This is a genomic window from Skermania sp. ID1734 (assembly GCF_007489285.1).
Lineage (GTDB): Bacteria > Actinomycetota > Actinomycetes > Mycobacteriales > Mycobacteriaceae > ID1734.
Genome location: NZ_VLIY01000027.1, coordinates 1 through 42,539 on the forward strand (window position 1 = coordinate 1; position 42,539 = coordinate 42,539).

At 66.1% G+C, this 42,539-nt stretch carries 34 protein-coding genes, 1 tRNA gene, 2 rRNA genes and 1 pseudogene; 23 read left to right on the forward strand and 15 right to left on the reverse strand.

What is annotated here, in order from left to right:
* Both FOS14_RS23200 and rrf read left to right on the forward strand, forming a co-directional pair.
* A 23S ribosomal RNA gene (locus FOS14_RS23200) occupies window positions 1-405 on the forward strand; the annotation flags it as partial.
* Window positions 406-502: 97 nt separating this feature from the next.
* Window positions 503-619: ribosomal RNA gene (gene rrf / locus FOS14_RS23205) — 5S ribosomal RNA — on the forward strand.
* Between the two features lie 135 nt (window positions 620-754).
* On the opposite strand, the gene FOS14_RS23210 is transcribed toward rrf, so the two are convergent.
* Window positions 755-2,323, reverse strand: coding sequence for an adenylate/guanylate cyclase domain-containing protein (locus FOS14_RS23210; protein ID WP_143773232.1), 1,569 nt, complete (start codon window positions 2,321-2,323; stop codon window positions 755-757).
* A 45-nt stretch (window positions 2,324-2,368) separates the two neighbouring features.
* On the opposite strand from FOS14_RS23210, the gene nucS reads away from it, so the two are divergent.
* A complete protein-coding gene (nucS, locus tag FOS14_RS23215) occupies window positions 2,369-3,040 on the forward strand; it encodes an endonuclease NucS (RefSeq protein ID WP_143773233.1) in 672 nt (223 codons plus the stop codon).
* 10 nt (window positions 3,041-3,050) lie between these two features.
* Window positions 3,051-3,344, forward strand: a complete 294-nt coding sequence (locus FOS14_RS23220) for a hypothetical protein (RefSeq protein ID WP_143773234.1) — start codon at window positions 3,051-3,053, stop codon at window positions 3,342-3,344.
* Window positions 3,345-3,361: 17 nt separating this feature from the next.
* On the opposite strand, the gene FOS14_RS23225 is transcribed toward FOS14_RS23220, so the two are convergent.
* On the reverse strand, window positions 3,362-4,336 hold the full coding sequence (locus FOS14_RS23225) for a hypothetical protein (protein WP_143773235.1): 975 nt from the start codon (window positions 4,334-4,336) through the stop codon (window positions 3,362-3,364).
* Window positions 4,337-4,393: 57 nt separating this feature from the next.
* Complete coding sequence (gene mce / locus FOS14_RS23230) at window positions 4,394-4,864, reverse strand: methylmalonyl-CoA epimerase (RefSeq protein WP_143773236.1); 471 nt, start codon at window positions 4,862-4,864, stop codon at window positions 4,394-4,396.
* A gap of 84 nt (window positions 4,865-4,948) precedes the next feature.
* On the opposite strand from mce, the gene FOS14_RS23235 reads away from it, so the two are divergent.
* From FOS14_RS23235 to FOS14_RS23245, 3 genes are read left to right on the forward strand one after another with little or no spacing between them, the layout of a single operon-like run.
* Complete coding sequence (locus FOS14_RS23235) at window positions 4,949-6,157, forward strand: acetyl-CoA C-acetyltransferase (RefSeq protein WP_255450549.1); 1,209 nt, start codon at window positions 4,949-4,951, stop codon at window positions 6,155-6,157.
* Window positions 6,158-6,203: 46 nt separating this feature from the next.
* Window positions 6,204-6,563, forward strand: coding sequence for a DUF3817 domain-containing protein (locus FOS14_RS23240; protein ID WP_143773238.1), 360 nt, complete (start codon window positions 6,204-6,206; stop codon window positions 6,561-6,563).
* Between the two features lie 52 nt (window positions 6,564-6,615).
* Complete coding sequence (locus FOS14_RS23245) at window positions 6,616-7,503, forward strand: tetratricopeptide repeat protein (RefSeq protein WP_143773259.1); 888 nt, start codon at window positions 6,616-6,618, stop codon at window positions 7,501-7,503.
* A gap of 3 nt (window positions 7,504-7,506) precedes the next feature.
* Here FOS14_RS23245 and glgB read toward each other — a convergent pair whose 3' ends face one another.
* Window positions 7,507-9,708, reverse strand: coding sequence for a 1,4-alpha-glucan branching protein GlgB (gene glgB, locus FOS14_RS23250; RefSeq protein WP_143773239.1), 2,202 nt, complete (start codon window positions 9,706-9,708; stop codon window positions 7,507-7,509).
* Window positions 9,705-11,705, reverse strand: a complete 2,001-nt coding sequence (locus tag FOS14_RS23255; RefSeq protein ID WP_143773240.1) for an alpha-1,4-glucan--maltose-1-phosphate maltosyltransferase — start codon at window positions 11,703-11,705, stop codon at window positions 9,705-9,707. Before FOS14_RS23255 ends, glgB begins: the two co-directional genes overlap by 4 nt.
* 161 nt (window positions 11,706-11,866) lie before the next feature.
* On the opposite strand from FOS14_RS23255, the gene glgP reads away from it, so the two are divergent.
* The gene (gene glgP / locus FOS14_RS23260; protein WP_185981906.1) at window positions 11,867-14,446 is read left to right on the forward strand and encodes an alpha-glucan family phosphorylase; all 2,580 of its coding nucleotides are present in this window, start codon (window positions 11,867-11,869) and stop codon (window positions 14,444-14,446) included.
* A 181-nt stretch (window positions 14,447-14,627) separates the two neighbouring features.
* Here the strand turns inward: glgP and FOS14_RS23265 are convergent, their stop codons facing one another.
* Genes FOS14_RS23265 through FOS14_RS23275 form a run of 3 tightly spaced genes read right to left on the reverse strand, consistent with a single transcriptional unit; the run spans window position 14,628 to window position 18,590 of the window.
* Window positions 14,628-16,673: an ATP-dependent DNA helicase gene (locus FOS14_RS23265; RefSeq protein ID WP_143773241.1), complete on the reverse strand. Its 2,046-nt coding sequence runs from the start codon at window positions 16,671-16,673 to the stop codon at window positions 14,628-14,630.
* Window positions 16,674-16,683: 10 nt separating this feature from the next.
* The gene (locus FOS14_RS23270) at window positions 16,684-17,265 is read right to left on the reverse strand and encodes a nicotinamidase (RefSeq protein WP_143773242.1); all 582 of its coding nucleotides are present in this window, start codon (window positions 17,263-17,265) and stop codon (window positions 16,684-16,686) included.
* Window positions 17,262-18,590, reverse strand: a complete 1,329-nt coding sequence (locus FOS14_RS23275; protein ID WP_143773243.1) for a nicotinate phosphoribosyltransferase — start codon at window positions 18,588-18,590, stop codon at window positions 17,262-17,264. Before FOS14_RS23275 ends, FOS14_RS23270 begins: the two co-directional genes overlap by 4 nt.
* Before the next feature lie 70 nt (window positions 18,591-18,660).
* Here FOS14_RS23275 and clpS point away from each other — a divergent pair, with 70 nt between their 5' ends.
* The 10 genes from clpS to rdgB all read left to right on the forward strand — a co-directional run bounded on the left by clpS (window position 18,661) and on the right by rdgB (window position 25,619).
* A complete protein-coding gene (clpS, locus tag FOS14_RS23280) occupies window positions 18,661-19,047 on the forward strand; it encodes an ATP-dependent Clp protease adapter ClpS (protein WP_255450550.1) in 387 nt (128 codons plus the stop codon).
* A 39-nt stretch (window positions 19,048-19,086) separates the two neighbouring features.
* Window positions 19,087-19,656, forward strand: a complete 570-nt coding sequence (locus FOS14_RS23285; RefSeq protein ID WP_143773244.1) for a DUF2017 domain-containing protein — start codon at window positions 19,087-19,089, stop codon at window positions 19,654-19,656.
* A 42-nt stretch (window positions 19,657-19,698) separates the two neighbouring features.
* The gene (locus FOS14_RS23290; protein ID WP_143773245.1) at window positions 19,699-20,775 is read left to right on the forward strand and encodes a P1 family peptidase; all 1,077 of its coding nucleotides are present in this window, start codon (window positions 19,699-19,701) and stop codon (window positions 20,773-20,775) included.
* Window positions 20,776-20,805: 30 nt separating this feature from the next.
* Window positions 20,806-21,228 carry a Mov34/MPN/PAD-1 family protein gene (locus FOS14_RS23295; protein WP_143773246.1) on the forward strand — a complete coding sequence of 141 codons (423 nt, stop codon included), beginning with the start codon at window positions 20,806-20,808 and terminating at the stop codon, window positions 21,226-21,228.
* Window positions 21,229-21,237: 9 nt separating this feature from the next.
* On the forward strand, window positions 21,238-21,516 hold the full coding sequence (locus tag FOS14_RS23300; RefSeq protein WP_143773247.1) for a MoaD/ThiS family protein: 279 nt from the start codon (window positions 21,238-21,240) through the stop codon (window positions 21,514-21,516).
* Window positions 21,517-21,519: 3 nt separating this feature from the next.
* Window positions 21,520-22,482, forward strand: a complete 963-nt coding sequence (locus tag FOS14_RS23305; RefSeq protein ID WP_143773248.1) for a PLP-dependent cysteine synthase family protein — start codon at window positions 21,520-21,522, stop codon at window positions 22,480-22,482.
* Window positions 22,483-22,540: 58 nt separating this feature from the next.
* A complete protein-coding gene (locus tag FOS14_RS23310; protein ID WP_143773249.1) occupies window positions 22,541-23,299 on the forward strand; it encodes a rhomboid family intramembrane serine protease in 759 nt (252 codons plus the stop codon).
* Window positions 23,300-23,419: 120 nt separating this feature from the next.
* Complete coding sequence (locus FOS14_RS23315; RefSeq protein ID WP_143773250.1) at window positions 23,420-24,181, forward strand: cyclic nucleotide-degrading phosphodiesterase; 762 nt, start codon at window positions 23,420-23,422, stop codon at window positions 24,179-24,181.
* A gap of 47 nt (window positions 24,182-24,228) precedes the next feature.
* The gene (gene rph, locus FOS14_RS23320; protein ID WP_143773251.1) at window positions 24,229-25,011 is read left to right on the forward strand and encodes a ribonuclease PH; all 783 of its coding nucleotides are present in this window, start codon (window positions 24,229-24,231) and stop codon (window positions 25,009-25,011) included.
* Between the two features lie 2 nt (window positions 25,012-25,013).
* Entirely contained in the window at window positions 25,014-25,619 is a 606-nt protein-coding gene (gene rdgB, locus FOS14_RS23325) for an RdgB/HAM1 family non-canonical purine NTP pyrophosphatase (protein ID WP_143773252.1), read from the forward strand.
* Between the two features lie 8 nt (window positions 25,620-25,627).
* On the opposite strand, the gene FOS14_RS23330 is transcribed toward rdgB, so the two are convergent.
* The 4 genes from FOS14_RS23330 to FOS14_RS23345 form a co-directional block, all read right to left on the reverse strand.
* Window positions 25,628-25,990 carry a DUF3817 domain-containing protein gene (locus FOS14_RS23330; RefSeq protein WP_143773253.1) on the reverse strand — a complete coding sequence of 121 codons (363 nt, stop codon included), beginning with the start codon at window positions 25,988-25,990 and terminating at the stop codon, window positions 25,628-25,630.
* Window positions 25,987-26,358, reverse strand: a complete 372-nt coding sequence (locus FOS14_RS23335) for a hypothetical protein (protein WP_143773254.1) — start codon at window positions 26,356-26,358, stop codon at window positions 25,987-25,989. The genes FOS14_RS23330 and FOS14_RS23335 overlap by 4 nt, the downstream gene beginning before the upstream one ends.
* A gap of 19 nt (window positions 26,359-26,377) precedes the next feature.
* Window positions 26,378-26,461 (reverse strand) — tRNA-Leu (locus tag FOS14_RS23340).
* Between the two features lie 12 nt (window positions 26,462-26,473).
* Window positions 26,474-27,166 carry an HNH endonuclease gene (locus FOS14_RS23345; protein WP_370512288.1) on the reverse strand — a complete coding sequence of 231 codons (693 nt, stop codon included), beginning with the start codon at window positions 27,164-27,166 and terminating at the stop codon, window positions 26,474-26,476.
* Window positions 27,167-27,395: 229 nt separating this feature from the next.
* Between FOS14_RS23345 and FOS14_RS23350 the strand changes: the two genes are divergently transcribed.
* Window positions 27,396-36,683 carry a fatty acid synthase subunit beta domain-containing protein gene (locus FOS14_RS23350; protein WP_370512289.1) on the forward strand — a complete coding sequence of 3,096 codons (9,288 nt, stop codon included), beginning with the start codon at window positions 27,396-27,398 and terminating at the stop codon, window positions 36,681-36,683.
* Window positions 36,680-37,081 carry a holo-ACP synthase gene (locus FOS14_RS23355; protein WP_143773255.1) on the forward strand — a complete coding sequence of 134 codons (402 nt, stop codon included), beginning with the start codon at window positions 36,680-36,682 and terminating at the stop codon, window positions 37,079-37,081. The genes FOS14_RS23350 and FOS14_RS23355 overlap by 4 nt, the downstream gene beginning before the upstream one ends.
* A gap of 65 nt (window positions 37,082-37,146) precedes the next feature.
* Here the strand turns inward: FOS14_RS23355 and FOS14_RS23360 are convergent, their stop codons facing one another.
* Both FOS14_RS23360 and FOS14_RS23365 read right to left on the reverse strand, forming a co-directional pair.
* On the reverse strand, window positions 37,147-39,138 hold the full coding sequence (locus FOS14_RS23360) for an elongation factor G (protein WP_255450551.1): 1,992 nt from the start codon (window positions 39,136-39,138) through the stop codon (window positions 37,147-37,149).
* Between the two features lie 43 nt (window positions 39,139-39,181).
* On the reverse strand, window positions 39,182-39,817 hold the full coding sequence (locus tag FOS14_RS23365; RefSeq protein WP_143773265.1) for a TetR/AcrR family transcriptional regulator: 636 nt from the start codon (window positions 39,815-39,817) through the stop codon (window positions 39,182-39,184).
* 198 nt (window positions 39,818-40,015) lie between these two features.
* Here FOS14_RS23365 and FOS14_RS23370 point away from each other — a divergent pair, with 198 nt between their 5' ends.
* The gene (locus tag FOS14_RS23370; RefSeq protein ID WP_143773256.1) at window positions 40,016-41,212 is read left to right on the forward strand and encodes a hypothetical protein; all 1,197 of its coding nucleotides are present in this window, start codon (window positions 40,016-40,018) and stop codon (window positions 41,210-41,212) included.
* A 177-nt stretch (window positions 41,213-41,389) separates the two neighbouring features.
* Here FOS14_RS23370 and bcp read toward each other — a convergent pair whose 3' ends face one another.
* The gene (bcp, locus tag FOS14_RS23375) at window positions 41,390-41,863 is read right to left on the reverse strand and encodes a thioredoxin-dependent thiol peroxidase (RefSeq protein ID WP_185981907.1); all 474 of its coding nucleotides are present in this window, start codon (window positions 41,861-41,863) and stop codon (window positions 41,390-41,392) included.
* A 61-nt stretch (window positions 41,864-41,924) separates the two neighbouring features.
* On the opposite strand from bcp, the gene FOS14_RS23380 reads away from it, so the two are divergent.
* Window positions 41,925-42,146 (forward strand): DUF3618 domain-containing protein, encoded by a 222-nt coding sequence (locus FOS14_RS23380; protein WP_143773258.1) that lies wholly within the window; start codon window positions 41,925-41,927, stop codon window positions 42,144-42,146.
* A gap of 173 nt (window positions 42,147-42,319) precedes the next feature.
* A pseudogene (locus FOS14_RS23385) lies at window positions 42,320-42,539 on the forward strand (transposase); the annotation flags it as partial.

Consider the following 42,539-nt stretch of genomic DNA (forward strand, 5'->3'; position numbering starts at 1 on the left):
CACCTCGATGTCGGCTCGTCGCATCCTGGGGCTGGAGTAGGTCCCAAGGGTTGGGCTGTTCGCCCATTAAAGCGGCACGCGAGCTGGGTTTAGAACGTCGTGAGACAGTTCGGTCTCTATCCGCCGCGCGCGTTAGAAACTTGAGGAAGGCTGTCCCTAGTACGAGAGGACCGGGACGGACGAACCTCTGGTATGCCAGTTGTTCCACCAGGAGCACCGCTGGTTAGCTACGTTCGGAAGGGATAACCGCTGAAAGCATCTAAGCGGGAAGCCCGTTCCAAGATAAGGTTTCTCCCACCACAGAGTGGATAAGGCCCCCCACAGACCATGGGGTTGATAGGCCAGAACTGGAAGCCCAGCAATGGGTGCAGGTGACTGGTACTAAACGGCCGAAGACTTACCACAAAACACATCAAAAAAACAAAAACCGCGTCCACTATGCAACCCTGAAACAACACACACGTGAAAACCGAAAATTTCACTGTGCAGAATTTCATAGAGTTACGGCGGCCACAGCGACAGGGAAACGCCCGGACCCATCCCGAACCCGGAAGCTAAGCCAGTCAGCGCCGATGGTACTGCACCCGACAGAGTGTGGGAGAGTAGGACACCGCCGAACACAATTTGACGAGGGGCGAGAACCAATTGCGGTTCTCGCCCCTCGTTGCATTTGCGTGAATTGAGCGTGTAGAAATTCAGGCATTTTCGGCGAATTTCGACCGAACAACAAAACACTCAATCTCGATTAAGGCAATCAGGAAAGCGGCGCGGTAATAGGCATCGCCAGCCGGGTTTCCGCGTCACGGCCGCGCAGCACCTTCGACTCACCGATCCGCCAGTTGCTGGCCTCCGCATGATCGGCAGCTTCCACTGCGGGACCAGAGGCGAGCAGATGCCCAGGCACCGTCTTGGCCAACTCGCACAAGCGCGCGGCTTCGTTGATCGGATCCCCAATGACGGTGTATTCGAAGCGGTTTCGAGAACCGATGTTGCCGGCTACGGCCACCCCGTAGGACACGCCGATGGCGGCGGTGCAATCCGGAACCTCGCTCGGCAGCCGAGAATTGACCGCGCGCGCAGCGGCCAAGACGCTGCCCGCCTCGTCGGCCAGATCGACCGGAGCGCCAAAGATCGCCAAAGCCGCGTCGCCTTCGAATTTGTTGATAATTCCGCCGAAGCGCTCGACCTCTTCGACCACGACGTTGAACATCCGGTTCAACAGGTCCACCACTTCCTGCGGTGGCCGGGAGAACGCGATCTTCGTCGAGCCGACAATGTCGATGAAGAAGACTCCGACGGTGCGTTCCTCGCCGCCGAGTTCCGGATTTCGCAGCATCGCCGCCTCGGCGACGTCGCGACCGACATGGAGGCCGAAGAGTTCGCGGATGCGTTCGCGCTCGCGCAATCCCTCCACCATGCGATTGAAACCGCTCTGGAGTTCACCAAGCTCGGTTCCGTCGTAGACGACGACAAACGGATCCGGCTCATTGCGTTCGAGCCGCTCCATGGCATTGATGAGGGACAGCAGGGGATCGACGGTGGCGCGCCCCCCGAGGACCGTGAGCAACGCGCCGAAAATGAGCGTCAGCGTCCCGATGGCCAGGATCGACGTCGCGAGTTGGGTGGCGGTGACCGGATGGGTGAAGTAAAAGACGGCGATAATGAGCAACCCGGTGACGGGAAGTCCGCTGCCGAGCATCCAGGCAATGATGGCACGCCGTCGAACGCCGTTGAGTCGCATCCTTTTCGGGTCGCCGGCCTCGAGCACGCGGGCTGCGATCGGGCGCAACGCGAACTCACTGAGTACATAGCTCAGTGCCGCAACGGCCGCACCTACGAACAAAATTGTCAGTACCACCATGCCTACCGATGCGGGGTTGACCGCACCCGCCGCGGCGCCGAGAACGATTGCTCCGGTCCCCCAGAGGATGAGGAGCATGACCGTGAGCCGCCAGGGCAACGCAAGCGCTGCGACCTGTTCAGCAGTAGTCGGTACGCGTTCCTCCTGAGCCCAACGCAGCCATTTGAGTGCCGACACGGTCGCCCAGGCGATTCCCAGCGTCACGGCGATCACCATGTATGCCGGGAAAACGACGTACCGGACCGTCGCGTACTCGGGGGTGAAGAGGTCAGGACCCGGAACCACCCAGGCGAGCAGCACGAGTGCGATGCAAACCCCGCCGATATTCGCAACGAGCAACAGGGCGGTGAGCAGAATTTGCACACGCAGACGCAGCTGATGTTGTGACTGAGCCGGCTCGCCGAGGAGCGGAGAGCCGAGCGGAGTATCGGCGCGATGGAAGAGTCTGGTCCGCTGCAGCATGGTCGTTCGAGAATATGCAGAGCGGGCTCCTTTAGGGTGTGAACCGTGCGTCTTGTGATAGCCGAATGCCAGGTTGACTACGTCGGACGATTGACCGCGCATCTCCCGATGGCCCGTCGTTTGGTCATGGTCAAGTCGGATGGTTCCGTGTTGGTGCACTCCGACGGCGGTTCCTACAAGCCGCTGAACTGGATGTCGCCGCCGTGCACGTTGACCGAGCACGAGGACGAGTCGGCGACCCGCTGGGTCGTCGTCAACAAGGCAGGCGAGGAGCTGCGGATCACCTTCGCCGATATCGAACACGACAGTAAGCACGATCTCGGGGTCGACCCGGGGCTCGTCAAGGACGGTGTCGAGGCGCACCTACAGGCACTCCTTGCCGAGCATGTGGAGACGCTGGGCCAGGGATACACGCTGGTCCGGCGCGAGTACCCGACCGCGATCGGGCCGGTTGATCTACTATGCCGCGATTCCGCCGGGGCGAGCGTTGCGGTCGAAATCAAGCGGCGCGGCGAGATCGACGGCGTCGAGCAGTTGACCCGCTACCTCGAGCTGCTCAATCGCGATCCATTGTTGGCGCCGGTGAGCGGTGTCTTCGCTGCCCAGCAGATCAAGCCGCAGGCCCGGGTGCTGGCAACCGACCGCGGAATCCGTTGCCTCACGCTGGACTACGACGCGCTTCGGGGAGCCGACAGCAACGAGTTTCGGCTCTTCTGAGGCGAGCGACGTGCCACGCCGAAAGCCGAAATCACCGCAGCGCCGGGTGCCGCCGGTGTACGGCGAGGCAAGCATGCGCCGAGTCGAGGCTGATGCCGACGGTGCGTCGTACATCGTCCGTACGGTGCCGTCGGCGCGCGCGGTGAAGACCTATCGCTGCCCTGGCTGCGATCACGAGATTCGTCCGGGTGTCGCGCACGTGGTCGCGTGGGAATCCGGCGCCGACGGCGAGGATCGTCGCCACTGGCACTCCGGCTGCTGGTCCGGTAGGCAAACCCGCGGAATCACGCGGCGTTGGTCGTAACCGGCTTCCGGCCAAACTCAGCCGGCGACGGTCGCGTGCTGCTTCGGCAATTTGGCCGTCTTGGCCTCCGAAGCGGGTGCGACGTCGGAGTTGTCCGTCGTCGGCGCTTCGGTGGCGGGCTCGGTGGCCGCAGATGCGTCGAGCAGGTCGGACTCTCGTTCCACTGCCTCGAGCATGGTGGGGACCGAATCGAGCTGGCCGCGGACGTCGAGCAACTGGTTGAGTACCCGCCCGCGCAGCACGCGCAGCTCCTCGGCGAGTTCCTTGGCATGCGCAATCCGCCGATCAGCGAGTTGCGTTGCCGCTTGCACCCGCCGGTTCGCTTCCTCGGTCGCATCCCGGAGCCGCTTCGCGGCCTCGGCCTTACTCGTGGTCTCGAGTTCCTCGAGCGCACGCGTCAGCTTCGTGCGCCGGTCACCCATGGTCATCTCGAAGTCTTCTTGGGTCGCCTTGCGCTTGGCTTCGGCTTCGGTGGCCAGGCGCTGCGCCTCGGCCCGGGCGGCCTCGACGATGCGTGCCGCCTCGGCGCGCGCGCTGCTCATCGTCTGTTCGAACTCTATTTCCAGAGCCTTGCGACGTTCCTGCAGTTCGGCGAGCTCGTCGGAGTGCTTTTGCCGAAGTTGCGCGGCATCCTGCTCGGCAATCGAGGTGACCTCGGCGGCCTCCGCATGCGCTCGTGCGCGGATCTCCGATGCCTCGTCGGATGCGAGCCGCAGCATCTTCGAGATCCGGTCGCTCATGCCCTCCGCCGTGGTGGGAGGCACCGAAAGCCGGTCAACCTCCTTGCGGAGCTCATCGATCTCATCGCGCGCGTCTTCGAGCTGGTTGGCCAGGTTGCGCGCCTGGGCAGCGGCCGCGTCCCGGTCGGTGGCGGTCATCCGCAACTCGGCGTCGAAGCGCTCGAAGTAGTTGCTCACCTCGAGCCGGTCATACCCTCGCCGCACAACGGTGAACGGAAGGGAAGGAGTGCGTCGATCGTGCTCGTTGACCATAGGGTTCAAACTACCGTCCCGTAGCCGATGGTGTCGCGGTTGAAACCGCGGCCCAGCTCAGTGCTGTGGATCGGCAGCCGGCTCGACCAGTTCCACGAGAACCCCGCCGGCATCCTTGGGATGGATGAAGTTGATGCGCGAGTTTGCGGTTCCGCGCCGCGGCTGTTCGTAAAGCAGTCGGACGCCGCGTCCGCGCAGGATCTCGGAAACGGCGGCAATGTCGGTGACACGGTAGGCGAGTTGCTGCAGACCTGGGCCGTTGCGATCGAGGAACTTGGCAATCGTCGACTCCGGGGTCAGCGGTGCCAGCACCTGCAGCGCGGTGTCGCTGCCGGGAAAGCCGAGCATCGCCTCGTGGACGCCCTGGCTTTCGTTGATCTCGCGGTGGGTCTCGACCATGCCGAGGTTTTCGGCATACCAGGCGACGGCCGCATCAAGGTCTGCGACGGCGACGCCGACGTGATCGACGGTAGTGACGAGATGTGGCGGCATCGCGGTAGCGCTGTTCGCCGGGCTGGGTTGGGTCATAGCAAAAAGGTAGCGCTACCGTGGAAGGGGATTTCGCCGGGATGCGCTTCGATTCCGGTTTGGGCTTATTTTGCGGAGGACAACGTGACTGCTGGCGGCACTGCACACACTTCGGTCATCGTCTCCGGTGCGCGCACTCCCGTCGGGCGCCTGTTGGGCGGTTTGAAGGACTTTTCGGGATCTGACCTCGGCGGCATCGCCATCAAGGCCGCGCTGGAAAAGGGCGGGGTCTCGCCGGATCAGGTCGAGTACGTGATCATGGGCCAGGTTCTCACCGCGGGCGCCGGCCAGATACCCGCGCGTCAGGCCGCGGTGGCCGCCGGGATCTCGATGAACGTCCCGGCGCTGACCATCAACAAGGTGTGTCTGTCGGGCGTGGATGCGATAGCGCTGGCCGACCAGTTGATCCGGGCCGGCGAGTTCGAGGTGGTCGTCGCCGGTGGCCAGGAATCGATGAGCCAGGCGCCGCACCTGCTCGAGAAGAGTCGTGAGGGCTTCAAGTACGGCGATGTCACCATGCGTGACCACATGGCCTACGACGGTCTCTATGACATCTTCACCGACCAGGCGATGGGCAGCCTCACCGAGCAGCGCAACCAGCAGGATCCGATCAGCCGCGAGGATCAGGACGCTTTCGCCGCGGCGTCGCATCAGCGAGCTGCGCAGGCCTGGAAGAACGGCGTGTTCGATGACGAGGTGGTCCCGGTATCGGTGCCGCAACGCAAGGGTGACCCGATAGTGGTCTCCACCGACGAGGGCGTTCGTGCCGACACCTCGGTCGAGTCGCTGTCCAAGCTGCGTCCGGCGTTTGCCAAGGACGGCACCGTCACAGCGGGTTCGGCGTCGCAGATTTCCGACGGCGCCGCGGCGGTCGTGGTGATGAGCAAGGCGAAAGCCGAGGAATTGGGCCTGTCCTGGATCGCGGAAATCGGCGCGCACGGGGTGGTCGCCGGACCGGACTCGACCCTGCAGTCGCAGCCGGCTCGTGCGATCGTGAAGGCGTGCGAGCGCGACGGTATCGCGCCCAAGGATCTTGACGTGGTGGAGATCAACGAGGCGTTCGCCGCGGTGGGTATCGCATCGACCCGTGAACTCGGCCTGGACCCGGAGCGGGTGAACGTGAATGGCGGTGCCATCGCGATCGGGCACCCGCTGGGGATGTCGGGCGCGCGCATTGCCTTGCACCTTGCGCTCGAGCTGAAGCGGCGGGGCGGCGGAGTCGGTGCGGCGGCGCTGTGTGGCGGCGGCGGTCAGGGCGACGCGTTGATCTTGCGCGTGCCGCAGCAGGCGTGACCAATCCAACTACGTGTTGTCGTAGATCTCGGGCACAATGAAGGTCATGCGCAACTTCCTGGACCTGTCCACTCCTGCCAAGCGATTCCGGCTCGTCGCCTACTGGGAGGCGGTGACGTGGGCGGCGTTGCTCGTCGCGATGTACTTCAAGTGGGTGCTCGGCCATACCGAAGCGGTGCAGATTCCAGGCATGGTGCATGGCGTGGCCGGGTTCATCTTGTTCGTCGTGGTGGCGCTGGTGACCGCGAAGCAGCTGTCCTGGGATCTCAAAACGACTCTGCTCGCACTGATTTCCAGCGTGCCGCCGTTCGGCACGATCGTTTTCGAGATCTGGGCGGTGCGCACCGGAAAGCTCGCGGAGCTCTCTGCCGCCGCAGCCAATGAGCCGGCCCTCGCCCAGCCGTGACAAACTTGGACTTGTGACACGACCTTCCCGTTCCGCTCGTCCGTCGCCCGCGATGGCTGCCGCGATGTCGGGCGCCGTCGATTTGTCCGGGCTGAAGCAACGCGCTGAAGCCAAGGCTTCCTCGCCCGCCGATGGTGCCGGCGCCGGCGCTGCCGTGGTGACGGTCACCGAAGAGAACTTCGAGGCGCAGGTACTCGAACGCTCGATGGAAGTGCCCGTGGTGGTCGCGCTCGCGTCGGCCCGCTCGGAGGCGAGTCTTGCGTTGCAGGACTCCCTGGCGCGGTTGGCCGAGCACGACAACGGAACATGGGTGCTGGCCAAGGTCGAGGTCGATTCCAACATTCGGATCGCCCAGATCTTCGGTGTCCAGGCCATTCCCACGGTGATCGCCATTGCGGGCGGCCAGCCGTTGACCGACTTCCAGGGCGTACAGCCGGAGGAGCAACTGCGGCAGTGGATCGACGCGATCCTGCGGGCAGTTGAAGGCAAACTCACCGGGCCCAGGCAAGCAGCGCCGCAGCAGGCGCCGGAGGATCCGCGATTCGCCGCGGCTGAAGAAGCACTCGACGCGGGTGACTTCGACCGTGCCGCAGCCGCCTACCAGGAGATCCTCAACGCCGAACCGGCCAACGCGCAGGCGAAGGCGGCATTGCGGCAGGTGCAGTTCTATGCCCGTGCCAGCGCGATCGATCCGGACGCGATTTCCACCGCCGATGCCGATCCGGCAAACGTGGCCGCGCAACTGGCCGCGGCGGACGCGGAGGTATTCGCGCAGCAACCCGAGGCAGCCTTCGACCGGCTGATTCAGACCGTCAAGCGCACTGCGGGCGACGACCGCACGCAGGTCCGCACCCGACTGCTGGAACTGTTCGAGCTTTTCGATACGGCCGAACCAGTCGTCGTGGCCGCCCGGCGGAAGCTGGCCACCGCGCTCTATTGACGGCTATTCCGGCCGCAGCCAGATCGCGCCGCGGGCGGGTAGGGCAACCGGCGCCGAGGCCGGGCGGCCGTGCCAAGGCTCTTCGGTGGCGGTGACCGCACCGAGATTGCCGACGTCGGATCCGCCATACAGCGCCGCGTCGGTGTTGAGCACCTCCACCCAGCGGCCCGCGTGGGGAAGCCCGACCCGGTAGCTGCCGTGCACCGAACCGGAGAAGTTGTACAGGCACGCGATGACCGAGCCGTCGGCGCCGAAACGCAGGAAGCTCACCACGTTGTTGGCCGAATCGTTGGCGTCGATCCAGGAGTAGCCGCCCGGGGATGTGTCCAGCGTCCACAGCGCCGGAACCGCGCGGTAGGTGGCGTTGAGATCGCACAGCAACTTGCGCACACCCCGATGCAGGCCCGAGCCGTCGTCCAGTAGATCCCAGTCCAGGCCGCGCTCCTCCGACCATTCGCGGACCTGCCCGAATTCCTGGCCCATGAAGAGCAGTTGCTTACCCGGATGGGCCCACATGTAGGCGAGCAGGCTGCGCAGCCCAGCGGCCTTGTCGAAATCCGAACCCGGCATCCGGGTCCACAACGTTCCTTTCCCATGCACGACCTCGTCGTGACTGATGGGCAGCACGTAGTTCTCGCTCCAGGCATACATCAGCGAGAAGGTGATCTCGTTGTGGTGATACGAGCGGTGTATCGGGTCCCGGCTGAGGTAGTCGAGCGTGTCATGCATCCAGCCCATGTTCCACTTCATGTTGAAGCCGAGGCCGCCGACCGAGGTCGCGCGGGTGACGCCGGGCCAGGCCGTGGATTCCTCGGCAACGGTGACGACCCCGCGATGGGTCTTGTGCACGGTCGCGTTCATTTCCTGCAGGAACGCGACGGCCTCCAGATTCTCCCGGCCACCGTAGATGTTCGGTGTCCATCCGCCGGGCGGGCGTGAGTAGTCGAGGTAGAGCATCGAGGCGACCGCGTCGACGCGCAGGCCATCGATGTGGAATTCATCGAGCCAGTACAGCGCGTTGGCCACCAAGAAGTTGCGCACTTCGCGTCGGCCGAAATCGAAAACGTAGGTGCCCCAGTCGAGTTGCTCTCCACGGCGCGGGTCGGCGTGTTCGTAGAGCGGTCCGCCGTCGAACCGGGCCAGCGCCCACTCGTCCTTCGGGAAATGCGCCGGCACCCAGTCGACGATCACGCCGATTCCGCGCGAATGCAGATGGTCGACGAACGCGCGGAAGTCGTCGGGCGTGCCGAACCGCGCAGTGGGTGCGTAGTACGAGCTGACCTGATATCCCCAGGAACCGCCGAACGGGTGCTCGGCCACGGGCAGCAATTCGAGGTGGGTGAAGCCGCACTCCTGCACGTAGTCGGCGAGCTGGGTAGCGAGCTCGCGGTAGCCGAGTCCAGCGCGCCAGGAGCCGAGGTGCACCTCGTAAACGCTCATCGGCGCCTCGGACGGCTCGATCTGTTCGCGGCGCTCCAGCCAGGCCTGGTCGGCCCAGGTGTGGCTGCTCGCCGTCACCACCGAAGCGTTCGCCGGAGGTACCTCGGTCTGAAACGCCATGGGGTCGGCCTTGTCGCGAACCACCCCGTCGCTGCCGTGGATGCGGAACTTGTAGAGCGTGCCCGGTCCGACATCGGGCACGAAGAGCTCCCAGACGCCCGAAGAGCCGACCGCGCGCATCGGCGTGCGCTCCCCGGTCCAGAAGTCGAAGGTGCCGATCACGGAAACACCGCGGGCATTGGGCGCCCACACCGCAAACGACGTCCCGGTGACCTCGCCGTCAGGCGTCTGATAGCTGCGCGGATGCGCGCCGAGTATGTCCCATAGCCGCTCGTGCCGCCCCTCGGCGAACAGGTGCAGGTCGAGTTCGCCGAGCGTGGGCAGGAAACGATAGCCGTCAGCGGTGACGATGGTGTCGCCGTCCGGGTACTGGACCACCAGTCGGTAATCGGCGAGGTCGGCGATCGGGATCAGCGCGCTGAACAGCCCGCCGAGGGTCTCGCCGCGCACCGGATGCAACGGGTAGTCGACCCCGCCGACCCGGGCATGTACCGATTCGGCATGCGGTCGCAGCGCACGGATGACCGTGCCTTTGGCGTGCGGATGCGCTCCGAGTACGGAATGCGGGTCGTGATGTTCGCCGGCCGCGAGCAGTTCGATGTCCTTCTTGCTCGGCGCGATCGTGCGCGTCTTGCCCGGACTCATTGCTGCGACCCCCGATACGCTTGCTCGATTCGCCTCGGCTGCGCGACCACCGGCAGCGCGAGGATGTGCGCGCACGCTTTCCACGGCTCGAGCCGCACATAATTCGCCTGGGCCCAGTGGTAATCCTCGCCGCTGACTTCGTCGTGGACGGTGAAGTGCGCTTGCCAGTCGTGGCCGATCGCCGGCATGTCCAGCCAGATGGTGCCGTCCTCGGCGCCATACGGGTTGAGGTTGATGACCACCAGCACCGTGTCGCCCGTGGCGGGATCGAGCTTGGAAAAACCGATGAGCGCGTCGTTGTCGATGTGATGGAAGTGAATATTGCGCAACTGCTGCAACGCGGGATGTGCCCGGCGAATCTCATTGAGCCGGGTGATCCAGGGTTCCAGCGACTCGCCCCGTGCCCTGGCCTCGGCGTAATCACGCGGGCGCAGTTCGTACTTCTCGGAATCGAGATACTCCTCGCTTCCCGGTCTGAGCGCGACGTGCTCGAACAACTCGTAGCCCGAATACACGCCCCAGGACGGCGAGAACGTCGCCGCGAGGGCCGCGCGCAACGCGAACATTCCCGGGCCACCGTGCTGCAGCGTCTCGTGCAGGATGTCGGGTGTGTTGACGAAGAGGTTCGGCCGTGCTTCATCGGCCTTGGCCGCTATCTCGCGGCCGAACTCCTCGAGCTCCCACTTGGCGACGCGCCAGGTGAAGTAGGTGTAGGACTGGCTGAACCCGCGCCGGGCCAAGCCGTATAGCCGCGCCGGGCGGGTGAACGCTTCGGACAGGAAAATCACATCCGGGTCGGTGGTCCGCACCTCGGCAAGGAGTCGCTCCCAAAAGTTCGGCGGTTTGGTGTGGGGATTGTCGACGCGAAAGATCTTGACGTCCAGGCTGATCCAATGCCGAATGACGTCGAGCACCGCGTGATAGATCCCGTCGGGATCGTTGTCGAAGTTCACCGGATAGATGTCCTGGTACTTCTTCGGCGGGTTCTCCGCGTAGGCGATCGTGCCGTCGGGGAGGACCGTGAACCATTCCGGGTGCTCTCGCGCCCACGGGTGGTCCGGCGCGCATTGCAGAGCAAGGTCGAGCGCCACCTCTAGCTTGAGTTCGGCGGCGGCTTTGACAAACGCTCGAAAGTCCGCCTCGGTGCCGAGCTGGGGATGGATGGCGTCGTGCCCGCCCTCGTCGGAACCGATCGCCCACGGCGAGCCGACATCGCCGGGTGCGGCCGCCAGCGAATTGTTGGGCCCCTTGCGGTTGACCTTGCCGATCGGATGGATCGGCGGCAGGTAGACCACATCGAAGCCCATCCCGGCGATGCGCGGCAGGTCCGCGGCAGCGGTGGCGAAGGTGCCGTGGCGAGGTTTGCCGTCGTCACCCCAGCCGCCGGTCGAACGGGGAAAGAATTCATACCAGGACCCGAATAGGGCTCGCCGCCGTTCGACGAAAATCGCGTGCGGCGGCGAGGCGGTGACCAGGTCACGCACCGGATGAATGCGCAGCAACTCGGCCACTTCGGTGGAAAATGCGGGAGCCACTCTTCCCGGCAATTGGCGTCTGCTGCGCAGGGCTTTGGCCGCCTCACTCAGTCGTCCGCGCTCGACTGCGGGCATGCCCTCGGCGGCACGATCGAACAGCCGGGCGCCGATTTCCAGGTCGTTTCGCAGGTCGGCGGCAGATTGCCCGGCGGCCAGCTTGGCTTCCACAGCGCTGCGCCACGTGGCGATCGGATCGCCCCAACCTTCGATGCAGAACGTCCAATCGCCCTCGCAGGTCGGAGTGAAGACCGCGTTGAACACGTCGGGTTCGACGTCCGGTTCCATCCGGATCCGCGCTGGCTCGCCTGCCGGCGGTTGAACGACGAGCGTGGCGGCCACCGCCTCGTGACCTTCGCGCCACACCACCGCTCGGATCGGAAAGACCTCGCCTACCACCGCTTTGGCGGCACGACCGTCCGCCTGGGTGGGCCACACATCGTCGATGGCGATGCGACCTGTCACTCGCAATGCTCCGTTCCGCCTCGAGTGTCAATTGGTGTCAACCGTAATCGAGGCGACGTCGGTTCGCCCTGCTGCAGGCTTTCCAGATCGGGTCGGAACCAAACAACTGCGGTGACCGCTTCTGCTGCCGCAAGCGCGGTGCTCCACTAGGGTTGGCGTGCGTGAAGGCTTTGCGTCGGTTCACGGTTCGGGCACATTTGCCGCCTCGATTGGGTGCGCTTACCACGCTGGCCACCAATTTGCGATGGTCCTGGCATGCGCCGACGCAGGATTTGTTCGCAGCGATCGATCCGGTGCGGTGGGCCGAGATAGGCCACGATCCGGTCCGGCTGCTCGGTGAGGTGCCCGCCGCCCGGCTCGACGAACTCGCCGCGGATTCGGATTTTGTGGCCCGGGTCGATGCCGCCGCAGCCGACCTCGAGCATTACCTGACGCGTCCGCACTGGTTTCAGCGCCAGGCGGAATCCGGTACCCGCGTGCCGAACGGCATCGCCTACTTCTCGATGGAATTCGGCGTGACCGAGGTGCTGCCGAACTATTCAGGCGGCTTGGGTATCTTGGCCGGTGATCATCTGAAGGCGGCCTCCGACCTTGGGTTGCCGCTGATCGGCGTCGGGTTGCTGTATCGATCCGGCTACTTTCGCCAGGCGTTGACCGCGGATGGCTGGCAGACCGAGCACTATCCGGCGCTGGATCCGCAGGGCTTGCCGCTGCGGCTCTTGACCGAGGGCTCGGCGCCGGTGCTCGTTCACCTGGCGATGCCCGACGATCGGGTGCTGCGTGCGCGCGTCTGGATCGCGCAGGTGGGCCGGGTGCCACTGCTGTTGCTCGACTCCGACATCGCCGAGAACGACCCGGAGATGCGCGGGGTGACCGACCGGCTCTACGGCGGCGATCAAGACCATCGCATCAAGCAGGAAATTCTCGCCGGAATCGGCGGTGTGCGGGCCGTGCGCGCCTTCACCCGAGCTACCGGCCTGCCCGACCCGGAGGTTTTTCACACCAATGAGGGGCATGCCGGTTTCCTTGGCCTGGAACGCATTCGGGAGTTGATAGCGGACCGGGGCGTGGACTTCGACACCGCCCTGGCGGCAGTGCGCGCCGGTACTGTGTTCACCACCCACACACCGGTGCCAGCCGGGATCGACAGGTTTCCCGCGGACTTGGTGCGGCACTACTTCGGCGACGAGGGCGAATCCGATTCCCGCTTGCTGCCCGGGATCAGCGTCGACCGCGTTGTGGCGCTGGGCCGCGAGTCCGATCCCACGCTGTTCAACATGGCGAACATGGGTTTACGGCTCGCCCAGCGCGCGAACGGCGTGTCGAAGCTGCACGGCGAGGTCAGCCGGGAGATGTTCGCGCCGCTGTGGCCGGGTTTCGACGCCGACGAGGTGCCCATCGGTTCGATCACCAACGGTGTGCACGCTCCGACGTGGGCCGCGCGTGAGTGGTTCGACCGTGCCCGGGCGTTGATCGGCGCATCGCTGGTCGAGGAGGCCCGCGGCTGGGAGCGGTTGCACGACATCGACCCGGTCGAGTTGTGGCAGGTCCGAAACGACTTGCGGGCCAAACTCGTCGGTGAGATCCGGCGCCGGGTTCGCGCGTCGTGGCTGGAGCGCGGCGCCAGCGCCGCGGAGTTGGGCTGGACCGAGGAAATCTTCGACCCGGCAGTGTTGACTGTCGGTTTCGCCCGGCGCGTGCCCACCTACAAGCGGCTGACATTGATGCTGCGCGACCCGAATCGGTTGCGGTCGCTTTTGTTGGACCCGCAGCGGCCGATTCAATTGGTGGTCGCGGGCAAGAGCCACCCGGCCGACGATGGCGGAAAGGCCTTGATACAGCAGGTAGTTCGGTTCGCCGACGCGGAGGACGTGCGGCACCGCATCGTGTTTCTGCCCGACTACGACATGTCCATGGCCCGCTACCTCTACTGGGGCTGCGACGTCTGGCTCAACAACCCGCTGCGTCCGCTGGAGGCCTGCGGGACATCGGGCATGAAGGCAGCGTTGAACGGCGGGCTGAACCTGTCGATCCGCGACGGCTGGTGGGACGAGATGTACGACGGCGAAAACGGTTGGGCGATACCGACTGCCGACGGCGTCATCGATGAGCACCGCCGTGACGACCTCGAGGCAGCGGCACTGTACGACCTGGTGGCCAAGTCGGTGGCACCGCGCTTCTACGACCGCGACGCGGACGGTATTCCGACGCACTGGGTCGAGATGGTCCGCCACACCCTGGAAACGCTCGGGCCAAAGGTGTTGGCCTCGAGGATGGTTCGTGATTATGCGGTGCGCTATTACCTGCCGGCCGCAGCCACGGCCGCGACGGTGTGTGCGAACGACCTCGTCGGTGCCCGTGCGGTCGCCGAATACCGGCGACGCGTCGAAACCGCCTGGCCAGCGGTGGCTGTCACCCGCGTCGACAGCGCGGGGTTGCCGGACACGCCGGTCATCGGCGCAAAGCTGTCGCTGCAGGCATATGTGCGACTCGGCGGGCTGAGCCCGGATGATGTTGTGGTGCAGGCAGTTCTCGGGAGGGTGTCGGCGAGTGACGACCTTTCGGAGAAGTCGACGGTGATGATGCGGTACGTCGGAAACGAGGCCGAAGGCGCGGTCTATGAGGTCGTCACGCCGGTGCCGCTGTCCGGTGCGGTGGGATACACGGTGCGAGTGCTGCCGCACAACGCGTTGCTCGCCAGTGACGCGGAGTTGGGACTGGTCGCGCTGCCGGGCCGGTAATCACTGTATATCCCCGCTGATCACGACCGTATGGCTCAAAATCACGCCCGAAACGCGACCATTCGATCGTGATCAGCGAGTAGGCGGGAGGCGAATAGGCGGGAGGCGAGGAGGCGGGAGGCGAATAGGCGGGAGGCGAGGAGGCGGGAGGCGAGTACGCGGGAGGCGAGTAGGCGGGAGGTCAACCCGCCGCGGCTGCCAAGCGCTGCAACGCATTCCGCACGACCGCCGGATCGGTTGTCGGCCAGTACGGCGGCAGCGACGCCCGCAGGTAGCCGCCGTAGCGGGCCGTGGCCAGCCTCGAATCGAGCACTGCGATTACGCCTCGGTCATCGACAGAGCGCAGCAGTCGCCCGGTGCCCTGGGCGAGCAGCAGCGCAGCATGGCTGGCGGCGACGGTCATGAAGCCGTTGCCGCCGCGCGATTCGACCGCCCGCTGCCGCGCGACAAAAAGCGGATCGTCTGGCCGCGGGAAGGGAATCCGGTCGAGGATCACCAGACTCAACGACGGTCCGGGCACGTCGACGCCCTGCCACAGGGACAGGGTGCCGAACAGCGAGGCGGAATGGTCCGCGGCGAACTTCGCCACCAGGGCGCCCGTCGCATCGTCGCCCTGACAGAACAACGGTGTGTCGAGTCGTTCGCGTAGTGCGTCGGTCGCAGCGCGCGCCGCGCGCATCGAAGAGAACAGGCCAAGTGTGCGGCCACCCGCAGCGGCGATGAGTTCGGCAATCTCGTCCAGATAGCTGGGCGGCAGACCATCCCGCCCGGGCGCGGGCAAATGCTTTGCGACGTAGAGAATTCCGGACTTCGCATGGTCGAACGGCGAGCCGACGTCGAGCGCGCTCCACCGCGCGGTCGAGTCATCGGACGGCGCCTCGATTTCGGTGGCAGTGCTCGTATCGGCGCGGCCGGGGGACTGCGGCGGCAGGCCCCAGGTCATGGCCAGACCGTCGAACGACCCGCCGATCTGCAGCGTCGCCGAGGTGAGCACCACCGTTGCCGTGCCAAACAGTCTCGACCGCAACAACCCGCCCACCGAGAGCGGCGCCATCCGCAACACCCGGCGGGCGGACCCGCGGTTGTCTTCCAATGCCAGCCAGACCACGTCGTGCCGCTTGGCCGGATCGGGTTCGTCGAATGCGGTGAGCGCGCGCACGGCGGTGTCATGCACCTCGTCGATCGCCGCTAACGCGGTAGCACGGGCCGCCGCGGCGTCGGGATCAGCGGCGGCCTGGCCCGGTCGCGACGGCGCCAGCGCCGTCCGGATGTTGCATGCGGAGTCGCGCAGCAACGCGAGAACGGCAGCGGCGCCGTCGGGCAGGTGCTCCCAGCGTCCTACCGGAAGATCATCGACCAGAGCTGCCCACGCCTCCGACGCACCCTCGAGCCGGTCCAGGTCTTCCTCCTCGACCAACTTCACGCAGCGCCGGGCGGCAGCGGAGATCGCCGCCGCGGAGAGCTCGGCCGTCGCGACGCCGGTGACCCGGTCGACCAGTTCGTGCGCCTCGTCGACGATCACGACGTCGTGTTCGGGCAGCACCGAGATGCCGGTGATGGCGTCGATGGCGAGCAACGCGTGGTTGGTGACCACCACGTCGGCCTTGGCGCCTCGAGCCCGGGCGCGTTCGGCGAAGCATTCTTCGCCCATCGGGCAACGCGACTTGCCGAGGCACTCGCGGGAGCTGACGCTCACCTGCCGCCAGGCGCGATCCGTGACGCCGGGTACCACGTCGTCACGATCGCCGGTCAGCGTTTCATCCGCCCAGCGGTGCAGCCGCTGAACCTCGCGGCCAAGCCTCGACACCGCAAACGGGTCGAAGAGTTCGGCGTCGGCCGGTTCCTCGGCGACCGTGCTGTTCACCTTGTTCAAGCACAAATAGTTGTTGCGGCCCTTGAGGATCGCGAATTCTGGCCGACGTCCCAGGGCGGGTTCGAGCGCCGTGGCGAGGCGAGGGAGATCACGGTCGATCAACTGCCGCTGCAGAGCGATGGTGGCCGTCGACACCACGACCGTGCGGCCCGTTTCGATGGCATGCCTGATGCCCGGAACCAGGTAGGCGAGCGACTTGCCGGTGCCGGTTCCGGCCTGCACGGCCAGGTGCTCGCCGGCGTCGATCGCGCTGGCGACCGCGGACGCCATCGTGAGTTGATTGGGCCGTTGGGTACCGCCGAGCGCCTGCACCGCAAGCGTCAGCAGCTCGGCAACGCTGGGCAGCTCGGACATCCCATGCAGACTACTGGGTTGGCGCCCCGATCAGTTCGACGCCCGCAGCGCGCATCTGTTCGAGCGCGTCGCGCACCGTCGCATCGGTCACACCGGCGGTGTAGTCCAGCAGGACGCGAGTGCGGAAACCTTCGGCGGCAGCATCCAGCGCGGTGGCGCGTACGCAGTGATCGGTCGCTATTCCGGCTATGTCCACGGTGTTGACGCCCTTTTCGCGCAGCCATTGCGCCAGCGAGCGGCCCGTGTCGTCGACGCCTTCGAAGCCCGAATAGGCGGCGGAGTAATTGCCCTTCGAAAAGATCGCGGCCACGGTGCTGATGTCGAGGTTCGGATGGAATTCGGCGCCCGGCGTGCCGACTCGGCAGTGCGGTGGCCAGGTGTCGACGTAGTCGGGATCGTCGGAGAAGTGGCTGCCCGGGTCGATGTGGTGGTCGCGGGTGGCGACCACGGTGTCGTAGCCGGGACGGCTGGCCAGAAGCTTCGAGATTCGGCGGGCAACCTCGGCGCCGCCGGACACTGCCAGCGAGCCGCCTTCGCAGAAGTCGTTCTGCACGTCGACAACAACAAGAGCTGTATTGTTTGCGCCGCTCACACCACAAATGTAGTCGGAATCGCGGGCTCGCCCCGCGACAGTTTCAGGCCCTCCCACGGCAGGCTGACCAGCCCGCGCGCTACCAGCTCACGGCTGTTTTCCAGCTCCACGCGCTCGACCGTTTCCCCGCCGCGGACGACCGGCACCAACAACTCCCGCTGCTGCAGGTCCGGGTCCACCGGCGCCTGGAGCCGGGCCGGGTAGACGACCTCCTCCACGATCGTGCCCGTTGCCCGTGCACGGCGCAGCGCCTTCTTGCGGCCACCGCGCGAACTCTTGTTGCTGCTGCGCTTGGCCACGGCCTTCCCGTCGACTTCGACGAGCTTGTAGACCATTCCCGCGGTCGGCGCCCCGGAACCGGTGACCAATGAGGTGCCGACGCCGTAGGAATCGACGGGCTCGACGCGCAGCGCGGCGATCGCGAACTCGTCGAGATCGCCGGACACCACGATTCGGGTGTCGGTGGCGCCCAAATCGTCGAGCTGGCGGCGGACCTGACGCGCCAGGACACCCAGGTCACCGGAGTCGATGCGAACCCCGCCGAGGTGCGGGCCGGCAACCTCGACCGCCGTCCGCACACCCGCGGTGATGTCGAAAGTATCGACCAACAGCGTGGTTGTCGCTCCCAACGCCGCCACCTGGCCGGCAAATGCGGTGGCCTCGCTGGACCGTTGATCGGAGTTGGCGTGCAGCAGCACAAACGCGTGCGCGCTGGTACCGGCGGCCGGGACGCCGTAGCGCCGCACCGCCTCGAGATTCGACGTGGCGGAAAATCCCGCCAGGTAGGCGGCCCGCGCGCTGGCTGGTGCTGCGAGCTCATGGGTGCGCCGGGAGCCCATCTCGATGAGGGCCCGACCATCGGCAGCGCTCACCATGCGCGCGGCGGCGGACGCGATAGCGCTGTCGTGGTTCAGCACCGACAACACCAGCGTCTCCAGTAGCACACATTCGGCAAACGTGCCGCGCACCGATAGGACCGGGGAGCCGGGGAAGAACAGTTCGCCTTCCCGATAGGCATCGATGTCGCCGGTGAAGGTGTAGTCGGCGAGCCAGTTCACGGTCGCTTTGTCGAGGTAAGGTTCCACGACCGCGAGCTCGGCGGGCCCGAATCGAAAGTCCGCGAGCGCCTCGAGCAACCGGCCCAGGCCGGCGAAGACGCCGTAACGGCGGCCGTCGGGAAGCCGGCGGGCGAACACCTCGAAACTGCACTGACGTTGGGCTGAACCATCCGCGAGCGCCGCACGCAGCATCGTCAGCTCGTACAGATCAGTGAGCAGCGCAGTAGTCGTCGACGCAGCGGCGCCGGTCTGCGGTGCGGTACCCATCCGGCCAACTCTACGAGGACGCCCAGGAGTTCGGGTGTTATGCCCGGCGTGGCAGTCGTACCCTTGAAACATGGCCGGGTGTACGACGAAAACCGCGATCGCCGGCGATTTCACGGCGGTGGACGCGGCTGCTGTTCTTTCGAGAGCGCTGGAGGTGCGCCTCGCCGCGGCCCCGCAGGCCACGCCGGAGCAGGCCGAGGTCGAGGAAGTCATCGAGGCGGAGGACCGTCCCTGGGTTACCGTCGTGTGGGACGATCCGGTCAACCTCATGCACTACGTCACGTTCATTTTTCAGAAGCTGTTCGGTTACAGCAAAGCAAAGGCAACCGAGCTGATGCTCAAGGTGCACAACGAGGGCAAAGCGGTGGTGTCCTCTGGCTCCCGTGACAAGATGGAGCATGACGTGCATCGATTGCACGCGGCGGGGCTGTGGGCAACCATGCAACGTGACACGTGAGCGCAGGATCGAAGACCGAAGGATCTATAGGTACCCAACGTGCGGACGTGGAGCCGGAAGAACTCGCTGGGTGGGCTGAAGCTGCGATCGGAAATGGACGGCCGGGAGGCCGCAGTGCTGAGGTCGCTGGTCGGATCGGTGCTGGGCCTCTTGCGGGAGCGCGCTGATTCCGCGCCCACCGATGACCTGGCCGAGCTCACGGGTCTGCGCACGGGCAACTCGACGATCCCGTCGGACCCGGTGCTTGCGCGATTGCTGCCGGACTTTCACCGCAGTGAGGAAGCTACCCCGGACGCCGACCGTGCGGACATCAATGGTGCGCTGCGCAGCCTGCACGAGCCGGAGATCATCGACGCGAAAATGGCCGCCGGGGCTGTGATCCTGGACACGTTGCCCGCGCACGGCGGCCGCATCACCCTGACACCGGAGCAAGCCGAGGCATGGCTGCGCGCGCTCAACGACGTTCGGCTCGCGCTGGGCACGACGCTCGGTATCGACGCCGACACGCCGGACCATCTCGACCCGTCGGATCCGCGGGCGCCGCACCTGGACGTCTACCACTGGTTGACCTGGATGCAAGACTCGCTGCTGCACGCACTAGCCCCGTAGGCGCTGCATCGAAAACAATCACCGTAGGCATACGGAGATCGGATGGTCGTGGTGAAACCTGGCCCCCGCGATGCGCTGACTGACGTTGCCGGCCTGCTGGTCGGCCATCACCACAAACTCGACCCCGATGTAGAGTCAGGACGCGGCGCCGCCACGGGGTGCACCGTCGTTCGCGCGCCCGGCGGAGCGGTCGCTGCGGTCGATGTGCGCGGCGGTGGTCCGGGAACCCGGGAAACCGATCTACTCGAGCCGAGCAACACCGTGCAACGGATCCACGCGGTCCTACTCGGCGGTGGCAGCGCATTCGGTCTGGCGGCGGCCGATGGCGTGATGCGCTGGCTGGAAGAGCACGGCGAGGGCATTCCGATGGGCGCTGCCGGTCAGGTGGTGCCCATCGTGCCCGCGGCGGTGATCTTCGACCTGACGGTGGGGGACTGGTCGATCCGACCCACTTCTGATGACGGGTTCCTGGCTGCAGAGGCGGCAAGCACCGAGTTCGTCACCGGCTCGGTGGGCGCTGGCGTCGGCGCGCGCGCCGGTTCGCTGAAAGGCGGAATCGGCACTGCAAGTGTGGTTTTCGACGACTCGGTCCCCGAACTTGTCGCCGCCACCGTCGGTGCGTTGGTGGTCGCCAACCCGGTCGGCACCGTGTTCGACCCGCGGACCGGGCTGCCGTGGGGCACCGGTTCCGACGGCCCTGAATTCTTCGGTCTGCAACCGCCAAGTGCGGAGCAGTTGGCGGCCGCGAACGCGCTGCCCGACAAATGGGTAGCGCTCAACACCACGATCGGCGTTGTGGCAACAGATGTGGAGCTCAGCGCGTCGGGTTGCCGCCGGATGGCCATCGCAGCGCACGACGGTCTCGCCCGCGCGATCCGGCCCGTGCATTCGCCGCTGGATGGTGACACCGTCTTTGCATTGTCGACCGGGGCGTTCGCCCCTGCGCCCGCCGCGCAACCGCCGCCGCTCGAATTGTCCGACGAGGCAGTGCTCTTGACGCATTTGTGTGCCGCGACGGCGCTGTGCATGGAACGTGCCATCGTTAGTGCCGTTCTGGCCGCCACATCGGTCGCGGGAATACCCGCTTATCGTGATGAGTTGTCGTCAGCGTTTGGCTGACATGTCTGAAGCTGGGAAGGGAGCCGGTAGGTGCTGGTGATCCGCGCCGATCTCGTCGACGCCATGGTGGCTCACGCGCGAGCCGACCATCCTGACGAAGCATGCGGCATCATCGCCGGGCCCGAAGGCTCTGACCGCCCGGTTCGCCACATCGCAATGCTGAACGCCGAGCGTTCGCCCACGTTCTATCGCTTCGATTCCGGCGAGCAACTGAAGGTGTGGCGGCAGCTGGATGAGGCCGACGAGGTGCCGGTCGTGATCTACCACTCGCATACGGCCACCGAGGCCTACCCGAGCCGCACCGACATCTCTTACGCGTCGGAACCCGACGCCCACTACGTCCTGATTTCCACCCGTGATCCGCAGCAGCACGAGCTCCGCAGCTATCGGATCGTCGATGGCGCGGTGACCGAGGAGTCGGTCGAGATCGTCGCCAGTTACGCCAACAGTTAGGAGCCGCACATGGCCGTGACCGTATCCATTCCCACCATCCTGCGCACCCACACCGGTGGTGAAAAGCGTGTGGAGGCAACTGGTTCCAGCCTCGCCGCGGTGATCGACGATCTCGACGGCAAGTATTCGGGCCTCAAGGACCGGCTGATCAACGACGGCAAACTGCACCGGTTCGTCAACGTGTACGTCAACGACGAAGATGTGCGGTTCTCCGGTGGACTCGAGACCGAGATTGCCGACGGGGACACGGTGACGATCCTCCCTGCAGTCGCAGGTGGAGCTTCTTAACCCGTGGCGCGTTATGACTCGCTGATCGACTCGCTCGGCCACACCCCGCTGGTCGGATTGCAGCAAATCTCGCCGCAATGGGACGGCGACAAGCATGTGCGGATCTGGGCGAAGCTCGAGGATCGCAACCCCACCGGGTCCATCAAGGACCGGCCCGCGCTGCGGATGATCGAACAGGCCGAGCGCGACGGCACGCTGCGACCGGGCGCCACCATCCTCGAGCCGACCAGTGGCAACACCGGCATCTCGCTGGCGATGGCCGCAAAGCTCAAGGGCTACCGGTTGATCTGCGTGATGCCGGAGAACACATCGATCGAGCGTCGCCAACTGCTCACCATGTTCGGCGCGGAAATCATCGACTCACCGGCCGCGGGTGGCTCGAATCAGGCGGTCGCCCAAGCGAAGAAACTAGCCGCGGAGCACGACGACTGGGTCATGCTCTACCAGTACGGCAACGAGGCGAATGCCCTTGCGCACTACGAGGGCACCGGGCCGGAGCTGTTGGCGGATCTGCCCGAGATCACCCATTTCGTCGCCGGGCTCGGAACCACGGGAACACTCATGGGCACAGGGCGGTACCTGCGCGAGCACGTGCCCGACATCGCGATCGTCGCGGCCGAGCCGCGGTACGGCGAACTCGTCTACGGCCTGCGCAACATCGACGAAGGCTTCATCCCGGAGTTGTACGACGAGTCGGTGCTCACCAGCCGCTACTCGGTCGGACCGCACGACGCGGTGAAGCGCACCCGCGAGCTGATCGAGCAGGAAGGCATCTTCGCCGGGATTTCGAGCGGCGCGATCCTGCACGCTGCACTGGGCGTCGCGCGCAAGGCAATGCGCGCAGGCGAGCGTGCCGACATCGCCTTCGTCGTCGCCGACGCCGGCTGGAAGTATCTGTCGACGGGTGCCTACGCCGGTACGCTGGAGGAAGCCGAAGAGCGGCTCGAAGGCCAATTGTGGGCCTGATCTAGTGCGCTCGATGCAAAGACCGGACGGGAGCTGGCGGGATGGGCGGAGCGCCGCAATGACCGGCAGCACGCAACCGTCCGGCTTCGATCCGAGTCGTCTCGACGCCATCCGGGCGCAGTTGGCGCAGCCGCGAGCATCGCAACCGAGTGCCGGGCCGCGAGTTCCGAGCGGCCCCGCACCCAACCGTCCGCTGCCCGCTCCCGCGAATCGACGTGAGCGCCAACAGCCGGTCCCGTGGCTGCAGGCTGCGATCGTCATCGTCGGCTTTACCGCGTTGCTGTATCTCGTCGAATTCATCGACGGGCTCACCGATCATCGGCTCGATCACGGCGGAATCGAACCGCGAACCGTCGACGGCTTGTGGGGAATTCTGTTCGCCCCGGTTTTGCACGCGAGCTGGAACCACTTGGCGGCGAACACGATCCCGCTATTGATCTTGGGGTTTCTCGTGCTGCTGTCCGGAGTTGGGCGAGGCATCTGGGCGACGGCAATCATTTGGCTCATCGCTGGGGCGGGCACCTGGCTGACCGGCGGCGCGCATACCGTGCATCTGGGCGCGTCGAGTCTTATTTTCGGCTGGCTGACATTCCTCATCGTGCGGGGTCTGTTCACGCGAAAGCTCATTCAGATATTCATCGGTCTCGCCGTCTTGGCGTTCTATGGAAGTTTGCTCTGGGGAGTTTTGCCCGGGAATGTTGGAATTTCTTGGCAGGGGCACCTGTTCGGTGCAATCGGCGGCGTAATCGCGGCGTGGATCGTGAGCGCCGATGCGCGCGAGTCGCGCAAGAAACAGAAGGCGCTACCGGCGCTCTGACCACTGCGTGCAGCGTCCGGGTCGAACACTTGGTCTCGTTTGGGCGGCTTTTCGACCGCGCAACGGGTGAATCTGCGGGAAGCTTTTTTGAGCCGGTGCCAATCGTGGCAGCATACGGTTATGCGCATCACCGTCCTCGGGTGTTCGGGAAGTGTCTCGGGCCCGGATTCCCCAGCGTCGGGGTATTTGCTCACCGCACCTGGAATGAATCCGGTGGTGATCGATTTCGGTCCGGGCATCCTCGGGGCCCTGCAGCGCTACGCGGACCCAGGTGAGGTGTCGATCTTCCTGTCGCATTTGCATGCGGACCACTGCTTGGACCTGCCGGGTCTGCTGGTGTGGCGGCGGTACCACCCGAACAAGCCCAGCGGCCGGGCGCTCGTGTACGGGCCGTCGGACACGTCGCTGCGGATCGGCAACGCGTCGGCCGAAACCGGTGGCGAGTGGGACGACTGGTCCGACGTGATCGACATGCGGCCGTGGGTCGAAGGTGAGGTCGTGTCGTTCGGCGGCAACTCAGTCACCGCTCGTCGGATGTATCACCCCCCGGAGTCCTACGGGCTGCGCTTCGTCACCGACACCGGTCGCATCCTGGTCTACACCGGTGACACTGGAATGTGCGACGCGGTAGTTGAAATGGCCACTGGCGCAGACATCTTGCTGGCCGAGGCATCGTGGACGCATGATCCGGCGAATCGTCCGCCGGGAATACACCTTTCAGGCACCGAGGCCGGTCAGGTGGCCGCCCGCGCGGGGGTCGGCGAGCTGTTGTTGACTCACATTCCGCCGTGGACTTCGCGCGAAGACGTCATCGCGGAGGCGAAGGCAGAGTTTTCCGGGCCGGTTCACGCCGTGTCAACGGGTGAGGTCTTCGATATTTGACGCCACCCTCGAGCCCCGGGTCGACTTCGGACCGTTAGGCTTTGCGGGTGTCGACACGAGCCGATGGTAGGGCGGACGACGAACTCCGCGAGGTCCGAATCACCCGGGGGTTCACCAGCAATCCCGCGGGTTCGGTGCTCGTCGAGTTCGGCAACACCAAAGTCATATGCACCGCGAGCGTCGAGGCCGATGTGCCCCGCTGGCGCAAGGGGTCCGGCCTGGGCTGGCTCACAGCGGAATACGCCATGCTGCCCGCAGCCACGCACACCCGCAGCGGTCGCGAGTCGGTAAAGGGACGCATCGGCGGACGAACTCAGGAGATCAGCCGGCTGATCGGCCGGTCCCTGCGTGCCTGCATCGACCTTGCCGCCATCGGCGAAAACACCATTGCTATCGACTGTGACGTGTTGCAGGCTGACGGCGGCACCCGCACCGCGTCGATCACCGGTGCCTACGTCGCGCTGGTGGACGCGGTGACATTCCTTCGTGCGGCCGAGCGGCTGAACGACCCGATGCCGATTTCCTGTGCGATCGCGGCCGTGAGCGTCGGTGTGGTCGACGGGCGAGTCCGGCTGGACCTGCCGTACGAGGAGGATTCCCGCGCGGAGGTCGACATGAACGTGGTCGCCACCGATACGGGCACGCTCGTTGAGATTCAGGGCACGGGCGAAGGGGCGACGTTCCCGCGTTCGACGCTCGACAAGCTGCTCGACTCGGCGCTCGTCGGTTGTGAGCGGCTGTTCGAGGTGCAGAAGGCGGCGCTCGAATTGCCGTACCCGGGTGTGCTGCCCGAGCCGGTCGAACCGCCGAAGAAGAAGTTCGGGAGCTGAGCGTGGGCACTCGGATTCTGGTTGCCAGCCGGAACCCGAAAAAGCTGGCAGAACTGCGACGCGTGCTCGACGAGAATCGCATCGAGGGCTTGGAGTTGGTCAGCCTCGCCGATCTGCCACCTTTTTCAGAGGCGCCGGAAACGGGGGCGACGTTCGAGGAAAATGCGTTGGCCAAGGCCCGCGACGGTGCGCGGGAAACCGGATTGCCTTGTGTCGCAGATGATTCCGGTTTGGAAGTCGATGCGTTGCGCGGTATGCCGGGGGTGTTGTCGGCGCGCTGGAGCGGTCGGCACGGCGCCGACGACGCCAACAATGAGCTGCTGTTGGCGCAGCTGCGTGACGTGCCCGACGAGCGGCGGGGGGCGCAGTTCGTCTCGGCCTGCGCGCTCGTTGTGCCCGGCGGTGCAGAGACCGTCGTGCGCGGGGAGTGGCGCGGCACAATCCGGCGCGAGCCGGCCGGTGACCGTGGCTTCGGCTACGACCCGCTGTTCCAGCCCGACGGCGAAACGCGTACTTCGGCGCAGTTGGCGCCGGAGGAGAAGGATGCGCAGTCCCACCGCGGCAGGGCGCTGCGGCAGTTGCTTCCCGCGTTGACTGAGCTGGTCTAGGCGAGAATTCAGGCGAGGTGGAAGTCGCGCTTGACTTGCGCGGTCCGGGAGTGCTCGGCGAAGAAGGACAGGAATGGAATCGTCCCGGCGATCAGGGTCGCGATGGTCCGCATGATCGGCCAGCGCACTTTCACCGCAAGGTCGATGGTCAGGATGAAGTAGACGAAGTACACCCAGCCGTGAACGGGCTCCACCCACTTGAAGTTCTCGACGGCGAAGCCGTAGCGCGCGATGAGTTCGCTCGTGAGCACCAGCAACCACAAACCGGTCGTCCACGCGAGGACCCGGTAGCGCAACAGTGTCGACGCAATGCGCTTTGGATCGGTGGTGGTCTCAGTCGAAACCGGCGTCTGTTCGTCGGCTGCTGTCACGAATTGCTCCTATCGCGCTCCCGAGCATTGAGCTCGGCGAGATACTTGTTGTACTCCCGCATCTGCTGGTCGACCTCTTGCGGCTGGGCCGTTGGTCGTTGCGGAAGTAGATCCGCGGGCACTTCCCGCGGTTGTTTCTTGCGGTTCTGCACCGGCGCGGTGCCGTCCTCCAATTGGACGAACCGCCGGTAGGCGTAGACAACAGCCACCGCGAACAACGGCCACTGCAGCGCATATCCGAGGTTCTGGAAGGTCCCCGACGCCGACTCGAAGCGGTTCCACTGCCACCAGCCCAGGGCGAGACAGCCCAGCGCAGCGACGATAACGAGCGCGATGAGCGCTGGTCGTCGACGGTGCGGAACAGTCATGCTTAAACGGTACAGCCGGTGCGCGAGGGGGGACTCGAACCCCCACGTCCGTAAGGACATCACTACCTAAAAGTGACGTGTATGCCAATTTCACCACTCGCGCTTCGGGGATAGGTTACGCCACGCTGTCATCATCTGAGTCGGCGCCTTGCCGCTGACGCCACCTATTCCGGCCTGCCCAGTTCGCCGTTTGACTATGGCAGTTCGGGCAGATGAACCGAAGATTCTCCTTGCGGGAGTCGACGTAGTTTCCATCAATGTGATCAACGTGCAGAGTCAGCGGCCCGTCGTTCCAGTAGTCACTGAGTCCGCAAACGGCACACTTGTACTCGGTACCGGCTTCAATGAGAGCTCGCCTCAGTAGATGCGGTTTTGTGCGGGCGCTTCCGACTTCGCGGAGCACCAAGATTTCTTCCCATCGGCGTCGGAAAACGCCGGTCTTACCTTTGTTGTGCGCCTGCCCTGTGAAGTGTGACGTGTCGATTCCAAACTTCCGAATCTGGCGACTCACGTGTGCATGTGTGCCGCCCGCAAGTGGACGGCCAAGGTAGCGCAGGACTCCCGCGACGCTTGTGGAGTTCTCTACAGCTTCTTGCAAACCTCTCTTGTGTACCGCTTCCACCCCATTGTCAATCGCGCGTTGGTCGGCCGCGCGTGTCCCCCTTCTTCTCAAGCTAGGTGGGCGCACCGACAAGTCCTGCGACGTACCCACGAGTAGCCCAAAACCGATGATAACGACTTTATAACGATAAACGTGAGGGGTCCTCATGTTGATGTAACTCCCGGTCAACACGCCTTTCGTCGGCATTCTCCCTTCATGACCAAAGGATCCTGCGCCAATTTTGGTACGACCGTCCAGTAACTCTGCCGGTCACACCCTGCTGGCCCGAGCAAACATGAGGAAAGCCTCATGATCCTGTGGAACCCTTTGTAGGTAACGCGATTTGTCGGCCGCCTTTCGTGCGCGGCCACGCGGGTCGAAGACGCCTCGCTATCGAATTCGACTGCTCGCCACCTCGTGGGCGGAGAGGAAAACAGTGACGATCAACGACAGCGCCGCATTCCGAAAGGCATCCCAGGCTCGAGCGCCTCGGATCAACGGTTCACGCCCCGCTGCCCAGCGATCCGAAGCGCTTGTCGAGGCGCTGATGGCGGGTGTTCCCTATGCGATCACGTTTGGTGGACAGGGCTCACCGTGGCTGAACCACCTGGATGACATCGTTCGCGACCATGCTCTCGAACCGGAACTGACGGCGATCGTCCATGCGGCCGCGCAAATCCTCGCGCCCGTGCAGAATCGTCTGCTCATCGCCGGCCCGACCGGTTTCGACCCGATCGCCTGGCTGCTCGAGCGCGACCTTGTCGACGAGGGCGACGCCGCGGGCGGACCGTCGGACGCGGAGTTGGCCTCTGCCTCTGTGTCCTGCCCCGGCGTCCTGCTGACCCAGATTGCCGCACGGCGCGCGCTCGAAATGCAGGGACTGGACCTGCGTGCGCACCCGCCAGTGCGCGTACTCGGACACTCGCAGGGCGTCTTGGCGGTCGAATCGCTCAACACCGTCGCCGACGACGAATACTCGAGCGATGCCCGGTTGCTTGCAATCGCCCAGTTGATCGGCGCAGCCGCGGTGTTGGTGTCGCGTCGGCGGGGGATTGCCGTGTCGGACACCCCGCCGATGCTGTCGGTGTCCAACGTCGATCCGGAACGGCTCGACGCGATCATCTCCGAGCTTGCCCCGCGCCGTGCCGACGGCTCCATCGACGACGAGCGCCGCGTGGTCGCATGGGTGCGCAACGGTCGAAACCGAGTGGTTCTCACCGGGCCGCCCGAGCAGCTGGCCCGCATCCGCAACCACTGCGAGCGGATCGCCGCGCAGGAAGAGCAGGAGCGCGCCGCCAAGCAGCGTGGCGGTTCGGTCTTTGCCCCGGCGTTCGAGCCGCTGCCGATCGACGTCGGGTTCCACCACCCCGTGATGACGGAAGCGAACGAGTTGGTGGTGCAGTGGGCGGACCTGTGCGGACTCGACACTGAGCTGGCCGGGCGACTGGCGGCGGCCTGCTTCACAGACCACGTCGATTGGCTCGCCGAAACTGAGGCGGCGCTACATGCTGGCGCGCAATGGCTGATCGACCTTGGACCGGGTGACCTGCTCGCAAGGATGACGGCGCCGCTGCTGCGGGGACAGGGCGTCGGGATTGTCGCGGCGGGCACGCGCGACGGGCAACGGAGCCTGTTGACGCCCGGGGCGGCGCCGGAGGTGGCGCCGCCCTGGTCCGAATTCGCACCGACCGTCGTGACCCTGCCCGATGGCCGCACGGTGCTCGAGACGGCCTTCACGCGCCTCACCGGTCGTTCCCCCATCCTGCTCGCGGGCATGACCCCGACCACCGTGGACGCGAAAATCGTTGCTGCAGCGGCCAATGCGGGGCATTGGGCCGAGCTCGCGGGCGGGGGGCAGGTGACCGAGCCGATCTTCGCTGACCGGATCGCCGAGCTACGGACCCTGCTGGCGCCGGGTCGCGCCGTGCAGTTCAACACGTTGTTCCTCGATCCGTACCTGTGGAAGCTGCAGATCGGCGGCAAGCGGCTCGTGCAGCGCGCCCGTGCGGCCGGTGCGCCGCTGGACGGCGTCGTCGTTTCTGCCGGCATTCCGGAACTGGAAGAAGCCGTCGCGCTCATCGATGAGCTTTCCGAAGCCGGCTTGCACCACATCGCGTTCAAGCCCGGCACCGTGGCGCAGATCCGCGCCGTGGTCCGGATCGCGGCGGAGGTTCCGCACTTCCCGGTGATCATGCACATCGAGGGCGGCCGTGCAGGCGGTCACCATTCCTGGGAGGACCTCGACGACCTGCTGCTGACCACCTACGGGGAATTACGATCGCGCGCAAATCTTGTCGTCTGCGTCGGCGGCGGCATCGGCACGCCGGAACGCTCCACCGAATACCTGACCGGTCGGTGGTCGCAACGACACGGCTATCCGGCCATGCCGGTCGACGGCGTGCTCGTCGGAACCGCCGCGATGGCGACGCTCGAAGCGACCACCGCACCCGAGGTCAAGCAACTGCTCGTTGACACCCCCGGCACGCCGGACTGGGTTGCGGCTGGTACCGCGACAGGCGGAATGGCTTCGGGCAGAAGTCAACTCGGTGCCGACATTCACGAAATCGACAACACCGCCTCGCGCACCGGCCGGTTGCTCGACGAGGTCGCCGGCGATGCCGCGGCGGTGGCCGCCCGCCGCGACGAGATCATCGCTGCGATCAACGGCACCGCGAAGCCGTATTTCGGTGATCTGGAAACCATGACCTACGCGCAGTGGCTGCGCCGCTATGTGGAACTCGCGGCGGCCCCGCAGACTCATGGCGACTTCGACTGCGGCAGCGAACTGTCCGACGTTCTCGCCGAAAGCACACACTCGCCGTGGCTCGATGTCACCTGGCGAGACCGCTTCGGAGAAATGTGCCAGCGCGCCGAAGCGCGGCTGCACCCAGTGGACCGCGGGCCGATCCCGACGTTGTTCGGTGACCCGGAAACGTTGGAACGTCCCGTCGCGGCCGTGTGCGCTCTCCTCGCCCGCTACCCGGACGCGGAATCCGCGGTGCTGCACCCGGCGGACGTCGCCTTCTTTGTCTCGCTGTGCAAGTCGGCCGGCAAACCGGTGAACTTCGTCCCGGTGATCGACGCTGACGTGCGGCGCTGGTGGCGGTCGGACTCGCTGTGGCAGGCCCACGATCCGCGCTACTCGGCCGATCAGGTCTGCGTAATTCCCGGACCCGTTGCGGTGGCTGGTATCACCCGAGTCGACGAGCCAGTGGGCGATCTACTCGACCGATTCGAACACGACACCGTGATGGAGTTGCTGGCCACCGGCGAAAAGCCGACCGACGTCCCGGCGCGCCGTCGGGCCGAAATAGGCTCGGGTCCTGTCGATGTCGTCCTTTCTGCGCCCGACGTTCAGTGGGCCGGCCGGCTGACGGTCAACCCGGTCGCGCGGCTCGGCGCCGCCAGCGAGTGGTCCGCGGCCGAGGCGGGTGCGACGCATCTGTCGACGGGTGCGCAGCTTCGTGAGCTCGACGCCGAGCATGTCGAGCTGCAGGTGCCCCTCGGCACCGGACGCGACGTCGTTATCCGCATCTCGGTACCGTCTGACGTCCGCACCGGCGGTGCGCCGATCGTCGATGAGGCCGACGCTGTCGAGGCGATGGGTGCGCTGCTCGCCATTGCTGCGGGCCAAGAGCTGCCCGAGACCAAATCCGGTGTCTCACACGTGAATGTGGCATGGACACCCGACCTCATTGCCGACCACACCGGTGTTACCGCTGCGGGTCTACCGACCGACCTTTCGACGCTCGGCAACTGTGTCCCCGATGTGGTCGTCGGCGCCTGCTGGCCCGCCGTATTCGCGGTGCTGGGCAAGGCGGAGACGGCTGACGGCCGACGAGTGGTCGAAGGCATGCTCGACCTCGTCCACCTCGACCACCAGGCCGAATTGCTCAACGAGCTGCCCTCGGAAACCGCGATTTTTGTGGTCCGCGCCGCGCTCGGCGCGATCGTCGACACAGATCTCGGCCGCGTGGTCGAGGTCGAGGTGACGCTCGGCGTCATGCACGGCAACGGCCTCGAGGTGTTGCCGGTGGCAAAGCTCGCGGAGCGCTTCGCAATTCGCGGCCGCACCGGCAACGGCACGTTGGCGGACCCGCCGCGCGCCGGTGGCTCCCTGCGCGACCCGCGGGATGTGACTCGGCGTCGGCGGCGGCAGGTAACCATCGCGGCGCCCCGCAACATGGGCGCGTTCGCGCAAGTCTCGGGTGACCACAACCCGATTCACACCTCGCCGGCTGCTGCGGCGCTTGCAGGTCTGGACGGGCCGATCGTGCACGGCATGTGGCTCTCCGCCGCGGCACAGCAGGCCGTCTCGGCCACCGAGCGCGGCGCCGCGGTGCCGGCCCGTCGGTTGACCGCGTGGACCGCCCGGTTCCTCGGAATGGTGCGTCCGGGCGCGGACATCGACGTTCGCGTCGAGCGAATCGGCGTGGATCACGGCGCTGAAATCATCGAGGTTTCCTGCCGGGTCGAAGGCGAACTGGTCATGACGGCGACCGGCCGCCTGGCCGTTCCGAAGACCGTCTATGCCTTCCCAGGCCAGGGTATTCAGAAGCAGGGGATGGGCCTGGACGCCCGCGCCCGCTCGAAAGCCGCCCGGGAGATCTGGGACCGTGCGGACAAGCACACTCGGGCGGCGCTGGGCTTCTCGATTCTCGCGGTGGTGCGCGACAACCCGACGCGGCTGGAAGCGCGCGGCGTCGAATACCGGCACCCGGCAGGCGTTTTGAACCTGACCCAGTTCACCCAGGTCGCCATGGCGACGCTCGGGGTGGCACAGGTCGCGGAGTTGCGGGAATCGGGAGCGTTCGACGAAAACGCCTTCCTGGCCGGACATTCCGTGGGTGAGTACAATGCACTGGCCGCGGTGGCCGGCGTGCTGCCGCTCGAAGCGGTGCTCGAGGTGGTGTTCCAGCGTGGATCGGCCATGCACGAACTCGTCCCGCGCGACGCCGACGGCCGCAGCGACTACAAGTTGGCGGCGATCCGACCGTCGCAAATCGGCCTGGCCGACGAGGACGTGGTCAGCTTCGTCGAGGGCATCGGTTCCGCGACCGGCGAATTCCTGCAGGTGGTCAACCTGAACCTGCGCGGCTCGCAGTACGCCATCGCCGGCACGGTCGCGGGCCTGAAGACGCTCGAGGACGAAATCGAGCGGCGCCGCGAGTTGCACGGCGGCAAGCGGGCCTTCATCCTGGTGCCCGGCATCGACGTGCCGTTCCACTCCAGTGTGCTGCGCAAGGGCGTGCCGGAATTCCGGCACCGGCTCGAGGAGCTGCTGCCCACCGACGTGCACCCGGAAATCCTTGCCGGACGCTACATTCCGAACCTGGTGCCCAAGCCGTTCTCACTCGACCGTGAATTCGTCGCCGAGATCGCCGAATTGGTTCCGTCCGAGCCGCTGGCCGAGGTGTTGGCCGACTTCGACAGCTGGGCTGCGCGGCCGACCCAGCTGTGCCGCGTGGTGCTGATCGAGTTGCTCGCGTGGCAGTTCGCCAGCCCCGTGCGCTGGATCGAGACACAGGACCTGCTGTTCGCCGACGAGGCGTCGGGCGGGCTCGGCGTGGAGCGGTTCATCGAGATCGGTCTGGCTTCCGCGCCGACCGTGGCGAACCTGGCCAGCCAGACGCTCAAGCTGCCCGGCCGCACCGGTGGCCCGGTGGAAGTGCTCAACATCGAGCGCGATGCGGGCCCGATCTTCGGCACCGACACCGACCCCGAACCGGCGGTCGAGGACGAGCCGGAAAGCGCTCCGGTCTCGGAGGCGCCGCCGGCAGCGGCTCCCGCCGCTCCCGCCGCGCCTGCCGCGGCCGCAGGCCCTCGGCCTGATGACATCGCGTTCAGCGCCTCCGACGCCACCCGCGTCCTGATCGCGCTATGGACCAAGCTGCGCCCCGACCAGATCGGCCCGGTGGACACCATCGAGGCCCTCTGCGACGGAGTTTCGTCGCGGCGCAACCAGCTGCTGGTGGACCTCGGTTCCGAGTTGTCGCTGGGCGCCATCGACGGCGCGGCCGACGCCGACATGGCTGCGCTCGCGGGCACCGTCGACAAGCTGGCGCGCACGTACCGGCCGTTCGGGTCGGTGCTGTCGGATTCGATCAACGACCACCTGCGCAAGGTCTTCGGCCCCTCCGGCCGTCGTCCCGGCGCCATCGCCGAACGAGTGACCAAGGTGTGGCAGCTCGGCGACGGCTGGGCACAGCACGTCACCGCCGAGGTGGCCCTGGGCACGCGGGACGGCTCGAGTGTCCGCGGTGGCGCGTTGGGCGGGCTTTCCGACGGGACGCTCGCGGATGGCGCCGCGGTGGACAAGGTCATCGATGACGCCGTCGCCGCCGTGGCGGCACGACGCGGCGTGTCGGTCAGCCTGCCGAGTGCCGGCGGTGGCGGTGGCGGCACCATCGACGCCGCGGCCCTTGGTGAATTCACCGAGCACATCACCGGCAGCAACGGCGTGCTGGCATCGGCAGCGCGGCTCGTGCTCGAGCAGCTGGGTCTCGACGAAAAGGTCAGCGCGCCTGCGGCTTCCAGCGATACGGAACTGGTCGACCTGGTCTCCGCCGAATTGGGTCCGGAGTGGCCGCGGTTGGTCGCCCCGGCCTTCGATGCCCGCCGCGCGGTGCTGATCGACGACCGGTGGGCAACTGCCCGCGAGGATCTCGCACGGCTCTGGATCGGCAACGACATCGACGACATTGCCGTCGACGGATTTGCCGGAGCCGGTAAAGCCGTTGCCGCACAGGCGCAGTGGTGGCAGCACAAGGCTCAGGCCGAGGGCCGCACACTACTGGCGTCCGCCTTCTCCCAAATCGCGGAGGCTGCAGTCGATTCCGTCAAGGGCGTCTGGTCTTCGGAGATCGCTGTCGTCACCGGCGCGAGCAAGGGCTCCATCGCGGCGGCCGTCACCGGACGACTACTCGGCGGCGGGGCGACTGTGATCGTCACGACGTCGCGACTCGACGACGAGCGGCTCGGCTTCTACCGGAAGCTGTACCGCGAGACCGCCCGTGCCGGTGCCGCGCTCTGGGTGGTGCCCGCCAACATGGCGTCCTACGCGGATGTCGACGCGCTGATCGAGTGGATCGGCAGCGAGCACAGCGAAACCAACGGTGGCGCAAAGACGTTGCTCAAGCCGGCGTTGACGCCCACCTTGCTCTTCCCGTTCGCGGCTCCGCGGGTGACAGGCGATCTCACCGACGCCGGTGGGCGTGCGGAGATCGAAATGCGGGTGCTGCTGTGGTCGGTCGAGCGCCTCATCGGCGGACTGGCCGCGATCGGCAGCGACCACGATGTCGACGGTCGGTTGCACGTGGTGCTGCCGGGCTCGCCCAACCGGGGCATGTTTGGCGGCGACGGTGCCTACGGCGAGTCCAAGGCCGCACTCGACGCGATCGTTGCCAAGTGGAGCGCCGAGCGCACCTGGGCGCAGCGAGTCACGTTGGTGCACGCGCTGATCGGTTGGGTCCGTGGCACCGGGCTGATGGGCGGCAACGACCCGCTGGTCGACGCCGTCGAGGCCGCCGGCGTGCGGACCTGGTCCACGGTCGAGATGGCCGACGCCCTGCTGCAGCACTGCACGAGCGCCGAGCGAGTACAGGCGGCATCCAGGCCGGTGCTGGCCGACCACACCGGCGGGCTGGCAGATGCCGATCTCGACCTGCCCACACTGGCCCGGCAGGCGATGCAGCAGACCGCTAAGGAAGAGATCGAGGCGGACGCAGAACCGGTGATCCCGGCACTGCCGAGCCCGCCGACGGTTTCCGAAGCTCGACCGGCCCCGCAGTGGGCACCGGTCAGCGCTGACCTCACCGACATGGTGGTCATCGTCGGCGCCGGCGAGCTCGGCCCCTACGGATCGGCCCGCACCCGCTTCGAAATGGAAGTCTCCGAGGAGCTTTCGGCTGCTGGCGTGCTCGAACTGGCCTGGACCACCGGGCTCATCACGTGGGAGAACGACCCCACTCCCGGCTGGTATGACGCCGAAACATCGGAACTGATACCCGAATCCGAAATTGCTGACCGCTACCACGACACCGTTGTGGCCCGCTGCGGTATCCGGCGTTACGAGGACGACGGCGCCATGGCGGACAACACCATGCCGCTGCTGACGTCGGTGTTCCTCGACAAGGATCTGACCTTCGTGGTCAGCTCGGAGGCGGAGGCTCGCGCGTTCGCCGCCACGGACCCCGAGCACACGGTGATCACACCTGTCGCCGACGGCTCGGACTGGCAGGTCACCCGTAAGGCGGGCACCGAGATTCGGGTGCCGCGCAAGGCTGCGCTGTCGCGCACGGTCGGCGGTCAGATCCCGACCGGCTGGGATCCGACCCGGTGGGGCATCTCCGCCGACATGGTGTCGGCGGTCGATCGGGTGGCATTGTGGAACATCGTCACTACCGTGGATGCCTTTGTGTCGGCAGGCTTCTCACCGTCCGAGTTGATGCGGTGGGTACACCCTGGCCTGGTGGCCAACACCCAGGGCACCGGCATGGGCGGCATGTCGTCGATGCGCTCGCTCTACATCGACACCCTGCTCGGTGAGTCGCGGGCGAACGACATTCTGCAGGAGGCATTGCCCAACGTCGTTGCCGCGCACGTCGTTCAGTCCTACATCGGCAGCTACGGCGCCATGGTCCACCCGGTGGCCGCCTGCGCGACCGCAGCCGTCTCAGTCGAGGAGGGCGTAGACAAGATCCGACTGGGCAAGGCGCAGTTCGCAGTTGCCGGCGGGTTCGATGATCTCGGTATCGAGGGGATTGTCGGGTTCGGTGACATGTCCGCCACCGCGGATTCCGCGGCTATGCGGGCCAAGGGCATCGACGAGCGGCGCTTCTCCCGGGCCAACGACCGCCGGCGTGGCGGATTCGTCGAATCCCAGGGTGGCGGAACGATTCTGCTGGCGCGTGGTGACGTCGCCGCCGACCTCGGGCTGCCCGTGCTCGGCGTGGTGGCCTGGGCGCAGTCGTTCGGTGACGGCGTCCACACCTCGATCCCGGCCCCGGGCATCGGTGCGTTGGGTGCCGGTCGTGGTGGCAGCGAATCCCCGCTGGCGACGTCGCTGCGCAAGCTGGGTGTCGAAGTAGATGAGATCGCTGTGCTGTCCAAGCACGACACCTCGACCGCGGCCAACGACCCCAACGAGTCCGAACTGCACGAACGGCTCGCCACCGCGATCGGCAGATCGCCGGGCGCACCGCTGTTCGTGGTTTCGCAGAAGTCGCTGACAGGTCACGCCAAGGGTGGCGCCGCCGCCTTCCAGATCACCGGGCTGTGCCAGGTGCTGGCCGAAGGCGTGATCCCGCCCAACCGCAGCCTGGACTGTGTCGATGACGCCATGGCCCGCTACGAGCGACTTGTGTGGGCCCGGCAGCCGCTGAGATTCGGTGAGTCGTTGCCGCTCAAGGCCGGTCTCGTGACCAGCCTCGGATTCGGCCACGTGTCCGGCTTGATCGCGATCGTGCATCCGGAAGCCTTTGTGCAGGCCATGGATCCGGCTCGGCGCAACGAGTACCGGCAGCGCGCGGCAGAGCGGGCAAGCACCGGCCGGCAACGACTCGCGCAGGCGATGTGCGGCGGCAAGCCGCTGTACGAGCGGCCGGCAGACCGTCGCCTCGGCGCGAACGAACGCGGGGCACGGCAACTCGAGGCCAACACGCTGCTCAACGACAGTGGCCGACTCGGGTTCGATGGTGTCTACGACCCTTCGGGGTGCCGATGAGCGTCATCGGAATCGGGTTCGACATCGTGACCGTGTCGGATTTCGCCGAGCAGATGCAGCGCTCCGGCACCACGATGGTCCGTGAAACCTTCACGCCCGGCGAGCGTCGGTACTGCGCGAGCAAGGGCACCGACCCGGCCCGTTCCTTCGCCGTCCGCTGGGCGGCGAAGGAGGCGGTGCTCAAGGCGTGGGCGTCCTCGCGGTTCGCCCGGCGTCCGCAGGTGGGTGACAATCCTTACCTGCTCATCGAGGTGGTGAACGACGCGTGGGGGAGGCCGAGCATTAAGCTGCACGGCCTGGCCCAGGAGTTCTTGCCCCGAGCCAAGATTCACTTGTCCCTCACCCACGACGGCGACACTGCCGGAGCCGTCGTGGTGCTGGAGGATCCAGAGGGCTGAAGCGTCACCGAGACCATGGTTGGGTAGCGAGTTACTCGAAAGATGGCTACCCAACCATGGTTTCGCTAGTTCTTCACCTGGTACGCATGGAACCGCATGGTGAACCGCCCGCGGCCGTGGGTCATGGACCGCAGCGCCACCGCATAGTCGAGCATGTCGCTGTGCGGCACCACGGCCACAACCGTCGCCGACCCCTCCCCGGCGACCTCGGTGCCTTCGATCTGGCCGCGTCGGCGGCCCAGGTCAGCGAGCACGTCGCCCTGCAGTGAGCTTGGTACGGTGACTTCGACGTGCATCACGGGTTCGAGCACGGTGGTGCCCACCTTCTCGATCGCCTCGCGCAGCGCCAGCGCGCCGGCCATTTTGAAACTGTGCTCGTCCGAGTCGACCGAGTGATGCTTCCCGTCGACAACGGTCGCGCGCAGGTCCACCAACGGAAAGCCGTTCTTGCCGCCGCGCACCATTGACTCCGCGATGCCCTTGCCGACGGCCGGCACGAGCGACTTCGGGATCACACCGCCCTTGGTTTCATCGGCGAACTCGAAGCCGCTGTCGCGGGGGAGCGGTTCGAACCGCACGACGGCCACCCCGAACTGGCCGTGTCCGCCGCTTTGTTTCTTGTGCCGGCCCTCGGTCTCGACGGGCGCGACCAGCGCCTCCCGATAGGCGACGCGCACCGGTTCCGTGCCGACCGTGACGCCGTAGCGGCGCTTCACCTTGGCGAGCGCGACCTGCACATGCACGTCGCCATTGCCTTGCAGCAGTCGCTGGTGAGTCTCCTCGTCGCGGGTTACGCGCAGCGACGGATCGTCGCGCACCAGTTCGCTCAGTGCGGTGGCGAGCTTGTCTTCGTCGCTGGTGCTCTGGGCGACGACGGCCAGGCCGAACACCGGTTGCGGATATTCGACCGGCGTGATGATTACCGACGAGCCGACGGCGGCGAGCGTGTCACCGGTGGCGACATCGCTGAGCTTGATGGCGCCGATAATGTCGCCCGCGACTGCAGCGTCGATAGGTGTTGTCTTGGAACCGAAGACCCGCAGGAGGTTATGCATGCGTTCTTTCGCGCCGGTGCGCTGGTTGACCAGCGTGTCATCGGTCCGCACTGTTCCAGACAGCACCTTGAGCAAGGCCAGCTGGCCGACGTATTCGTCGGTCTGCGTCTTGAAGACGTAGGCAAGCGGCTCGCCGTCGAGCGGAGTCGAGGCAAGCTCGGCCGGTGAGGGAGCTACGTGAACGATGAACTCGAGTAGCCGGTCCACGGCGATGGATTCGGTGGCCGACCCGCACAGCACCGGCCATAGCGACCCGGTGCTGAAGCCGGTGTGCAGCGCATGCTCGAGTTCGGCGGGCGCAATCGTTTCGCCGTCGAGGTAGCGGGTGAGCAGATCGTCCTCCAACTCGACGACGTCCTCGACGAGGTGCTCGTGTTCAGCGTGCTCGCGGTCGGCGAGATCGGCGGGCACCTCCTCGCTCTCGACCGCGGTACCGGTCTCGTAGAGAAAGACATGTTCGGTGAGCAAGTCGGCGACGCCGCTGAACCCGCCCGCTTCACCGACCGGCAACTCGACCGGTTCCACCCCGGCGCCGAAGTGGTCGCGAATGTCGGCAAGCACTGTGTCGAAGGACGCGTGTTCCTTGTCCATCTTGTTGATGAAGATCAGCCTCGGCAGGCCGCGTTCGGCCGCCGCCGCCCACAGCAGTTCGTCATTGACCTGCAGACCGGCCACGCCGTCGACCACGAACACCACCAGATCCGCCACCTGCAGCGCGGCCAGCGCGTCACTGATGAAGTCGGCATATCCCGGCGTGTCCAGCAGGTTGATGTGGTAGCCGTTCCAGGTGAACGACGCAAGCGCGACGGTCAGTGACTGGTTGCGTTCGCGCTCTTCCGGCTGATTGCACAACACGGTGTTGGCGTTCTCGACGCGTCCCGGCCGATTGATGACGCCGCTGCGAAACAGCATGGCCTCGGCTAGTTGGGTTTTGCCATTGCCCTGGTGACCAACCAGCGCAACGTTGCGGATCAGGCTGGCATCGGCGGCTGGATTCGTCACGATGACTGTGCCTTTCGCTGTTCGTAATGGAGTTGGAGTTCAGCTAGTGCGTGCGTGATTCCTTCTCGGCCACGAGGAGATAGGCCACCATCAGCCGCTTCAGTTCGGCGACGGCATCGGCGTGGCTCTGCCCGTCCTGTACCGAAAAGTTCAGCATCGAGTAGACGACGTGGACGAGCACGTCGGCCATCATCTTGCGTTTGGCCCGTGGTGTGCGCGGCGTGAGCGGCCGCAGCATTCGCGCCACCACCTCGGCGAATTCCTTTTCGTGAATCGCGCCGGTGGCCCGGGTGGACGGCGTGGATTGCATCGCTAACCAGACCTCGCGCCGGGACGGGTCCGATACCCACAAGTTGGCGAGGTGGTCGACGAATTTGTTCATGTACCGCAGCCAATCCAACGACGGCACTTCACCGTTGAAGTCGGCGAGTTCCTGCGAAACCGCGACCAGGTCTTGCCGGTTCAGCTCACACACGATCACATACTTGTTCGCGAAGAACTGGTACAGCGTGCCGATCGGCACTTCCGCGCGAGCGGCGACTTCTTCGCAGGTGAACGACTCGAAACCCACCTCGACCAGCAGTTCGCGGGAGGCAGCCAGGAGCGCATCGAACTTTCGCTTGCTGCGTTCCTGCGTCGGACGGCGGCGCGGCATCAGCTCTTGTGGATCGTCCTGCATTTCGAGCGCGGGATCCGCCCGGCGGCGTTGTGCACTCGTCGAGGAAGTCACGAATCCCAGGTTATCCGGAATTTGGCGTAAAACTTGCCGGAGATGGCTATTTCGCCCCCGTGACCAATCCGTCATCAGGCATGCTCCGAATTGATACGGGAACCGTCGAACGATGTGATGCGGAACTCTCGTCGGGAAGGTGATCGCGTGGGCACAGTCGGAGTTTCGACCGAGCGCGGTGCCGTGCGCACCGTGGTGCTTCGGGCCGACAACGCGTCGGATGCCGATTCCGGGATCGTCCGGATCGGTGAGAAGGAATCGGCCAATGACGACAGGCTGACCACTGCGGCGGCCATCGCGGCCGCGCTCGACGACCTTGAAGCCGACTCCGACAGCGAAATTCAGGGCGCAGCGGTGGTCTACCGGGATGCCGCAGAGCGGCGCGCGATCGTGTCGCAACTGGCACACGGGAAGTGGAGCGCGTCGTCGCTGGTCTCGGTGCGCGCCGCGCACCTGGCGGCGGTACAGCAGATCCGCAGCTTGAAGGGCTTCGGTCCGCTGTTGGTGTATGACATCGTGCCCGGGTTCAAGGCGTTCTCGGTGCTCGATGCCGCCCACAGCCGAATCCTGGCGTCCGACGCGATTTCGGGCAGTGGGATCGACGCGAAGGACGTGGGGGAGTCGGTCAATCGTGCATTGAGTTTGGTGGAGTCGGCCGACGTCGTACCCGACGCGGTAGTGCTCGTCGGCTCGCTTGCCGAGTCGGAAGTTGTTCGCAAGGCACTCGAGCTCGGATTTTCCGTTCCGGTGGTGCAGGCGCCCGAGTCGGCGGTCGCTACCGCGCGGGGTGCCGCGTTGCTCGCGGCGCGGGAGCTACCTGAGGCCGAGGAGAGCGCGGCCGCGGCGGCACCGACGGGGAAGCGGCGACTGCTGATCGCAGCGGCAGCCGTTCTCGCGGCCGGCGCGGCCGGGATCACTGCGCTGGTGCTGACCGCCGGATCTGGATCAGACGAACCGACATCGCCGATGGTGAGCGCCGGGCCGAGCCCGGCCGCGCGTCCGTTGGCCCCCCGCGTGTCTGTCGCGCCACCGCCTATCGAGGCGCCGCCGCCCCCGGCACCCGCCGCACCTGTCTATACGCGGGATTACGTGCCGCAATGGCAACCGCCACCACCGCGAATCAGGACTCCGGCCGAGACTCCGGACCAGATCACCACGACACTGCCGTCTCCACCACCTCCGCCCCCGCCACCGCCGCCCACGACGACGACACTAGGACCGCCGGGGCCGAATCTGCTGTTCCCCGGTGAGGCACCGCCGCCGCCCGCCAGCGACGGCGCCGCGCTACAGAAGTGGTGGAACCACCACATCGAGTTGAAGGAAAGGTGGTTGTCGGGCCACTGAGCTGCGATGCTCACTCGGCCGCCACCGCTGTGCTGATTGTCGGTTCTGGCCGAGCTCCGCTCCTCGCGCATTCGCGCTGCGATGCTCACTCGGCCGCCACCGCTGTGCTGACTGTCGGTTCTGGCCGAGCTCCGCTCCTCGCGCATTCGCGCTGCGATGCTCGCTCGGCCGCCACCTTTAGACCGCCAGATCCCTCCGCAGCTTGGCGACGTGACCGGTGCCGCGGACGTTGTACTGCGCCACGGCGATCTTGCCGTCTTCGTCGACGAGGAAGGTCGAGCGGATGACGCCGGTTACCTTCTTGCCGTACATCATCTTCTCGCCGAAGGCGCCCCAGGCTTCGAGCGTGGTGCGCTCTGGATCGGAGAGCAGCGGGAAGGTCAGCTGCTCGGCATCCCGGAACTTCGCAAGCTTGGCCGGCTTGTCCGGCGAAATGCCGATGACGTCGATGCCGGCGCCGTTGAGCTCGGCAAGGTTGTCGCGGAAATCGCACGCCTCTTTGGTGCAACCCGGCGTGCTCGCCGCGGGGTAGAAGTACACAACGACCTTGCGTCCGCGATAGTCGTGCAGCGAGACGTCGTTGCCGTCGGCGTCGGGCAAAGTGAAATCTGGTGCCGGATCCCCGGGGGCAAGCCTGTTGTTCGTGGTCACAACGGCCACGCTACCGGTACTGTCAGGGCGCAGAGGCGAACAGCACAGCAACGGAGGACTCGTGGCAAAGGACACCGAGAGCATCGAGCGCGAGATCGAGGCCGCGCGCAATCAGCTGGCCAACACCCTGGATGAGCTCAGCGTGCGGGCCAACCCCAAACGGATTGCGGAGAGCGCCAAGGCGACCATCGCGGCCAAGCTGCAAGAGCCCAAGGTGAAGTACAGCCTGATCGGCGGCGGTGTCCTGGTGGCGGTGCTCGTCGTGGTGAAGATCGTGCGCTGAGCTCGCTCTTCACGGCCCCGGTCTGGTGACCGGGGCTTTTTTGCGGGTGGGGAATGCACTGGTGGTCCGTTCATGGAGGTGATCGCGCGGGAATCGGGCTGTTGCAAAATCGAACTTCTGCTTTGCGGCCTGTCGGGGCGGGTTTGACCTGGGGTTTCCTGGAGAATGTGTTGATGGCCAAGGGATATCGCCGGGTTGATCGGGATCAGCAGTTTCTGCTGCCGCAGGACATGCGCGATTGGTTGCCGGTGTCGGATCCGGTGTGGCTGGTCATCGGGGTGGTCGAGGGCTTGGACACCAGACGGTTGCATGCCAAGCGCCGTACCGGTGGTGCCGGGCGGGCGGGCTATGACCCGGACATGATGTTGACACTGCTGATCTGGGCGTGGGCGC

Bases quoted from the DNA above. Each gene is read 5' to 3' on its own strand.
- FOS14_RS23210 (WP_143773232.1), bottom strand. From the start codon at position 2,323: ATGCTGCAGCGGACCAGACTCTTCCATCGCGCCGATACTCCGCTCGGC.
- FOS14_RS23225 (WP_143773235.1), bottom strand. From the start codon at position 4,336: ATGGTCAACGAGCACGATCGACGCACTCCTTCCCTTCCGTTCACCGTT.
- mce (WP_143773236.1), bottom strand. From the start codon at position 4,864: ATGACCCAACCCAGCCCGGCGAACAGCGCTACCGCGATGCCGCCACAT.
- FOS14_RS23240 (WP_143773238.1), top strand. From the start codon at position 6,204: ATGCGCAACTTCCTGGACCTGTCCACTCCTGCCAAGCGATTCCGGCTC.
- FOS14_RS23245 (WP_143773259.1), top strand. From the start codon at position 6,616: ATGGCTGCCGCGATGTCGGGCGCCGTCGATTTGTCCGGGCTGAAGCAA.
- glgB (WP_143773239.1), bottom strand. From the start codon at position 9,708: ATGAGTCCGGGCAAGACGCGCACGATCGCGCCGAGCAAGAAGGACATC.
- FOS14_RS23265 (WP_143773241.1), bottom strand. From the start codon at position 16,673: ATGTCCGAGCTGCCCAGCGTTGCCGAGCTGCTGACGCTTGCGGTGCAG.
- FOS14_RS23275 (WP_143773243.1), bottom strand. From the start codon at position 18,590: ATGGGTACCGCACCGCAGACCGGCGCCGCTGCGTCGACGACTACTGCG.
- clpS (WP_255450550.1), top strand. From the start codon at position 18,661: ATGGCCGGGTGTACGACGAAAACCGCGATCGCCGGCGATTTCACGGCG.
- FOS14_RS23290 (WP_143773245.1), top strand. From the start codon at position 19,699: ATGGTCGTGGTGAAACCTGGCCCCCGCGATGCGCTGACTGACGTTGCC.
- FOS14_RS23300 (WP_143773247.1), top strand. From the start codon at position 21,238: ATGGCCGTGACCGTATCCATTCCCACCATCCTGCGCACCCACACCGGT.
- FOS14_RS23310 (WP_143773249.1), top strand. From the start codon at position 22,541: ATGACCGGCAGCACGCAACCGTCCGGCTTCGATCCGAGTCGTCTCGAC.
- FOS14_RS23315 (WP_143773250.1), top strand. From the start codon at position 23,420: ATGCGCATCACCGTCCTCGGGTGTTCGGGAAGTGTCTCGGGCCCGGAT.
- FOS14_RS23335 (WP_143773254.1), bottom strand. From the start codon at position 26,358: ATGACTGTTCCGCACCGTCGACGACCAGCGCTCATCGCGCTCGTTATC.
- FOS14_RS23345 (WP_370512288.1), bottom strand. From the start codon at position 27,166: ATGCCGACGAAAGGCGTGTTGACCGGGAGTTACATCAACATGAGGACC.
- FOS14_RS23355 (WP_143773255.1), top strand. From the start codon at position 36,680: ATGAGCGTCATCGGAATCGGGTTCGACATCGTGACCGTGTCGGATTTC.
- FOS14_RS23365 (WP_143773265.1), bottom strand. From the start codon at position 39,817: ATGCAGGACGATCCACAAGAGCTGATGCCGCGCCGCCGTCCGACGCAG.